Raw genomic sequence first — 55,233 nt, 5'->3', positions numbered from 1 at the left:
GCTGCGATGGCCACGCCTTACATGGTCGTGGTGCTCTTCAAGAGCTTTGGCTTGACCGGCGTGCTGGGCATGGTGGTGGGGGTACTGGCGCTGATGGTGATCGCCATGTTCCTGCTGCGCATCGAAACCAATCAGCAGGCGCTTGAAGCGCTGGAACCGGAGTCGGAAAAAGGGCCGCCGCGCGGCGGTCCCGGGTTCGAAGCGGTCAGGACTTCAGGCGGTAGCCCGTCTTGAAAATCCAGCGGATGGTGAGCAGGCAGAGCAGCATGAAGGCGAACGTCATCGCGATGCTGATCTCCACGCTCACATCCGATACGCCGTAGAAGCTCCAGCGAAAGCCGCTGATCAGATACACGACGGGATTGAAAAGCGTCACTTTTTGCCAGAACGGGGGCAGCATGCTGATCGAGTAGAAGCTGCCGCCCAGGAAGGTCAACGGCGTGACGATCATCAGCGGAATGATCTGCAGCTTCTCAAACCCGTCGGCCCAGACGCCGATGATGAAACCGAAGAGGCTGAAGGTGACGGCGGTGAGCACGAGAAACGTGATCATCCACAAGGGATGCGCGATGTTGAAATCGATGAAACATCGCGCGGTCACCAGAATCAACAGGCCGAGGATGATCGACTTGGTGGCGGCCGCACCCACGTAGCCGATCACGATTTCGATATACGACAAGGGCGCCGACAACACCTCATACAAGGTGCCGGCGTACTTGGGCATATAGATGCCGAACGAGGCGTTCGAAATGCTCTCGGTCAGGAGCGACAGCATGATCAGGCCGGGAATGATGAAGGCGCCGTAGCTGATGCCGTCGATCTCGACCATGCGCGAACCGATGGCCGAGCCGAAGACCACGAAGTACAGCGACGTCGAAATGACCGGCGAGGCGATGCTTTGCATGAGCGTGCGCCACGTGCGTGCGAGCTCGAACTTGTAGATGGCGAGGATGGCGTAGCCGTTCATGATGATGCCTTGAGCAGACCGACGAAAATATCTTCCAGCGAACTTTGCGACGACTGCAGATCGCGAAACGCGATGCCGTGCGCATTGAGCGACTGGAGCAGGGTGCCGATGCCGCTGCTTTCACCCTCGGCGTTGTCGAAGGTGTAGATCAGTTCGTGGCCATCGTTGGCCAGTTCGAGGTTGGCGCTGGCCAGTGCCGGCGGGATGGCGGCCAGCGGCTGCTTGAGAAACAGGGTGAGCTGCTTCTTGCCCAGCTTGCGCATGAGCGTGTGCTTGTCTTCGACCAGAATGATTTCGCCTTTGCGGATCACGCCGATGCGATCGGCCATTTCCTCGGCCTCTTCGATGTAGTGCGTCGTGAGAATGATGGTGACGCCGTTTTCACGCAGGCCGCGAACCATGTTCCACATATCGTGGCGCAGTTCGACGTCCACACCGGCGGTGGGTTCGTCGAGGAACAGAATGCGGGGCTCGTGCGACAACGCCTTGGCGATCATCACGCGCCGTTTCATGCCGCCGGAGAGCGTCATGATGCGGGCATCGCGCTTGTCCCACAACGACAGGTCGCGCAGGATTTTCTCAAGGTAAGCCGGGTTGGGCGGTTTGCCGAAGAGGCCACGGCTGAACTTGATCGTGCTCATCACGCTTTCGAAGGCGTCGGTGGTGAGCTCCTGCGGGACCAGCCCGATCGCACCGCGCGCGGCACGATAGTTGGCCACGATGTCGTGGCCGTCGGCGGTCACCGTGCCGGTCGATGGGTTGACGATGCCGCAGATGATGCTGATCAGCGTGGTCTTGCCGGCGCCGTTGGGGCCGAGCAGGGCGAAGATCTCGCCCTTGCGGATATCCAGGTTGACCGTTTTGAGGGCTTGATGTCCCGACGCGTAGGTCTTGGACAGATTCGATATGGAAATGATGGCTGACACGGGGTCGCTATTCGTTAGGAGGACGCGGAAACTTTTAACACGCACGCATCACGCCTGCCGTCTTGCCCGCGTCGCGATTGAGGATAAAGGTGGGCGCTGCGCATCAGCCGGTGGGAACTCTTCTCATTTCCTTCGTTGTTTTTCCAAACCCCCTGGCTACCATTCTTCCGTACCCAAAGACGATCTGAAGGAGGCAATGCCATGACCCGGTTTGCCCAACGCACCACCACCTTGTGCGCCGTTGCCGCGCTGTCGGCCGCCGCCATCGGCGCCGGCACGGCGCTCACGCTGCCCCGCCTGGCCCACGCCGCCGATGTGACGCCGGCTGCCGTCGCGGCGCCCGCCGCAGCGGGCGTGCCGTCGCTCGCCGCGCCCCAATCCGCTGCGCCTGCCGGATCGATGACCGCACCCGCCGCCCTGCAGGCGCCGCCAATGCCGGGTGCAAGCCGTGCCGGAATGCCACCCCCGCCGCCGCGTGGCCCGCGCGCCGGCCCGCCACCGCCGCCGCCATTTAATCCGTGGGGACTGCCGCCATCGTTCGCCCGTCTGGGGTTGTCGGCGCAGCAGGAGGATGCGGTGTTCGAGATCATGCACAAGCAAGTCGCGGAGATGCGCACCCAGGCGCGCATTGCGCGTGACGCGGGCTTGAGCCTGAGCGCCATGGCCGATGACGAAGCCTTCGACGAGGGCGCCGCCCGGCAAGCGGCCAACACGCTGGCTCAGGCCGAGGGGCAGATGCGCTTCATGCAGGTGCGCGATGCCCAGCGCATCCGCGCGTTGCTCACGCCGCAGCAGCGCGTGCTGTGGGACGACGACGATGACGACGATCCGGCCATGCCGCCACCGCCGCCGCCGGGCTTCGGAGCCGTGTTCGGCGCGCCGCCGCCCATGCCCGGTTGCAACCGCGACCCGCGCACCGATGCCGGCGTGCCGGCCCCCGACGCCGCTGCGGCAGGACGAGGCGCAGCCGGTAATTGACTCGCCTGGGCTTTCCGCGACAATACCGGGTCATGAGACCCGGTATTACCTTCAAGCTCTTCCTGGCAGTATTGGCCGTCGGCATGGCGGTCACGCTTGCCATGGGCGCGGCCCTGCGCTGGCGTTTCGAGCATGACTTCCTGGTGTACGTCAACGAACGCGAGGGCCGGCGCGTGGAGCGCATGGTGTCCACGCTTACGCGGTTCTACATCCGCGACAACAACTGGGACGGCCTGCGGCGCGACCCCAACGCATGGGTGCACATGCTCACCGTGCCCCCGCCGCGCGACGATTTCGGCATGCTGGACGATCGGGATGGCTTCGAGCCGTTCCGCTCACGCCAATCCGATATCGACGAAGATGGCGATGGGGGGGCCGACGGCGACGCGGCCGATCCGGACGATGCGACGCCGAATCAAGCCGGTGCGCCGGCCGATCGCGCCGAAGACGATCGCATGCATTCGGGCAGTCCCGACGATGTCGAGGCCGGTGCCGTGCCGCGCCCCAGCACCGATGGCTTCATTCGCTACGGCTTTCATCGGCACGGACCCACCGAAGGCGTAACGGCCGGCACTTGGCACACACATGCGGCACATCCGGGTGAGCCGGTGCGCGCCACCCCTGAAAGTTTTTGGCGCGATTTGCTGCCGCGCGACAGCTTCGGGCTGGGCGACAGCACCGTGCGGGAACGCTTCCGGCCGCCACCACCGCCGCCGTGGGATGGCGCCGAACCCGACTTCCCGTTACTGCCGATGGAGCCCGGTCGTCCCCCGCCGATCTTGCCGCGATTTACGCTGGTCGACCCCACCGGTACGTGGGTGGCGGGCGCTTTTCCGCCGGCGAAGGACGCGCCGCGTCACCCCATCACGGTCGATGGCCGCCGGGTGGGTTGGCTGATTGCGCCCCTGCCCGACCGGTTGCCCGATGAGGCCGATAAACGCTTTCAGATCCAGCAGATGCAGGCCACGTGGATCATCGGTGGCCTGGCGGTCATTCTGGCCATGGTCGTCAGTGTGCTGCTGGCCCGCATCTTTCTCGCGCCGGTGCGTCGCCTGGCGGCGGGCACCCAGGCGCTGGTCGCCGGCGATTACAAAACCCGCGTCCGCGTGACGTCCTCCGACGAACTCGGGCGTCTGGCGCGCGACTTCAACCGACTGGCGCACAGCCTGGAGCGCAACGAAGCGCTGCGCCGCGAATGGCTGGCCGATATCTCGCACGAGTTGCGCACGCCGCTGGCGGTCATGCGTGGCGAAATCGAAGCCTTGCAAGACGGCATCCGCCCGCTGAACGCCGGTGCGTTGATCTCTTTGCAAAGCGAAGTCGCCATCCTGAGCGCCTTGATCGACGATCTCTATGAGTTGGCGCTGGCGGACGTGGGCGCGCTTACCTACCACCTGGCGCCGATGGATCTGGGCGAGTTGGTGACGGCGATTACCGAGGGTTTCGGTGAGCGGCTCGCCAGCCATGGCGTGACCTTGGCATGGACGCCGCCCGCCACGCCGGTGTGGATCGAAGCCGATCAGAAGCGGCTGACGCAACTGTTTGCCAACCTGCTTGAGAACACCGTGCGTTACACGCACGCACCCGGTGAGCTGCATATTGCGCTGGCCGTCGATCAAGCCGCCGGCCATGCGGTGCTGACCTTTGACGACACGCCGCCTGCCGTGCCCGACGAATCGCTGATGCGCATTTTCGACCGGCTGTTTCGCGTCGAAGGCTCGCGCAATCGTGCCAGCGGCGGCGCAGGTTTGGGCCTGGCGATCTGCCAGCGCATCGTCGAGGGCCATCAAGGCACGATCACTGCGCACGCCTCGCCACTGGGTGGGCTGCAAGTGAAGGTGTGCCTGCCGCTGCCCGCGCATCCCATTTTTCCCGACACTACCGAGTCGACATCATGATTCTCATCGCAGAAGACGAACCCAAGATCGCCGCCTTGCTGGCCGACTATCTCAATGCCGCCGGATTCGAAACCCGCTGGGTGGCCAATGGCAACGACGTGATCACGGCCTTTCGTGAAGATGCGCCGGAATTGATCCTGCTGGATCTGATGCTGCCCGGACGCGACGGTTTGACGTTGTGCCGCGAGATTCGCCAGACCAGCGCGGTGCCCATCGTGATGGTGACGGCGCGGGTCGACGAAATCGATCGTCTGATCGGTCTCGAAATGGGGGCGGATGACTATATCTGCAAACCGTTCAGCCCGCGTGAGGTGCTTGCGCGCGTAAAAGCCATCATTCGCCGCGCCCGCCACCATTCCGCCGCGCCCAACGAGCCCAGCCCGTTGCGCATCGACAGCCAGTACCACGGGGCCTGGCTCGACGAGCATCCGCTCAACCTCACCCCGGTCGAGTTCCGCCTGCTGCATACGCTCTGGCAATCACAGGGCAAGATCCTGTCGCGCGATCAGTTGATGGATGGCTTGTACCCCGACAACCGCATCGTGACCGATCGCACCGTCGATACCCATGTGAAAAACCTGCGCCGCAAGCTCGAATCGGTGCGCGCCGACGCGACGCTGATTCGGTCGATCTACGGGGTGGGTTACAAACTCGAGCTGTGAAAATGTGGTAAATCCCGCAGTTTGAGGGGCATCCGTTACGCTATTTTGCTTATCGGAAGAGACCAAATGTGTCTATGATTCTCAAAACGCTGGATGATGATGCGAAAGGCGCCATCCCAATGCCCTAGGGGACATTGCAAGAAGCGGTACCCCAGGGGAAGAATCGGTATGGCGAAGTTTGGATTGCGCAGTAAGTCGTTGTTGGCGTTAGTGCTTGCATGTCTGCTGGCCCTGGTGCCGGCGACGCTCGTGGGGTGGAACATCGTCGACGGGGTGCGCGAGCACTTCGGCCGGGCGTATGTCAACAACTTCACGCAGTTGAATCGCCAGAAAATCCTTGCCCCGTTGTCGCGCGAACTGGCCTTGTCGCGCCGCATGGCGCAGTCCGAAGTGACCCTGCAGTGGCTGCGTGATCCGGGCAATGCCACGGCGGCCGAATTGTTTTTCCGCGAAGCGGAGGGCTATCGGCGCGACTTCGTCGATCACGCCTACTTCATCGCACGCCAATCCGACGGCAATTATTATTTCAATGACGACAGCAAGCCGGTCTCGTTCGAGCCGCGCTATACCCTGAACGCTGCCAATCCCACGGATGGCTGGTTCTACGGCAGCCTGCGCTCGCCCGACCCCTACAACATCAACGTGAGTACCGACCGGGCGCTCAAGATCACGCGCGTCTGGATCAACGTGGTCGTGCGGGACGGCACCACACCGCTCGCGCTCGCCGGCGCCAGCCTGAACCTGAATCGTTTTCTGGACGAGTTCGTGCGCAGCGGCGAGGCCGGCGTCACGCCGATGATCGTCAACGACAACGGTGCCATCCAGGCGCACCGCGACGCCACGCTGATCGCCTATAACTCGGGCGCCACGGATACCGGCGAAACCCAGCGCGTGTTCGGTTTGATGAGCGATGACGCCAGTCGTGGCGCCTTGCAGCGGGCGATGCAAACTGCCCGTAGCGACCCCAACACGGTCCCGTCGGAGTGGGTCACCCTGGCGGGCAAGCGTCAATTGCTGTCGGTGGCGTACATCCCCGAACTGAAATGGTATGTGCTGACCGCCGTCGATCTCAATGCCGCGCGCATTATCGATACCGGGTGGCTCTGGTCGGCCGGGCTGGCCCTGATCCTGGTCATCATGGCACTGCTCCTGGCCTTCGGCTATGCCGTCGAGCGGCTGGTGCTGCGACCCTTGCGGCGTCTGCAGCAGTCGGCACGGGCGATCGCGGATGGCCGGTACGACGTGAAGCTGCCGCCGGGCGGCATGGATGAGATCGGCGACCTGAGCCGCGCGTTCGGTGTGATGGCCGACAAGGTTCGGTCGCACACCGCCGAGCTCGAAAGCCGCGTGCAGGCCCGCACGACCGAACTGGCGGCGGCCAACCGCGAAATGGCGGTGGCGCACAAGAAGATCGGCGATTCGATCGACTATGCCAGCCTGATCCAGCGCGCCATTCTGCCCGACCGTCAGATGACGCACTCCCTGGGCGCACATCATTTCGTGCTGTGGCAGCCCCGCGATGTGGTGGGCGGCGATTTCTACGTGTTTCGGGCCGACGGCGATAACTGCCTTCTGGGCGTGGTCGACTGTGCGGGTCACGGTGTGCCGGGCGCGTTGATGACCATGCTCGCGCGCGCCGCGGTCGATCTGGCGATCTCGGAAGCCGGCGTACGCGATCCCGCAGCAGTGCTCGTGCGCGTCGACCAGGCCATGCGTGCCATGCTTGAAGATGCGCAATTGCCGCGCACGCTGGCCACAGCGATGGACGCCGGCTTGGTGTACGTGGATCGCAGCGGCGGCAAGATCGTTTTCAGTGGCGCCAAGCTGTCGTTGTTCGCCAGCAATGGCGTGGACGTCGAAGAATTCACCGGCGGACGCCGCGCCTTGGGCGACAAGCGTCTTGGCGATTACACCAATCAGGAAGTGGCGTTGCGGCCCGATTGGACGTTCTACCTGGCCACCGACGGCTTCCTGGATCAGGCGGGTGGCGAGCACGGCTTCGGCTTCGGCACGTCGCGTTTCGCCTCCATGATCAAGGCGCACGCACGGTTGCCGCTCGAACAGCAGGGCGCGGCGTTCGTTCAGGTGCTGGCCGAGTACCAGGGCGATTTGCCGCAACGCGACGACATCACGATGTTGTCGTTCCGTTTCGAATAAGCAGTCAGACAGGATATCCGGCTTATGAATGCCAATGACTTATATGCGCTGCGCGAGCGCTTCAACCGAAGCGGCACGTTGCTGTGCTTCAACGGGCCGATTTCGCGCAGCCTGATCGAAGAGTTGGGCAATGCGCTCAAGAATTACCTCAATGTTGAAGCCGCGCGCCCGGCCGAGGCGATGGACGTGTTCTCGGTCTATATCGAGATGACGCAGAACATTCGTTCGTATGCCACGCATTGTGGCTACACCGACGGCGATGCGGCGGCGACCGTCGTGATTGCGCGCGATGAGGCCGGCCATTACGTGGTGTCTGCGGGTAATATCGTGTCGCTTGAAGATGGTGCCCGATTGGTCGAGCGGATTCGCACGTTGTCCGCGATGGACAAACCCCAGCTCAAGGCCCTTTATAAAGAACAACTCCGCAAACCTCGCGCGCCCGATGCCGTCAGCGGCGCCGGGCTCGGTCTGATCGATATCGCGCGCCGCGCGACGTCGATGCTGGACCCCACGCTGAGCGCACACGACGCCACGCGCGGCTTTTTCAGCCTGAGCGTTGTGATCTGAGAATCGAGATACTCCAACCATGATGAACGACCTGAACATTCCAGGCACGCAGTCGACCCCCACCATTTCGACCGACGCCGCAGCCGGCGTGGTCCGCATGAGCGGCGACTCGTATCCTGAAAACTCGTTCGAGCTGTTCGGCCCGGTGTTTACCTGGGTCGAGGAATACCTGAGCGCGCATCGCCAGCCGCTCACGCTGGAGCTCGAACTGCTTTACCTGAACACCAGCACGATCAAGGCCGTGATGGAAATCTTCGATCTGCTCGAGGGCGCTTTCGAAGACGGCCGCGACGTGAAGGTCAACTGGTATTACGACCTGCGCAACGAACGCGTGGGCGAATTGGCCGAAGAATTCAAGGAAGATTGCACCTTCCCGTTTGCGGTGATCGGACAGCCATGAAAAAGAAGACGCGCGAACTCGATGAACGGTTGGAGACGTTGCTTGCCGAAGAGCAGTACGTCGGACATCCCTTGCGCGATGCGCTGCTCGAGTTGCGCGCGCATATGGAAGACCAGCTCGAACGCATCGAGCGCATTGCAAGCCTGTCGGACGCCTTTCAGTCGATGGCGCGCCAGCGCGAGTTGTCGCTGACCGATCGCTTCGATCGCCAGTTGCGCCGGCTGTCGCGCGTCGTCAGCATTTCTGACCGGTACCAGGGCCTGATGCGCGACATCAATCAGGCCGTCACCGATGCGTCCAATCACGACCCGCTCACCGAGCTGCTCAATCGGCGTGCATTGATGGCCGCGCTGAAAGAAAAGTGCAAAGGCGTGGAGGGCGAGGCGCCGGTGTTCGTTCTCGCCATGCTCGACGTGGATCATTTCAAGTCGATCAACGACCGGTATGGCCACGAGGCGGGTGACCGCGCGTTGACGGCGCTGGCCCGGGTCATGGAAAGCGAGCTGATGGACGATGCCGTTTTCGGACGGTGGGGCGGCGAAGAGTTCCTGGCGGTGTTCGACGGCGGCGATGCCGACGCCCCGCGCGCCGTGTGCGAGCGCCTCATGGCTGTCGTGCGCGATATGGCGTTGCCGATCAGCGACCACATCAGTCTGAAGCTCACCTTGAGCGTGGGCATCACCATTCGGGTGCCGGGCGAAACGTTGTCCGCCACGATCAACCGGGCCGACGCCGCGCTGTATGCGTCCAAGCAAAGCGGACGCGATCGGCTGACGCTCAACGAAGCACCCACCGTGGCGGCCTTGCCGTCAACCGTCGTGCCATTGAAAGCGCGCGCCTAGCACCAGGTTTTTCGTTCTGACCGGGCCTGGCGCGGTCCACACGCTCGATGTGGGCGCCAGCCCGGCACAGCACCGCCCGCCGCCGTGTGCGCTGCGATCGCCAGCAGGATTATTCGTCTGCGCTCGGTGCGCCCAGCAGCGATTGCGCACCGGCCTCTGGATCCGACCACGGCGCGGCGCGCGCCAGCGCCATCCAGACGCCGAACGGCAAGGTGGTGCGTTTGTGCCGCGGCGCCGTACGCGCCACGACCGGCCGATCGTTTTCGATCAGCATCACGCCGCATTCGAGCGGGATCTCACTCGGATCCCCGATCGACCGCCCACGCGCATCCGTGCCCAGCACGTACCAGCATTCACCCATATCGCAGTAGGCCGCCCGCTTGGCCGGCCGCTTCAGGTCGCCCAGCAGATCGGCGCGCCGCACCTTGATCTCGTGCACGATGGGTTCGACGTAGGTTTCGACCGAGGTGTTGCGAATCGAGAACACGTCGGGTTTGGCCACATGCCATACCGGCGGCGCGTCAGGTTCGGCGCCGGGCACCTGTGCCCGCAAGCTCAAGCCCCGCCATACCAGCCGGCCCGCCTGACGCATGCTGCGCGCCACCCGCTCGACCAGGGCTTCGTGGCTGTCGAACGCGGCCCGATTGCGAGCGGTCGTGGCGGCCAAAAGCGCCACGCCGGAGTCGGTCACGCGCAGCGTTTCGAAGCCGTTCGCGCAGCGCACGCGCTCGGCCATGCCGGCGGCGAGCAGGTCGACTTCGAGCGCATCCTGGCAAGGCCAGCCGGCCGAACGGTAGATGTCGCGCAGGCGGCGCGCATGGTGTTTGCCGAGTTCGAGAGGGGAGGGCATGGCGTCAAAAAAGTAACCGCGAAGCCGGATGATTATGCCACTCGCGCCAGAGTGCGCATTGCGCGGCGGCACCGCTAGCCTCTAGACTGTGGTCACGATTCGCGCCTCGAGCGCGAACAGGTGTCACGCCCGGCCGCAATACGGCGCGCAGGGCTGCTGACCCCCGCCAGGAGACAGTTGGAGATGGATAAGAAAATGACGGTCGGCATTATCGGTGTCGGCATGATGGGCCACGGTATCGCCACCAATATCGTCAAAGGGGGGTACGCACTCACCTTGCTCGACCATCCCGGCAATCAGCCGGTGGACGATCTGGTTGCCGCCGGCGCCACCCGCTCCGATAGCGCTGCGGCCATCGCCCGCGATACCGATGTGGTGATTTTGTGCGTGACCGGCACGCCCCAGGTGGAAGATGTGCTGTTTCGCGCCGGCGGTGTGCTCGAGGGCCTGACGCCCGGCACGATCGTGATCGACTGCTCGACCGCCATTCCGTCGTCCACGCTGAAGATCGCCGAAGCGGTAAGCAACGCTGGCGGCCAGTTCCTCGATGCGCCCATGACGCGTACGCCCAAGGAAGCCGCCGAAGGACGCCTCAATCTGATCGTGGGCGGCGCGCCCGAACTGTATGAAACCTGCCTGCCGCTGCTGCAAACCTACGCCGAGAACATCACGCATGCCGGCCCCGTGGGTGCCGGGCATCGCATGAAACTGCTGCACAACTACGTCTCGCTGGGCTTTTCGGCGGTATTGGCTGAAGCGGCCGCGTGCGCCCGCCGTGCCGATATCGATCCCGCCGTCTTCATGGACATTCTCGCCAAAGGCGGGGGCGACGGCGTGGTGCTGGGCCGCCTGCGCCCCTACATCGAACATGGCGACAGCTCGAGCTTCCGCTTTTCGGTTGCCAATGCGTTGAAGGACATGGGCTACTACACCACGATGGCCGAAGAGGCCGGCGCCGCGCATCTCACGGCCACGGCGGTGCGCGACACTTACGCGCGCATCAACGATGCCGGCATGGCGAACTCCCCGATTCCCGAGATGATCGGCGAATTGGCCTCGCCCAGCCGTAAGTAATAGGGCATGGGCCGCTGCGAAGCGGCCCGCTGCACCGCGCTCGCGATCTGCCGTTGATGGCCGTAGCGCGGCGGTGTCAGCCACTGTCGGCGCACCGCCGGATTGAACCTGAGCTGACCCCGTCAGCGTTGCATCGATGGCGGGGTCAGTGGCAACTGCAGTCGTTGAGCCCCTGCAGGATGCCGCATTCGCCGGCATTGCTGGTGCCCGGGCACATTTCGCGCAGGGCCGTCAGGTGCGACTTCAACTGCACCAGTTCGGCCATTCGCATGTCGACCTGGCGAATGTGGGTATCGAGCAACGTGTTGATATCGGAGCAGCCTTCGTCGGGCGTATCGCGAAAGTGCAGCAGCGTGCGCACTTCGTCCAGCGTCATATCCAGCGATCGGCAATGGCGGATGAAGCGCAGTCGCTCGATGTGCGGCTCGCCATACAGCCGAAAATTGCCGTCGCTGCGCAGCGGTTCGGGCAACAGGCCTTCTTTCTCATAAAAGCGGATGGTGCCCACGCCGCATTCGGTGCGGGTGGCCAATTCGCCGATCTTGATCGTCATAACCGGGCTCCGTGAGGGGCGTTGAAGGGCATTCAAGGCAGTGCGTCGCTATTGAAGGTGCTGTTGAAGTGCGCGATTGAGACCGCACCCTGCGATATTCGCTGTCATGCTTGACTCTATAGTAGCTTCAGGGTTTCCAATCGAATAGACCGCTTTGCCATGGAAAGGTTCTTCGATGCCCACCGCCACCCGTCCCGACCCGCACGATCACGACCGCCCAGCGCCCGGCGCGGACGCACCCGCGCACGCTGAGGGGCACGATCATCACGCTCATGATGGCGACACCTGCGGCCATAACCATGCCGCCCACGCCGGGCACTCGCATGGGCATGCTGAAAGCAAGGCCGACGAGCATGCGAATGGGCACGCCGCCGACGCCTGCTGCGGCCACGATCATGCGCCGGCCACCGCCGCACCCGTAGACGCCACGGCTGCCGCAGCTGCTCTGGCTGCGACCGCGGTGGGTACGGTCACCGTGTTACGCATTTCGGGCATGGACTGCCCGACCGAAGAAGGCCTCATCCGCAAGCAGTTGACCGGCCGCAGCGACGTGCACGCCATGGATTTCAACCTGGTGAGCCGCACCTTGGCGGTCGACCACGTCACCGACGCGCTCCCGGCGATCCAGGCTGCCCTGGCCGATATCGGCCTGCCGGGTCAGATCGTCGGCAGCGAGGCCGATCCCGGCGACCATGCCGGGCACGCGTTGCCGATCTGGCGCCTGGCGGTGTCGGGTGCGGCGGCGATTGCCTCCGAAACGGTGTATTGGGCCACGGACGGCAATTCGTGGATGGTCATGGCGCTCGCCGCCATCGCCATCCTCACGTGCGGCCTGAGTACCTACAAAAAGGGTTGGATCGCGCTGCGCCATTTCAATCTCAACATCAATGCCCTCATGGCAATCGCCGTTACGGGCGCGGTATTGATCGGCCATTGGCCCGAAGCGGCGATGGTGATGGTGCTGTTCACGGTGGCCGAGTTGATCGAAGCCAAGTCGCTCGACCGGGCGCGCAACGCCATTCGCGGCTTGCTGGCGCTCACGCCCGAGGTGGCCACCGTGCAGGACGCGCAAGGCGCGTGGACCGACGTGCCTTCGGGCGAAGTCGCCATCGGCAGCCTGGTGCGGGTCAAGCCGGGTGAACGGATCGCGCTGGACGGCGAAGTGGTGGAAGGGCGCTCGGCGGTGGATCAATCCCCGATCACCGGCGAGAGTTTGCCGGTCGACAAAACCGTGGGTGATGTGGTGTACGGCGGCACGATCAACGCGTCGGGTGCGCTGACGTTCCGGGTCACGGCGGTCGCCCGCGATTCGACCCTGGCCCGCATCATTCATGCGGTCGAGGCCGCGCAAGGCAGCCGCGCACCCACCCAACGTTTCGTGGACCAGTTCTCGCGCATCTACACGCCGGCCGTCTTTATGGTCGCCATTGCGGTGGCGGCGGTGCCGCCGCTTTTCATGGGCGCGGACGCGTTTACGTGGATCTATCGCGCCCTCGTGCTGCTGGTGATCGCCTGCCCGTGCGCCCTCGTGATTTCCACGCCGGTCACGATTGTGAGCGGCCTGGCAGCGGCGGCGCGCCGCGGCATTCTGATCAAGGGCGGGGTGTATCTCGAGATGGGCCACACGCTTAAAGTTCTTGCGTTGGACAAGACCGGCACCATCACGCGCGGCAAACCGTCGCGCACCGATGAGGTGTTGTGGGGTGACGATCCGGCACGGGCCGCACAATTGGCGTACAGCTTGTCGGCGCGTTCCGATCACCCGGTATCCAAGGCGATCGCGCAGGCAGCGGAAGCATCGGGAAGTAACGCATTGCCGGTCGACGATTTCGAAGCCTTGCTCGGCGTCGGCGTGCGCGGCACGATTGCCGGCGTCACGTACACGCTGGGCAGTCGCCGGCTCCTGTCTACTGCCGCAGTAGCGGCGGCCACAACCGCAACCGCAACGACCACGATCGGTGCGGTGGGGATATCGTTTGCAGAACTCGAGCAACAAGTCGACGCGCTCGAGTCGCAAGGCAAAACGGTGGTGCTGCTGACCCAAGGCAGCGACGTACTGGCGCTGTACGCCGTGGCCGACACGATCAAGGAAGCCAGCCGCGAAGCCATTGCCGAGTTGCATCGCCTGGGTGTGAAAACGGTGATGCTGACGGGCGACAACCCGCACACGGCACGCGCCATCGCTCGCGAAGCGGGCATCGATGAGGCGCACGGCGGGCAGATGCCTGAAGACAAACTGCGCTACATCGAGTCGGCCGTCGACGCCGCAGGCGGCCGGGTGGGCATGGTGGGCGACGGCATCAACGATGCGCCCGCATTGGCGCGCGCCGACATCGGTTTCGCCATGGGTGCCGCCGGCACCGACGCGGCGATCGAAACGGCCGACGTCGCCATCATGGACGATGATCTGCGCAAGATCGCGCGCTTCATGCGCATGTCACGAGCGACGGCAAACGTGCTCAAGCAGAACATCGCGTTTGCGCTTGTGATCAAGGCCGTGTTCGTGGCGCTGACCTTCAGCGGTCAGGCAACCATGTGGATGGCGGTGTTCGCCGATATGGGAGCCAGTTTGCTGGTGGTCTTCAACGGGCTGCGATTGTTGAAGACAGCGTAGCCGCTGCCTTCAGATCGCTCTGGCGAGCGCCTGAAACGGTACCGAGGATCGCTCTGGCAAGCGCTCGAAATGGTGCCGAAGCTCGCTCTGGCAAGCGTCCGAAACGGTACCGAAATCCGCTCTGCATTCACGTGCGTTGAGCGGGCTTTTTTCAGCTTTGAACATAGCCTGTGGCATACCTCTAAGCTGTTGCTATAAAAGGATAATTTCGATTTTCAGCCAAATGCATGAGGCCGTCAGGGACACTGCAAAAAACGCGGTTTTTGCGTGCTAAACTCGCGCCTCGTATTTGGGGAGTAGCCGGCTTCCGATCCCCGGAAGCGCTCGTGTCAACATACTCGGTGTACACAACACTGTGGTGCGAGCAACTGATTCAGGTTGGCGAGACCAATGGCGTGCGGACGCGACGTAGGTCGGGGTGCGTCCTGCGTGCCTTGGTTATTCATGCCCGATCTGGAAGCACTCACCATGAACCTCGCATCCACCCTGTTGCTGGCGCTCGCCATGTCGACAGACGCCTTCGCCGCGGCAATCGGCAAAGGCGCCTCCTTGCACAAGCCACGTCTGCGCGAGGCGCTTCGCACCGGGCTCATCTTCGGCGTGATCGAAGCCATCACGCCGGTGATCGGGTGGGCCTTCGGTTTGGCCGCCTCGCAATATGTCGCGCGCTTCGATCATTGGATTGCCTTCTGTCTGTTGGCCGTTCTGGGCGTGCGCATGATCCAGGCCGGCCTGACGGCTCCCAAGCAGGAAGCGGAAGACAAGCCCCAGCGCCATTCCTTCGCGGTGTTGGCCGTGACGGCCTTCGCCACCAGCATCGACGCCATGGCGGTCGGCGTAGGTCTGGCATTCATCGACGTCGACATCCTGCCCACGGCCGCCGCCATCGGCGTGGCCACCATGTTGATGGTAACGGTGGGCGTCATGCTGGGCCGCGTGCTGGGCAACATCGTTGGCCGACGTGCCGAGATCATGGGAGGCGTTATCCTGATCGGCATTGGCGGGCTTATCCTGTTCGAACATCTGACGGCGCCCGCCGTGACGGGTTGATTGGTCCGCGGATGGATCGTCCGCAGGTTGATCGCCCTTACGTTTTTCTGCTTTGCCATGTCGCTTTTCTGTCCTTCACGCCGCTTGCCGCGCATCCGTTTCGGATCGCGCCGCATGATGCTGCGTGGCGTGGCCGGACTGGCGCTGCTGTGCATCTTGCTGCGCGGGTTCATTCCGTCCGGCTACATGCCCGATCTGGATCAGTCGCGCGACCGTTGGTTCGCGCTGGTGCTGTGCGCCAGCGCGGGACCGATGCCGATGCCGATGGCGATGCACGTGGCCGCAGGGGATCGGGGGGACGTGCCTGCCGGCGTGGTCGCCACGCAGGCCGATGCCCATCATGTGGCACAGATGCAGGACGACACGCATCACGACACGCATCACGACACGATGATGCATGCGGGCCAGGATTGCCCGTTTGCCGTGGCGGTCGTGCAGCCGTTTGTCGGTGGCCTCCAGGCCGCGCCGATGTTTACCGTACCGGTTCGCGTCGCGCTGCTGGCACCGGTCACGTCGTCGCAACACATTCTGCCCCCGCCGCGCGCGCCACCGCTGGGCTCCCGCGCACCGCCCTCGATCACCGTTTGAATGCGTCGCTCGCCGCGGCCCTGTGCCGTGGCGATCATTCCATGCCGCGCGCCTGCGGCATACCGGTCATCGAGGATTTTTCATCATGCAACCCACTGCCGAATCGGCCATCGCGGATGCGCCGCGCACCGGCGACATCTATCGCGCGGTCTGGCGCTGGCATTTCTACGCCGGCCTGCTCGTCCTGCCTTTCCTCATTTTGCTCAGCCTCACCGGCGGGCTTTATCTCTTTCAAAAAGAAATCGACGGCTACTGGTATCGCGATCTGAAAACCGTCGCGGTACGCGATCATGCGCCCCTGCCCGCGTCGCAATTGCTCGCCGCAGCACAGGCCGCGCAGCCTGGCGTGGCAGGCCGATACACGCCACCCGCCACGCCCGCGAGCGCCGCACAGGTGCTGATCCGTGCGCCCGACGGCGAGCGCCAGATCGTTCACGTCGATCCTTATGATGCACACGTGTTGGGCACTTTGCCCGACAAGGGCACGATCATGGGGGTGGTCAGGCGGTTGCACAGCCTCGATTACTTCGGCCCGATCGCCAACGGTGCGATCGAGATCGCCGCAGGCTGGACCATCATGCTGGTGTTGACCGGCCTGTATCTCTGGTGGCCACGAGGGCGGCGGGCCGGCGTCATCACCGTGCGCGGAACGCCGTCCAAACGGGTGTTCTGGCGCGATGTGCACGCGGTGGGCGGTTGCGTGCTGGCCGTCTTCATCCTCTTTCTCGCCACCACCGGCATGCCTTGGTCGCTGGTGTGGGGCGGCAAGGTCAATCAGTGGGCCAACGGCAGCAACTTCGGCTATCCCGCAGGCGTGCGCGTCGCCGTGCCGATGTCCGACGAGCATCTGGCGCACCAAGGCCACACCAGTTGGACGATGGAACAGGCCAAGATGCCGATGTCGTCGGCGCCGGCCACCAGTGGCGAGGCCTTCGGGCTGGATCGGGCCGTTGCCGCATTCAAGCAGTTGGGATTGGCGCCCGGCTATGCCATTGCGCTCCCCAGCGGCCCGCACGGGGTGTACACCGGATCGGTGTACCCCAACGATCTGTCGCAGCAACGGGTGGTGCATCTGGACCGCTACACCGGGCGAGTCTTGCTGGATATGGGTTACGCCGACTACGGCCCGTTGGGTAAAGGGCTGGAGTGGGGCATCAACGTTCACATGGGGCAGGAGTTCGGGCTTGTGAATCAGATCGTCCTGGCCTTGGCGTGCGTGGGCATTGTGCTGTTCTGCGTGGCTGCGGGCATGATGTGGTGGATGCGCCGGCCCGCCGGTGGGCTTGGCGTGCCGGCGCCGCCTGCCGATCGCCGTGCATTGCGCGGCGTGCTGACACTGCTCGTCGTGGGCGGCATCATCTTCCCGCTGATGGGCGCGTCGCTGGTGGTCATGTGGGTGATCGACCGTGTGGCGACGCGCCCTGCGCGGGTGGTGGCTACTGCGCGCTGACGCGCCAGATGCGGTTGCCCGTATCGTCGGCCACCAGCAGGGCGCCTGCGGCGTCCTGCACCACGCCCACCGGGCGGCCGTAGGTCTCGCCCGTCTTGGCATCGGCCATGAACCCGGTCAGGAAATCCTGCGCGGCGCCACTCGGTTTGCCGTCCTTGAACGGCACGAAGACGACCTTGTAGCCGACGAACGTGCTGTTGTTCCACGAGCCCCGCTGGCCCACATAGGCGCCTGAGCGGTAGCCCTGCGGGAAGGCGTCGCCGCGGTAGAACGTCAGTCCCAGCGACGCGGTGTGCGCACCCAAGGCGAAATCGGGTGTGATCGAACGATCGACAAGCTCGCGGCCTGCGCCCTTCAGACGCGGATCGGGATGCTTGCCCCAGTAGCTGTAGGGCCAGCCGTAGAAACCGCCATCCTGTACCGACGTGATGTAGTCGGGCGCGAGCGCATCGCCCAGGTTGTCGCGCTCGTTCACGGCGGTCCACAACGCGCCGGACGTGGGCTCCCAATCCATCCCGTTGGGGTTGCGCAGGCCGGCGGCGTACACGCGCTCTTTTTTGCCGTCCAGATCCGTTTCGAGAATATTGGCACGCCGCTTTTCTTCGTCCATGCCGTGTTCGCCCACATTGGACGCCGAGCCAACCGAGATCAGCAGTTTGCTGCGATCGCGGTTCGTCGTCAGATTGCGCGTCCAATGGTTGTTGTAGCCGCCTGCGGGCAACGTCACGATCTTTTCGCCGGCGGCATCGATGCGCGTCTGACCTGCCTTGAACGGATAACGCATCACGCCGTCGGTATTGCCCACGAACAGCGCATCGCCGATCACCACCATGCCGAAGGGTTGATTGAGCCCGTCCAGCAACACATGCCGTTCATCGGCGCGGCCGTCGCGATTGGTATCGCGCAGCAGGGTGATGCGATCCGGGCTGCCGCCGGTGATGGTGCCCGATTTACGCTGATTGCCCGATTTTTCGACGTCTTCCGGTTTCTCGGTGGCCTTGGGCTTGGTGCGCGCTTCGGCGACCAGCACGTCACCGTTTTCCAGCACATACAACCAACGCGGGCTGTCCAGATCGGCGGCAAACGGCGTGACCGTGAAACCTTTGGGTGCCGTCGGCATCTTGCCTTCGGGCCATTGCGTTTGCGTGGAGAAGTTCTGCACCTTGTGCGACGTGTCGGGCGCGGGCAGTGTGGGGGTGGCACCGTAGCCGTCGGCGGCGGTGTAGGCGTTCGGCGCATTTTGCGCGAGCGCCGGAGCGGCGAAGGCCACCCCCAGCGCGCAAATCAAAAGGGAGGGTTTCATTGTTGTGTCCAGTGCGAGCGGAACGCGCCGGAATGCAATCCGCGTGCCTATTTCAGCAGTGCGCAAACCCGCAACATCGCGATGGAAAACGGTTTGAAAAGTTCCTCTGAAAACGGAATGATGCGCGCGTTGGGACTACACTTCCCGGGTCGATATTTAAAAATGGTTTGGCAATGCGGGAAGTCTGGCGCGAAGAGCGGTTGCTGTTGATAGCGATCGCGGTCGGGGTGGCGGGCTTCGTGCTCGAGCCGTATTTTCTGGATGCCGGACGCGCCGCCGCGCTGATCGCTGCGGCAATCCTGATTGTCGCAATTCTGGCCGCATCCATTCGTGTGGCGCATCACGCCGAGCGCCTCGCCGAAAAGGTAGGCGATCCCTACGGCACGATGATTCTGACGCTATCCGCCGTGCTGGTGGAGGTCGTGGTGCTGGGCATCATGATGATGCACGCACCGTCGCCAACCCTGGTGCGCGACACGATCTACGCCGCCGTGATGCTCGATATCAACGGCATCCTTGGGCTGGCCGCGCTGATGGGCGGTTTGAAGCACGGCGAGCAGTCCTACAACGACGACAGCGCGCGTACCTATAGCGTGATGATCATGACGGCAATGGGCATTTCGATGGTGGTGCCCGAGTTCATCCCGCATACGGCCTGGCAGGCGTATTCGGGCTTCACCATCCTGGCGATGCTATTGCTGTATGGCGCGTTCCTGCGGATGCAAACCGGGCCGCACAGCTACTTCTTCAGCTACAGCTATCCCGAGAAAAAGCGGCGGGTACGCACCGATATGGCAGCGCAGCCGAGCCGCACCTTCACGATCGGCGTGATGGTGGGCGGCATCGTGGTGATCGGTTTCCTGGCCGAGATGATGTCCGCATCGCTGACCGAGGGACTCGAAGGCACTGGCGCACCGATGACGATTCTCGCCATCGTGGTGGCGGCCATTTCTGCCGGTCCCGAAATTTTGACCGCCTTGCGCGCGGCGCTGGCCAATCGCATGCAGGCCGTGGTCAATATCGCCTTGGGCGCATCGCTGTCGACCGTAATTCTGACGGTGCCGGTCATGGAGGCCATTGCGCTTTTCACCGGACAGCCCTTCGAAATGGCCATGACCCCCTTGCAGACCGTGATGGTATTCATCACGCTCATCGTCGCCGCCATCAATCTCAACGATGGCCAAACCAACGCCATCGAGGGCATGACGCACTTCGCGCTGTTCGCCACATTCTTGATGCTGTTGGGCCTGGGCCTGTAGCGCTCGGTGGGTCGGCTTGCAACGGCTGGAATCGCGCCGCTCGAAATTGGGTGTGCGATGGCGGGCGTGCGTTGGCGCGGCAGACGTTGCGGGCATCGTCTAGGGTTTAACCCTGAAACGGCTAGGATCAACCCTTAGGAGACGTCCAAAATCCGTAGCCAGGCACGTTGTTTGCACCCAGGGGCGCGCCGGTGCTTTCCGCCGGGTCGACGTTCTCTGAAATCATGCACACTTGCTACACCTTCGACACCGCCCATGGCCCGTTCCACATCCTGTTTGTGGACGCCCAGTGGTGGCTGATTTATGACGGCGAGTCGCTTGGGCGCTACGCAACGCCTGAGCTTGCGGCTTGCGATTTGAGCAGCGGCGCTGTGCCGCTGTTGGCCGATGGTACGCGGGTGGCCGAACTCGCCATCTCCGGCGATCTCAACTTCTGGCGCGCCGCCTTGGTGCGTTAGTGGGTGCCGGAATCGGTGCGTGGCGCACCGATGCGGCGCACGGCGGCACCACGGCGACTCAACTTCCAGACATGCGCCGGCGGCGCATTGGCAATCACGATGTCCACTTTACGTGCCCGCAGATCGAGCCGGTCCAGTACGCGGCGGCTTACCGGGCAACGCACGCCATACGTGAATAAATAGAACGCGGCCGAGGGATGCATCAGTGCAAACGCGCTGCGCACGATGCGGATCTGCTGGCGCAGCGACATATTCAACAGCGGCAGGCCGCACACCGTGGCGCCGGCGATGCCGTCAGCCAATACCCCACGCTCCACCAATCGGCCGGCATCGAGGCGATGCACTTCGGCCAAGGGAAAATCGCGGGCGAGTGAGGTGGCGAAAGCCGCGTCGAATTCAATGAGCACCAGGTCCTGTTCGGGAATGCCGCGCTTGATCATCGCGCGGGTAAACACGCCGGTGCCGCTGCCGAGTTCGATCACGCGTCCGCAATCGGGATCGAGGTGGCGCGTGATCGCGTGCCCCAGTGCGCGACTGGACGGGGCGATGGCACCGATACCCTGAGGATTGCTGCGCCACGCATCGTAAAACCGCAGACGTTCGGCCAGCCAGAGGTTGCTGCGGGCCGCACGATCGGCCGCCGAGCGGGCTGCGCCGCCTGCGGAACCCAGCATGCGCCACCCGGATGCACCGAGTTCAGCTAACGGGGCGCGCAACAGCTTGGCCTTCACGAACATGCGGTTCCTCCTGTCGATTCGCATCAACGATAACAAATGGGGGCGAGCGCGCACTGGTATGCTCCATCGCTTGCTCGCTTGCCCATAGTAAGCCAAACCCACGTTTCAATATGTTCACGACCTTATCCGTCGTCCTGCCCATCTTCGCCCTCATTCTTGTGGGCTATCTGTGCCGTTTGGGGGGCATCTTCGGGCCCTATGCCACCCGCGAAATCAATCGATTGGTGGTGTATCTGGCCCTGCCTGCATTGCTGTTCGACCTGGTCGCGCATGCGTCTTGGGAAGCGCTGTATCAACCCGGTGTAATCGGCGCTTTCGGCTTGAGTTGCATCATCGTTTTCACCGTCGCCGTTGCGTGGGGCAAGCGGCGCGGACGTCCGCTGGCCGATGCTGCGCTCGACGGGCTGAATGCGGCCTACGCCAATGTGGGTTTCATGGGCATCCCGCTTTGCGCCGCAGCGTTCGGCCCCCCCAGCCTGGCCGCTGCCACGCTCACCATCATGCTCACGGCATGCGTGCTGTTCGCCGCCGCCATCGTGTTGGTCGAGATTGGATTGCAAACGGAACGCCTGCCTTGGCGCGTGGCGTGGCGGGTGACCCGGGCGCTGGCGCGCAATCCGTTGCTGCTGGCACCGCTCGCCGGTGCCGTGGTGGATGGCACCGGCATTCCTTTGCCGGACGCGTTCGAACGGTTCATCGACCTGTTGGGCGCGGCGGCGTCGCCGTGCGCCTTGATCGCGCTCGGCTTGTTTCTCGCCGATCGGCGTGGGCAGGAAACGCGCCGCACCGAGGGCGTCGCGCCGATGGTGTGGGCCAAGCTGGTGGTGCATCCCGCCTTGACCTGGGCCCTGGCGCATTTCGTTTTCGGGCTGGCGCCCGTGCAGACGGCAGCGGTCACGTTGCTTGCCGCGTTGCCCACAGGCACGGGCCCCTTCATGCTGGCCGAGCTGTACCGGCGCGACGCAGCCAGTACCTCGCGCGCGATCTTGATCTCTACCTTGATGTCGGTCGCGACCGTCGCCGGTTTGCTGTGGGTGCTGGCGCAGACGCTGCCTTGAAGCGGTGCGTCATCCGCGCGCCAGCAACGAGGGCTTGCGCGATGGGCCGAATGTAAAGGTCACATCGGACGTCGCGCGCAGCATTAAAATTCCGTCCACACCCACCCGCCGTTCATTCCTACCACCCCGCCCACTGGTTGCGTCACCGTGTCTCACTCCAAACCGTTCCTGATTGTTCAAACGGGCGCTGCGCCCGACGATCTGCAAGCCGATTTCGGCGATATTCCCGACTGGTTCTGCCACGCCCTTGGCGTGTTGCCCGATGCGGTCCAGGTGGTGCGTCCCTACGCGGGCGAAGCGTTGCCCGAGCCCGCCTCGGTGGGCGCTGCCGTGATCACCGGCTCGTGGGCGATGGTCACCGACCGTGCCGACTGGAGCGAGCGCACCGCAGGCTGGATACGCGATGCGATGGATGTGGATATGCCGCTACTGGGCGTGTGCTATGGCCATCAACTGATGGCGCATGCGCTGGGCGGTGTGGTGGATTACCACCCAGCGGGTATCGAGCTTGGCCGGCGCACGGTGAGCTTGCTGCCGGCGGCGGCGGGCGATGAGGCCACACGCGATTTGCCGGCATCGTTTCAGGTCAATCTCACGCACATGCAAACCGTGGTCGAACTGGCCCCGGGATCGGTCGCCTTGGCCGCAACCGATCACGATCCGCATCAGATCGTGCGCGTCGGGCCTCGGGCGCTATCGGTGCAGTTCCATCCCGAATTCCGCGCCGAGATCATGGGTGCGGTCATCAAACGACGCGAGGCCGAGCACCTTGCGCGTGGCCTGGACGTTGCCAGGATGCTGGCCGAGGTCGGTCCCACGCCACAAGCCTTGCAGATCCTGCGGGATGTGTGGGCTGCGTTGCCAAGCGCCTCCGCACCCATGGCAAGCGTCGTCTGACGGCGCCTCTCAAGCCTGCGGCGGCTGACCGTTCGATGCCGAGAGGCCGCCATCCACCGGCAGGTTCACCCCGGTAATGAAGCGCGCGTCGTGGCTGGCGAGAAACGCAATCACGTCGGCAATCTCTTCGGCCTCGGCGGCGCGTCCCAGCGGGATGCGCTCCTTGAACTTCGCCATCAGGACCTTGTCGTCGAACATGTCGGCGGTCATCTCGCTTTTGGTCAGCGACGGATTGACGGCATTGATGCGCACGCCGTCAGGGCCGTGGTCCAGCGCCATCGCACGCGTGAGGTTCGTCACCGCACCCTTGGCAGCGTTATAGATACCCATGCCCCAGTCGCCACCGATGCCGGACACCGACGACACATTGATTACCGAGCCCTTGGTCTTGATCAGTTCCGGAATGACGGCGCGGCACATATAGAACACGCCGTCCAGATCGATCGACATCACCTTTTTCCAGTCCTCGAGCGAAGCGTCTGGAATCTTGCCTTGTGCCGCCACGCCGGCGTTGTTCACGAGGACGTCGATGTGACCGAACGCCTTCAGGGTCGACGCGACGATGTGCTGCACATCTTCCGGTTTGGACACATCCGCAGCACACACGAGTGCGCGGTCGCCTTCCAGGCTGGCGGCCACATCTTCCAGTTTTGCGGCGGTACGGCCTACCAGCACCACATGCGCACCTTCGCGCGCAAATCGCGCGGCAGTGGCGCGACCCATACCTGAACCCGCGCCGGTCACGATCACGACCTTGTTTTCAAAACGATGCATTGCGTATTTCCCGATAGAGATTGCTGCCCGCGCACAGCTTTAGGATGTGGATCGTGCGTGCGGGCGTGGTCCTTGCGCGGCAATCAGGGATCTCGCACGTCCGATACCTCGGGCCTCGTGTTCGCAACCCGCGCGCCCGAATGGGCCCGGCTCGGGTAGGATGAGCGACGACGCCCCGACGGCACGCCGCCGGCGTGCCGCCAAAACGTGTTTTGCCTGAATGTGTTTGCTTACTGAAGGACCACCATGACTACGATTGCCTGGCTGATGTTGATCGCTGCCGCCTTGCCGTTCCTTGCCACCGGCATTGCGAAAGCCGGTGACAAGAGTTTCGATAACGACAACCCGCGCGCCTGGCTGCAAAAGCAGGAAGGTTGGCGCGCACGCGCCAATGCCGCGCAAACCAATTTCTTCGAGGGGTTGCCGTTTTTCTATGCGGCGGTGCTGTTCGCGCTGTATCGCAATGTGGATCTACCGCAGCTGCGCAATCTGATGATCGCGTATGTGATCGTCCGGCTGGTGTATCTGGCGCTTTACCTCAAAGGCAAAGGCACGTTGCGCTCCATCGCGTGGACGCTGGGCTTGGTGATCAACGTGGCGATCTTGTTCAGCGGCGGCTGAGCGGCTACCGCTTGTAGAAAGCAAACGGGCGCGGTGTGTGCACACCGCGCCCGCTGCGAGGCTTACGCGCTCAGCAAGACTTATTCATCCAGCTTCACGTCGACGCAGGGCGAGAACTCGCCCGTTTCCGGGTCACGAATGAACAGCAAACCCGTGGCGACGCCAAAATAGGCACCGTGGAGCTGCAAGGTGCCGGCTTTGACGCGTTGACTGATATACGGAAACGTCATCAGGTTCTCGATGCTGTGACCCACCACCGCCATTTCCAACGCGCGGATGTTCGTTTTGCGATCGCCGGCGGTACGGTCGAGCTTATCGGCGACCGGCGCGATCTGCGACATCCATTTGCCGATGAAGTCACCCTTGGCGAGGGGTTGGGCGCTGTCGTAAAACGCGCCGATCCCGCCGCATGACGCGTGGCCGAGCACGACGATGTGCTCGACATTCAGCCCATTGACCGCAAACTCAATGGCGGCGCTCACGCCATGGTAAGAATCGGTATCGGGCTCGTAAGGCGGCACCAGATTGGCCACGTTGCGGGCTACAAAGAGTTCGCCCGGACCCACATCGAAGATGGCTTCAGGCGAGACGCGCGAGTCGCAGCAGCCGATCACCATGGTGTTGGGTTGCTGGCCTTTTTCGCCAAGCCGCTTATAACGGCTGCGCTCGCTTGGAAAGCGGCCGTCGAGAAACGCTTGATATCCCTGCTGTAATCGTTCGGGAAGCATTGTCGTTCGGTCCTCCGAAAAGATAAGTCGTGTTCGGGCAAATCGCGCCCGAACCCGCTATTTTACCCGCAGTGGATGACAACGCCCTGGCGGATTCACACCATATTCTCAATGTCTATGTGCGGATAATTGTGGCGAAACGCGGTTTCGCCCATCGCAACAAGTTGGGTGCGAATCTGCGCATCCACCTGCGCATGGAACGGCCGCAGCATCGCTGCGTGGCGTTGGGGGGCGTCGAGCAGATCGAGCGCCGCCGCCACGGCCTCGACCGTGGATAGCCCGTCGGTGCGGGGCGATTTGCGCAGGCGGTAAGCGGACACGTCTTTGGGTGCCAGACCGAATCGGGGGAGGGCAAGCAAGGCAGGATGGCGCCTCAGCATGCCTGCGGCCTGCTTCCACGTGCCGTCCAGTACGATCAGGGTGAGCGGCGACGTGACGGGCGGCCCCGTCGCGCCATCGGCCTCTGCCGGATAGAGCAGCAACGATTGCCGCCCGGCAATGGTCCAGTCCGTGGGGGTGAAGGTTGCACGAGTGACGATCTCGGCATGGCGCAATCCCAACGCAACCCAGCGTGCCGTATTCAACGCATGTGTGCTTTCGCGGGGATCCTGCAGCACACGCACCGGCGTGCGGTTATCGATGGGTGCCACGAGCGCGCATACGCATTGCGCCGTCAGCATCGCGCAATGAGGGCAGCGAGTGCGCACGCTCACACCTCGTTGTCGATATCTTCGGCCGTGCGGCGGCGTGCCACACGCACCTCCACGTGGCGCAAGACGGCAAGCACGAAGAGCGCGAAGAGGGTGCTCAGAATGGCCGTCATTTCACGGCCCATGCCGGCCGCCACGCCAATGGCCGCCGTCATCCAGATGCTGGCGGAGGTGGTCAACCCCTTGATGCGTCGCTCGTCGCTGAGTTTGATGATCGCACCCGCGCCCAGAAAGCCGATACCTGCCACGATCCCTTGCAGCACACGGCTCAGATCTTCGATGCGCATGCCGCTCTGCGCCGGCACCAGCACGAAGAGCGCAGCGCCCAGGGCGACCAGAATATGCGTGCGCAAACCGGCGGGTTTGCCGCTCGCCTCGCGTTCGTAGCCGATGATGCCGGCCAACACGCCAGCCACGGTCAGGCGTACGATGATGCGCACCGCTTCACCGATGTCGGTGATGTCCGAGAACTCTTGCGCCAGTGCGGCGCGCACGATGTCCCATGTATCCGTCATGTGGAAACGCTCCGTTGATCAGCTCGACGTTGAGCACGCGCGTGATGGCCTGCTTGAATACACCAGCCGGTATGATGGCGCGAATCGAATATTTTGCGGGATGTACCCATGTTGTTGCGCGATGCGGTCGATGCCGACGTACCCGGTATTGTGGATATCACGAATCATGCCATCCTTCACACGACGGCGCTCTGGACCGAGACACCGGTCACGAACGACGTGCGCCAGCGATGGATGGACGACCGCCGAGCGCGCGGTTTTCCCGTCATCGTCGCCGCGGAGGGCGAAACCATATTGGGCTTCGCCTCCTATGGCGATTTCCGGCCGTTTGAAGGTTTCGTCAATACCGTCGAGCATTCCGTGTATGTGCGACCCGACGCGCAAGGCCGCGGCCTGGGGCGGCAGTTGCTCGATGCCGTGATCGAACGCGCGCGGGCGGCAGAGTTGCATGTGATGGTGGCGGGTATCGAGGCGCAAAACACAGCATCGATCGCGCTGCACCGGCGTGCCGGGTTCGTGCAAACGGGACTGATGCCGCAAGTGGGTCGCAAATTTGGCCGTTGGCTCGATCTCGCGTTCCTGCAGAAAAACCTGCACGACACCTGAGGCGTCAACCCGTGCCGTCAGACCGCCGACTGCGCAGCCACGAAATCCGCCACCGCGGCATTGAACACCCGCGGATTGCCCAGATTCATGCCGTGAGACGACCCCGCGATCGTCACGCGTGACGCTTGCGGCAGTAGCCCTTCCAGACGATCGAGCGTGGCGGGATAGGGCTGTGGACTGAGTGCGCCGCCCACCAACAGCATCGGCATGGCGAGCGATTGAATCGTGGCCGCGTCCAGCCTGAACGGCGGCTCCGCGGTTTGCGCAAGCAGCGTTGTCGCGTTCTCGCGCACCATTTCCTGAAACCACGGCACCATGCGGCGCCATGTATCGGGTCCGCTGACGGCATCGATGAAGAGCGCCAGGCCGGCATCCACATCGCCGCGCTGGATCAGCGCCATGGCGTCGTGGCGAAAAGCGCCGCGCGGGTCGCTGCGATCGGCGTGCCCCACGCCAGGATCGGCCAGCGTGAGTGTGGCGATGGCTTGGGGTGCCAGCACAGCCATGTGCAGGGCCACGCTGCCGCCGCGCGAATGGCCCACCACATGGGCAGGGCCTGCGGCCAGATGATCGATCAGGCCAAGCAAATCTTGCGCATGGCGGTCGATCGAGAATGGCCCGCCTTCCGGCGTCCATTCCTGCGGCCAGTAATGGCGCAGATTCACGGCCACGACGCGATGGCTGCGGCTCAAGGTCACGATCTGGGATTTCCAGTATCGGCAGTCGCAGAGCGAGCCGTGCACCAGCAAGAGCAGCGGCCCCGAGCCGGTATCGGTGTACGTCAGCGTGTAATCGGGCAGCGCGTAGTGGTGAAGGTCGGGCGTAAAGTCGGCGCGCATGGCAGGCAGAATCGGCCGTAGCCGCATGAAGTCGAACGGTGATTTTAGCGGTCTGGCGGCGGACCCCGCGATACACTGGCGGCCATGAACGAACTTGCCTGGCTCTGGATCCCCGTCACCCTCTTTGCTGCGGCTGCGCAGGCGGGACGCAACGCCGTCCAACGCAGCCTGACCGAGCGGCTGGGCACCTTGGGGGCCACTCAGGTTCGCTTTCTTTACGGGTTTCCCTTCGCGTTGCTTTTCTTGAGTATCGTCACGCATATCACGGGCGATGCGTGGCCCAGCGTCAATGGCCGCTACCTGCTCTTCGCGACGGGCGGCGCCGCCGCGCAGATCGCCGCTACCGCGCTCATGCTGGCCGCGATGCGCGAGCGGGCCTTCGTCGTGGTCACGGCGTGGACCAAAACCGAGCCCATCCAGGTGGCGGTGTTCGCCTTGGTGGTCCTGAGCGATCCGCTCTCCCTCTGGAGCATTGCGGGGATCATCGTGGCCACGGTCGGCGTGGTGCTGATGTCCACCAAGCCGGGAATGGGGGCGCAGGCCTTTTCCGACTGGCGTCCCGCGGTCTTCGGTATCGCCTCGGGTGCTTTCTTCGCCTTCTCGGCCGTGGGCTTTCGCGGCGCTATCCTCACGCTGGAGAGCGGCTCGTTTGCGATGCGCGCCAGTTACACGCTGGTGTGGTCGCTGGGGATTCAGGTCGCGATGCTGGTGGCGTGGATGGTGTGCTTCAAACGATCGCTGATCGGTCCCTGCTTGCGGGCATGGCGCACGTCGTTGTTGGGCGGACTGCTCGGTGCGAGCGCGTCGCAGGGTTGGTTTCTCGGCTTCGCGCTGACGGCCGCCGCCAATGTGCGCACGCTGGGTCTGGTGGAGGTGCTGTTTGCACAACTGCTGTCGCGGCGCATCTTCGCGCAATCGGCATCGCGCCGGGAGCTGGGCGGCATTCTGCTGATCGTCGCCGGCGCAGTCGTGATCGTGATCACCGCAGTCACGGCCTGAGATTGAATCGGGCGATCCTCCCAAGATCGAATCCGGTGATCCTCCCGAGATCGAATCCGGTGATCCTCCCGAGATCGAATCCGGTGATCCTCGAACGCGCTGCCGGCGCACAAAAAAAAAGGAACGCACTGCAATGCAGTCCGTTCCTTCATCATGAAGCGTGCCGCGGAACTTACTGCAGCAGCGTCAGGCGGTTTTTGGCCGTGCTGGCAGCGGGCGACGAGGGATAGTCGCGCACGATGCGCTGCAGTGTCGTCTTGGCGCCGGCACGGTTATTCGTTTCGATCTGGCTGCCGGCAATCACGAGCAATGCATCAGGCGCACGCTCGTTGTTGGGCGATTGCTCGACCATTTGCTGCATTTGGGTGATCGCACCCTTGAAATCCTTGGTGGCGTAGCGGCTGCTGCCCAGGTAGAACTGCGCCGTCGGCTTGAGCGGGCTATTGGGGTAGGCCGACACGAAGCCGTTCAGCGCATCACCCGCTTCCTTGTAGCGACCGGTGCGGAACTGGTCGATCGCGGCATCGTATGCCGCCTGTTCTTGCGGATCGTTGGCGGCGGGGCCATTGGCCTGCTGCTGTTGCTGCGCTTGCTGATTGGCGCTCGGCTGCTGGCGCGATACCAGTTCGAGCTGCTCACGCAATTGCATCACTTCCTGCTGCATGGACTGCATCTGATCGGCCAGTTGCAGGCGGGCGCGAGCGTTTTGCTCGTTCATCTGCTGCACTTGCTGGCGCAGATCGAGAATGGCTTTGCGCGCTTCATCGTCCGAGAAAGCGTGCGCGGGCGCGCTGGCGAGCATCACGGCCACGGCCGCGGCGATGGTCAGGGGGCGAAACGACTGGAAAGAAACGTGCATAGTCATCCGGAGGCTAAAAAGTAAAAAAGCGTCGGAACGATCTTAGACCGTTCCGACGCGCGTGGGGCATTTCCTGCTACGCGACCTGCTTAACGCTGATAGACGATATCAGCGCGGCGGTTTTCGGCGTAATCAGATTCCGACGAACCCGTCGACGTCGGCTTTTCCTTACCGAAGCTGATCGTCTCGATTTGCGAGTCGTTCACGCCCAGCAAGGTCATCATGCGACGCACTGCGTCTGCACGACGTTGGCCCAGAGCCAAGTTGTATTCAGCGCCACCGCGTTCATCGGTATTGCCTTCGACTTTCACGCGCTGTTGGCCATTGCCGGCCAAGTAGCGAGCGTGCATTTCGACGAGGCTGCGGTACTGGTCGGAAACCGAGTAGCTGTCGAAGTCAAAGTACACCGAGCGCTGTTGCGCCAAGGGGCTCTGCGGGTTGAAGGGGTCCATGACTTGGCCGGACGAACCGCCCATTCCTGAACCTGTGCTGCCGCCAGCGTTACCGGCTTGATCGTCCAGGGGGACGGAGCTGCAAGCCGCCAGGGTTGCTGCAAATGCGGCGATGGTAAAGCTTTTGGCAATGCGCGATCTCATGATATTTCCTTTGTGTAAAGAGAGTCACACGTGTTTTATCGGGTAAAAGGGCCCCAAGTTGGTTCACGTATTTCCCCGTTCAGTACCGAAAGCGTCTGACGAACACGTCCATCGCTCGAGACCCCTGCCAGCACCCCGCGGCCACCTTGCGAAGCGGCATAGAGGACTTGCATGCCATTGGGAGCGAAGCTCGGGGACTGATCGTCACGACCATCAGTCAACAAGGTTTCGGTTCCGCTGGCCAGGTTCAACGAAGCGATCTTGAACGCGCCATCTCGTCTTGCAACGTACAGCAGCGTCGATCCATCGGGGGAAATTCGGGGTGAGATGTTGTAACTTCCGTTAAAAGTGATCCGGCGCGCATCACTACCGTCGACACCGACTTGGTAGATCTGCGGGCCGCCACTGCGGTCGCTGGTGAACATCAAAGAACGTCCGTCGGGGGTGAACGCCGGCTCGGTGTCAATCCCCGGGGAGCGCGTCACACGGCGCAAATTCTGGCCGCTGGCGCTCAAAGTATAGATTTGCGAAAGGCCGTCGCGCGTCAGCGCAACCGCCAACTGGCTGCCGTCGGCCGACCAGGCCGGGGCGCTGTTGTTGCCTTTGTAATTTGCAACAGGCACGCGCGCGCTGGTGGCCAGCGTGTGCGAATAAACAACAGGTTTGCCAGATTCGAAGCTCACGTAGGCGAGCTTCGAACCGTCGGGCGCCCAGGCGGGCGAAATGATCGGTTCACGCGAGCGCAGGGCGACTTGCGGATTCTGGCCGTCGGCGTCTGCCACTTGCAATTCGTAGGTGTCGCCACGCTTGAGCACGTAGGCGATGCGGGTCGAGAAAACGCCGCGCACACCGGTGATCTTTTCGTAGATGCGATCGGCGATCTGGTGCGAGACACGGCGCAGTTCCTGCTCGGTGCCCGAGAACGCGACGCCGTCCAATTGGCCTTTCTTGACCGTATCGGCCAGGCGGAAGCGCACGTCGTAGCGGCCGTCGGCGGAGCGGCTGACGCTGCCGTATGAGAGGAAATCGGCACCACGGCCGCGCCAGTCGTCATGCGCGATCTGCGAGTCGACCGTCAGGCCCGAATTGGCGGCGCTGATCAGGCGGAATTGACCCGTACGGGTCAGGTCGGCGCGGATGACTTCCGCGATGGCACGGCCGCGGGCATCGTCGCCGGCGAAATCAGCAATGGCGATCGGGTACTGGGTTGCGCCCGTACCGGAAATGTCCACGCGCAACTGGGCATGGACCGGCGTGGCAGCCATCCAGGCAGTCAGCAGCATCATCAGGCCGAGGGTCGCGTAAGCGCGCCACGTGCCGGCCATTCGGCGATATGCGGAACTCATAAGGGGTGTTCTCCTGTCAGTCGTACATTCTGTAGATCACGTCGATTACCGACTCGAAAATGCCCGTGGACGGCTTCGGGAACGGGTTGCATCGGCGGATACCGGTTTCGACGGCTCGATCAAAGCCGGCGTTGCCGGATGAGCGCGTCAGATTTACGCCTGACACCTCACCGTTGGTACGCAACTGTACCCGGTATTCTGCCGTAGGATTGGCCGATCCGCTACGGGCAGGTGTGGGGAATTGCACACCTGGACGCACGCAAGCGCGAACTTTTGCGCCATAACCACTATCCCGACCGCCACCGGCCTGATTTCGGTCGGCCGTGCCGCCCGGAAGACCGGCTGCGCCGAGCACGTCGCCACGCATGGCATCGCGCAGCGCCTTGTCCGCCGCAGCCGCCTTGGCCGCTGCCGCTTTCTTCTCCGCAGCCGCTTTTTCAGCGGCGGCTTTTTCGGCCGCCGCCTTCTTCTCTACGGCCGCTTTCTCTGCGGCAGCCTTCTCGGCAGCGGCCTTTTCGGCCACAGCGGCTTTCTCAGCCGCTGCCTTTTCAACCGCTGCTTTTTCGGCGGCAGCCTTATCGGCAGCCGCTTTTTTCTCGGCAGCGGCTTTCTTTTCGACCGCTGCTTTTTCAGCGGCCGCTTTCTCCGCCGCCGCTTTTTCGTTGGCAGCCTTCTCGGCGGCTGCTTTTTCGGCAGCGGCTTTCTGTTCTTTGTCTAAACGTTGTTTTTCTTCACGCGCAGCCTGTTGGCGAGCTTCTTCGATGCGGGCTTTCTCGCGCGCAGCCTCGGCGGCTTCGCGCGCCTTCTCTTCCTGCTCGCGCTTCTTCTTCTGCGCTTCGAGCGCAATTTCAGGGTCCGGCACGGCTTCGGGCTGCACCGCAGGTTTGGGCGGCGGCGTCGGAGCGGGCGGGGGGGTGGGTGCCGGGGCCGGTTCAGGCTCCGGCGCAGGCGTTGGGGGCGGCGGCGTGGGCGTCGGCGGTGTGGGCTCGGGTTGCGGCTCGGGTTCTGGCAGCGGTTCGGGCTTGGCGTCGGGCGAGACGCCATCGGCCCAGAGTTCGACCTGAACCGGGCCCGGATTTTCGGTATGCCAGTCCAGTCCGAAGAAGAGGACGATCACGAGCAGCAGGTGAACCGCGACCGCGAGCCCCAAGGCCTTGCGGTTGTCCTGGGTGGGTGGCGGTTCGGGCGGCGTGCCGTGCGGAGGGAGTGAGGGCGTCATGTCCTGGATAGTACGGATCGGGCCGTCGCGAGGGCGGCCACGTCGCAGTCGCGCGTTAGCGCTTGACCGCCGGTTGCTGTTGGGTCGTGGGGCGCGGCTGATTGCCGCCGGCGCTCTGGTCGACCAAAAGTCCCAGGCGGGTCACGCCGCTGCCGCGCAGCTCGTCCATGACCTTCACGACTGATTCGTAGGGCACCTTGCCGTCGGCTGCGATCACCACGGGCGTGGTCGCCGTGATGCGCGCCTTCACGGCCGAAATCAGGTCGCCGCGGGCGATATCCTGGGGCATGGCGCCACCTTCGCGCATCCGCAGCGCGAGATTGCCGTCGGCATTGATTTGCACCTCGAGCGGCGTGGACGGCACTTCGGCCGCCTGACCCACCGAGGGCAACTCGATCATGCCAGGCGTGACGAGCGGAGCGGTGACCATGAAGATGATCAGCAATACCAGCATCACGTCGATATAAGGCACGACGTTGATATCGCTTTTCATCCGGCGGCCATGCCGGCTGTTGGAACGTACCGAGGGCATTAGCGCACCTGCCGTTGCAGAATATTCAGGAACTCGTCGACGAAGGCATCGAAACGGATCGAAATGCGGTCGATGTCGTTGGTGAAGCGGTTATAGGCGACCACTGCAGGGATGGCGGCAAACAGACCGATCGCGGTGGCGATCAGCGCCTCGGCAATCCCCGGGGCCACAGCCGCCAGCGTGGCTTGCTGCATGTTCGACAGACCCATGAACGCGTGCATGATCCCCCACACCGTACCCAGGAGGCCGATGTATGGGCTGACCGAGCCGGCCGAAGCCAAAAAGTTCAGATGCGATTCGAGGACGTCCATCTCGCGTTGGTAAGCCGCCCGCATGGCGCGGCGCGGGCCATCGAGCACGGCAACGGGATCGTTGGGCGTGGAGCGGCGCGCTTTCAGGAACTCGGTCATGCCGGCGTCGAAAATACGCGCGAGCGCGCCTTGTTCGGCGCGGCGGCTGGCCACGGCCTGCTGCAGCATCGAAAGATCGCCGCCCGACCAGAAGTCGTCTTCGAAACGGCGGGTCTGCGTGGTTGCTTTGCGCAGCGCAAAGCGCTTGGCGAAGATGTACGTCCAGGACATGATGGAAATGCCGAGCAGCATCAGCATGATCAGCTGTACCGGAAGGCTGGCCTGGGTAATCAAAGAAAGCAACGACATGTCGCTGGTGACTGGCATGGTTATTCCTGAATGGATTTCAGTATTGATAGAACTTCTGGAGGAATCTCAGCTGGCCGCAGGCTTGCCGCATCGACGCAACACACTTGGATGGTGCCTTCGGCGAGCAGTTCCCCGTCTCGCCGAGCGGCTTGCGCGAAGTGTATCGAAGCCCGGCCCAAACGGGTAATACGACTATGGATGGTCAACCTATCATCCAATCGGGCGGGTTTACGGTAGGCCATATCGAGCGCGTTGACCACGAAGATGCGTTGCGTGGCCGCCCGCAGCTCCGATTGAAACACGCCGAGCTCCCGCAACCATTCGGTGCGGGCCCGTTCGAGAAACTTGAGATAGTTGGCGTAGTAGACGACGCCGCCCGCATCGGTATCTTCGTAATAGACCCGGATGTCGAACAGCGCCTCGGCGGGCATTTCAGTCGGCATAAATGTAAACAGGTTGCCCTACGCGCAAAGTCAATCGAAACGCCCGACGTGTGGGGCTTACAGCGATGCCAGCATGGCCAAAACGGTGTCTGCAGCCTCGGCGGGGGAGACCTTGGTAGCGGTTTCCTGACGACGAGCTTGCAATTCCACCACACCATCCTTGAGCCCGCGTTCTCCAACTGTTACACGTAGCGGTACGCCGATCAATTCCCACTCCGCAAACATCACGCCGGGGCGGGTATCGCGGTCGTCGAGAATGACGTCCACGCCTTGTGCAGCAAGGGTCTCGTACAGTTGCACGGCGGTGTCACGAACAGTTTCACTTTTACCGAATCCAACCGGGCAAATGACGACCTGGAAGGGCGCGATCGCCTTCGGCCAGATAATGCCCCGAGCATCGTGGTTCTGTTCGATCGCGGCGCCCACGATCCGGGTGACGCCGATGCCATAGCAACCCATTTGCAACAGTGCCGGCTTGCCGGTGTCGTCCAGATAGGTGGCTTTCAGCGCTTCGGAGTACTTCGAACCGAGGAAGAACACGTGACCCACTTCGATGCCACGTTGCATCGCCAGCTTGCCCGGGCCATCCGGGGCCGCATCGCCCTCGACCACGTTGCGCAGATCGACGGTGAATTCGGGTTCCGGCAGATCGCGGCCCCAGTTCACACCGACCAGGTGAGCATCGGCGTGGTTGGCGCCGCAGATGAAGTCGCTCATGTTGCCTACCGTCAGGTCGGCGACCACGCGCACGGGCAGGGTGGTATTGACCGGACCGAGATAGCCCGGCTTGCAGCCGAAATGGTCGACGATCTCGCTCTCGGTGGCGAAACGGAAGCCCGCGTTCAAGCCCGGCACCTTGGCCGCCTTGATTTCGTTGAGCATGTGATCGCCGCGCAGCAACAGCAACCAGATCTGCACCTTGCCGGCTTCCGGCTCCGAGGCCAGCACGATCGACTTGATCGTCTGTTCGAGCGGCACGTTCAGGAAGGCGGCCACGTCTTCGCAGCGGGCAGCGCCCGGCGTGGGGGTGTCGACCATCGGTGCCGTGGGCGCGGCGCGCTCCGCGATCAGCACGGGTGCTTGCGCCAATTCGATATTGGCGGCGTACTGCGAGTCGGGGTTGTAGACGATCAAGTCCTCACCGGTATCGGCGATGACTTGGAATTCGTGGCTGCGCGTGCCGCCGATCGAGCCCGTGTCGGCCGCGACGGCGCGGAACGTCAGCCCCAGGCGCGTGAAAATGCGCATGTAGGCGTCGTACATCCGATCGTAGCTTGCCTGAGCGGACGCTTCGTCGCGATCGAACGAATACGCGTCCTTCATCGTGAACTCACGCCCGCGCATCAGGCCGAAACGGGGCCGGCGCTCGTCGCGGAATTTGGTCTGGATGTGATAGAAATTGACCGGCAACTGGCGCCAGCTGTGGATTTCATTGCGCGCGATATCGGTGATGACTTCTTCCGAGGTCGGCTGCAGCACGAAGTCGCGCCCGTGGCGATCCTTGATGCGTAGCAGTTCCTGGCCATATTGCTCCCAACGGCCCGATTCCTGCCATAGCTCGGCGGGTTGCACCACCGGCATGAGCAGTTCGATGGCGCCGGCGGCGTTCATCTCTTCGCGCACGATGGCCTCGACCTTGCGGATGACGCGCAAGCCCAAAGGCATGTAGGAATAGATGCCGCCCGCAAGTTTGCGGATCATGCCCGAACGGGTCATGAGCTGGTGGCTGGCAACTTCGGCCTCGGAAGGCGCTTCTTTTAGTGTGTTTAGGTGATAGTTTGAGGCGCGCATAGTGTCAGTGGACGGCAGATACGTATAATCAGACGTCATTGTATTGAATTCGGTGGGGGTGGCCCATGCTCGATCGGGAAGGCTACCGCCCCAATGTCGGCATCATTCTCGTCAACACGAAAAACGAGGTCTTCTGGGGTAAGCGCATCCGGGAACATGCCTGGCAGTTCCCGCAGGGCGGCATCAAGTACGGCGAAAGCCCGGTGCAGGCGATGTATCGCGAACTTCACGAAGAAACGGGGTTGAAACCCGAGCATGTCCGCATTTTGGGGCGCACACGCGACTGGTTGCGCTATAACGTGCCGGATCATTTTGTCCGAAGGGAGTGGCGTGGCCACTACAAAGGGCAAAAACAGATCTGGTTTTTGTTGCGGCTCACAGGCCGCGACTGCGACGTGCGGCTGCGCGCCACGCAGCATCCTGAGTTCGACGCCTGGCGTTGGAGTCAGTACTGGGTGCCGCTGGACGCGGTGATCGAGTTCAAGCGCGACGTTTACACGCAGGCCCTGAACGAGCTGTCGGCGATATTGTTCCGGCGGCAGCACGAGACGCGCTACTTGCGTCAGCGCGTTCATGGCCAGCGTAATTCCGAAGAAACTTCCGACGTTCAGGACGAACATGCGCGTATTGCTGGTTGAAGATGAACGCGATATGGCGTCATGGCTGGTGCGTGCACTGGCGCAAAGTGGGTTTTTGCCGGACCACGCCGCAGATGCGGCGAGTGCCGAGATGTTGATGGCGGACAATGATTATGAGGCCATCATCATGGATTTGCGGTTGCCGGATAAACACGGTTTGGTCCTGTTGCGCGAAATGCGCGCCCGCAACGACCTCACCCCGGTGCTGCTCCTGACCGCGCAAGGCTCGCTGCACGACCGCGTGCGCGGTCTGAATATCGGCGCCGACGACTTCCTGACGAAGCCGTTCGCGCTTGAAGAGCTCGAAGCGCGCGTGGCCGCGCTCGTGCGCCGCAGCCGCGGCCGCCAGCCGGCCCGCCTGCACTGTGGGTCGCTCTCTTATGATGAAGAGAGCCGGGCGTTCTCGTTGGGCGACACCTTGTTGTTCCTCACACCGCGCGAACATGCCGCGCTGCATGCCTTGCTGGCACGCAGCGGCTTCCCGGTCGAGAAGGTGCAGTTGTTCGGCAAGGTGTTCAACCACGATAGCGAGGCCAATCCCGATGCGATCGAGGTCGTGCTGCATCGGCTGCGTAAGAAGCTTACGGGGAGCGACGTGCACATCGTGACCGTGCGCGGTCTGGGATACATGCTCGAAAGCGGCGCGAGTGAAAGCACGCCTGCCTGAACTCACGTTCCGGCATCGCTTCGGCATCCGCGCACTCCTGATCGCCCTGCTGCTGCCGGGCGTGGTGGCGCTGCTGGTCATCGACAGCGTCAACGACTACCACATGCTGTCGGAAATCACCGAGGATGCCTACGATGCGGCGTTGCTCGAGCCGGCGCGCGTGCTCGAAAGCAGCGTCGAATTCGACGAATCCGACACGCTGCGCATCATCACCCCGCTTTACGCGCAGGTGATGCTCGAATCCAGGGCGGGGCTGCGCAAGTATTTTCGCGTGGAGGAAGTCCCGCCGGAGCAGGCGGCCAATCCGGCCGGGGTGGCGCAGGCGGGCGCGGTGCTCATGGGCATGCCGGATTTTCCGCGGCCGGGACGATGGCCCGATATTTCAGGTGAGCCGTTGTTCTTCGACGCTGTCTATCGCGCCGATCCGGTGCGGGTGGTGGCGATCCGACGCGATTTCTATCGCAACAGGATCAAGCGCAGCGTGCTCATCATGGTGGCCGAGAGCGTGGGCAAGCGCAATGAAGTCGAGGCCGAAGCCCGCAAGCAGGAGCTGCTGCGCGATGGCCGGATGCTGGCGCTTGTGGTGATCCTGGTCTGGCTGGGCGTGGCCTGGGCGCTCGCCCCGCTGCAGCGGCTGCGTGATGATGTGCATGCCCGGTCGCGCGACGACCTCACGCCGCTCGATGCGGACAAGGTGCCGCAAGAGGTCAAGCCGCTGGTCGACGCGGTGAATCATCACATCGAACGCCACCGCCGCGTGCTGGATGCGCAAACCCAATTTCTATCGGACGCCTCGCACCAGATGCGCACGCCGATCGCCGTGATGCTCACGCAAGCGCAGTACGCATTGCGCGCGGCCGATCCGGCGCAGGCACGCGAAAGTCTGGAGGGCATCGTGGTGCAGTTGCGCCGCGCCCGCCGTCTCACCGAACAGTTGCTCGCGCTGGCTCACGCCAACCAACAGGAAACCGTCGATCGGTCGCGCATCGATCTCAATGCTGTTGCCCGTGAAGTGGTGCTGGAGTTCTATCCGCTGGCGCACGAAAAGCGGCAGGATCTCGGCTGGATCGATGCCTGTCAGACAGACGAAGCCGGTGCCTTGGAAGGCTTGGCCGCGGACGGCGTGCCGGTGTTCGCCTCGGACGTCGAGGTGCGCGAGGCCCTGTCCAATCTCATTCACAATGCCATCAACTATGCGCCAGTCAGTGCCTGCATCACCGTCTCTGCCCGCCGCAACGGGATACGGGGCGAGGTGTCGGTGTGCGATAACGGGCCGGGCTTGTCGGAACATTTTTACGGCCGCGCGTTTGCGCGCTTCGATCGGATCGGGCTGGAGAAGGGGGCCGGCCGGGCCGAAGGATCCGGTCTCGGCCTGGCGATCGCGCGTGCCTATATGCGACGCAACGGCGGCGATGTCGAGCTCTCGGCGGGCGATCCCAATGACGCCGGATCGACCGGACTGCGCGCCTCGATCTGGTTGCCGCTGGCCCCCACTCAGGCTGCCGCCACGCGCCGTCTGACCATCCCCAACGATTTTTCATAACCTCTGGACGAATTGCCATGCATCTCTTGTTCGCTCATCCCGGCACGCCTCCCGAAGAATGGGTCGCGGCCCTGCGCGCCGCGTTGCCCGAGCATCATGTGTCGATCTGGAATCCGAACGCGCCCGCCACCGGCGCCGATGTCGCGCTGGTGTGGAAGCCGCCGGCCAATCTGTTCACGCATGAAACGCAGCTCAAGACGATATTCAATCTGGGCGCGGGCGTCGATGCCGTGCTGGCCTTACCGACGTTTCCCGCCGACGCCCGGCTGATTCGTCTCGAGGACGCCGGCATGGCGGTGCAGATGGCAGAGTACGTGTTGTTTGCACTGGCCCGCGCGTCGCGCGATTTCGACGTGTATGACGCGCAACAGCGCGCCGGACAGTGGCAGCCTGCGCCGGGCACCCTGCGCGCTGACTGGCCGGTGGGCATTCTGGGCTTGGGTCGGATCGGTCTACAAGTCGCGCAAACGTTGGCGACGCTGGGTTACGACGTGGCCGGGTGGTCGCGCTCGGGCCGTGACGATGTGGCCGGCATGACATCGTACGCGGGTGCCGAGGCGCTGCCGGCGTTTTTGGCACGCACCCGCGTGCTCGTCAACGTGCTGCCGTTGACGGCGGAGACGCGCGGCTTCATCGATGCATCGGTGCTGGCGCAATTGAAGTCGGGTGCGCACGTCATCAATGTGGGGCGCGGCGAGTCCCTGGTCGAAAAGGATTTGCTCGCGGCACTCGCTTCGGGTCAGGTCGCAGGCGCGTCGCTGGATGTGTTCGAAACCGAGCCGTTGCCGCAGGATCATCCATTCTGGCGTGACGCGCGGGTACACATCACCCCGCATGTGGCAGCACGCACGTTGCTCGAAGAGTCGATCGCTCAGATCGCGTCGAAGGTGCGCGCGCTGGCTGCCGGCCAACCGATTACCGGCATTGTGTCGCGCGATCGCGGGTATTGAGCCCACGACGCGGGATCGGACTGACCCGCAGGGTTACTGCCTCATTCCTCGGCGGTGCCATGGTCTTGATCTGACCGCGCTCATGCATTCAGCGCCCTCGGCCTGAGGGCGCGCGATCAAGGCGGCGATGGCGCGTAGTGCGCGTTGCTGCCGGTTTCCGCCTCGTCGGCGTACGCCTGCGGCAACCGATCGGATAGAAAATCCAGAAACGACCTGACGGCCGGCACCATGCCGCGCCGCGACGGATAGATGCAATGCACGATCCCGTTGCCGGTGTGCCATTGCGGCAGCACTTTCACCAGGGTGCCGGTGCGCAACGCTTCGCGGATGGCGACATCGGGCAGCAAGGCAATGCCGTGGCCCCGGATGGCGGCTTCGGCAAGCACGACAAAATCATTCGATGCCAGTTGCGGCGTGATCTGCACGACGTGCTGTTCGCCACGACGGTTATCCAACGTCCAGCGGGTGTCCGGCTCATCGGAAAACGTCAGCGTGCGATGGTCTGCCAACGCGGGCGGCGCATCGGGCTGCCCATGCCGCCGGATGTAGTCAGGGCTGGCCACCAGCGCCGAGCTGCCACTTCCCAAGCGCCGAACGATGAACTCCGCATCCGTATCCAGCTTGGGGCGCACCCGCACGGCCAGATCGACGCCTTCCTTGATCAGGTCGATACGCCGATTGGTCACGAGCAGACGAATCGCCACCTGGGGGAACGCATCCATGAATTCGGGCAGGATCGGCGCCAGCATTTGCTGGGCGATGGCGACCGGGCAACTCACGACCACAGGGCCGGTAGGTTCGGCTTTCAGTTGTTGCATGGCGTCGTCGGCGGCCCGGGCGGAGGACGCCATGGCGCGGCAGAACGTCAGATAGCGCTCACCGGCACTGGTGAGGCTGATCTGGCGGGTCGTGCGTTGAAGCAGCCTGACGCCTAGCCGTTCTTCCAGCAGCGCAATCCGGCGAGACAATCGCGACTTTGGAATGCCGAGGCTTTTGCCGGCGGCGGTGAAGCTGCCGCGTTCGACCACTTGGGCGAAATAAAACAGATCGTTGAGATCTTGCATCTGCGATTGTCCGATGAGTGGAACATGGCGTTCAGTTTAGCGGGCTTTTCGCGACAAAAAAACCGGCCTACAGTGAGTCCATTGCTTCCAATCATCGGACTTCCCCCATCATGCGTACCCTGATCGTTCTCTCGTCCATCCTCGGCGACAACAGCAAGTCCACCCAACTGGCCCGCCATCTGTCGGCACATTTGGGTGCAGAGCAGGGCGAGGTCATCGTGCGTGACCTGGGCCATACGCCGCTGCCCTATATGGACGGCAGCCTGATCGGCGCGCTGTTCACCCCGCAAGACCAGCGCGTTGACGCTCAACACGCCGCTGTCGCGGTGGCTGATGCGGCGATTGATGAACTCAAGGCGGCCGATCGCGTGATCTTCGCCGTGCCCGTCTACAACTTCGGATTGCCGGCGCAGTTGAAGAGCTATCTGGATTTTGTGGCGCGCGCCGGCGTGACATTCCGCTATACCGCAGAAGGTGTCCCGGAAGGCCTGGTTACCGGCAAGGAAGTGTTCGTCGTATCGGCGCGCGGCGGCAAAGCACAAGGGACGCCGCTTGACACCGTCACACCCTATCTGCAAACGATGCTGGGCTTTTTGGGCATGACCAATGTCACTTTCATCGCAGCCGAAGGGCAGGCGATGGGTGAGGCCGCTGCCGCTGCCGGTATGGATGCCGCGCGTGCCGCGATCGACGCACTGCCGCAGACCGCATCGGCCGAAAGCCGCGTGGCCGCCTGATGCACAACGGCCGCGCTCTTTGCGCGGCCGTTGTGCATGCTCGATCGCGCAGGCGCGGTCAGTCGCGCAGGCGCTTGATCAGGCTCGAGGTATCCCAGCGATTGCCGCCCAGCTTCTGCACGTCGCCGTAGAACTGGTCCACCAGGGCCGTCACCGGCACCCGGGCGCCATTGCGGCGGGCCTCGTCCAGTACCAGGCCCAGATCCTTGCGCATCCAGTCCACCGCAAAGCCGAACTCGAACTTGTCGTCGACCATGGTCGCGCCGCGGTTCTCCATCTGCCAGCTTTGTGCGGCACCTTTGCTGATCACGTCCAGCACCACCTTCATGTCCAGATCGGCCGCCTGGCCGAAGGCGATGGCCTCCGACAACCCTTGCACGATGCCGGCGATGCAGATCTGATTGACCATCTTTGCCAGTTGGCCTGCGCCCGGCTCACCCACGCGGGTGACGGCCCGGCCGAAAACCAGCGCAACCGGCTGAATCGCTGCAAAAATATCCGGATGGGCTCCGCACATGATGGTCAACTGACCGTTGACGGCACCGGCCTGGCCGCCGGATACCGGCGCATCCATGAACTCCAGGCCCAGCTTCTCGGCTTCGGCATGCAGCGCGCGCGCCACATCGGCCGACGCCGTGGTGTGGTCCACAAACACCGCGCCGCGCGTCATGCCGGCAAAGGCACCGTCCTCGCCCAACACCACGCTCTTCAGATCGTCGTCGTTACCCACGCACGCAAACACGATCTCGGCATCGGCGGCCGCTTCGCGCGGCGTCGGCGCCGATTTGCCGCCGAACTCTTTTACCCATGCCTCGGCCTTGGCCGCGCTGCGGTTGTACACCGTCACCGTGTGGCCGGCGCGGGCCAGATGGCCAGCCATGGGAAAGCCCATCACGCCCAGGCCGATGAAGGCCACGCGTTTGGCGGCCGTGGCGTCATACGAGCGGGTACCGATAGAAGACATGTAGAGCTCCAGGTAGCCGCCGGCCCGAAAGCCGGCGTATTCATGAAAGGCAATGCGTAATCAGAATCCGGCGGCCAGACCGTCGCGGCGGCTGTCGCTGGCCGCAACATAGCCGTCGACGGCGGGGTCGCCCAGGCGCCAGATGAACTGGCCCGATCCGAAATCCATATACGGATCGTCGAATCCCTCCAGCACATGCCCGCGCAGGCGCAGCTCATCCAGGACGGCCCGCGGCATGGCCGCTTCCACGTCCACCGACACGCCGTGATTCCACTTCCAGCGCGGCGCATCGCACGCCGCCTGAGGCTGTTGATGATAGTCCAGCATGCGCACCAATGTCTGCACATGGCCCTGCGGTTGCATATTGCCACCCATCACGCCAAAGCTCATCACCGGCGCGCCGTCGCGCATCAGAAAACCGGGAATGATCGTGTGAAAGGGTCGTTTGCCGCCGGCCACCACGTTGGCGTGCGCCGGGTCCGTGCTGAAGCAGTGGCCCCGGTTCTGCAGGCTCACGCCGGTTCCCGGCACCACGATGCCGGAGCCGAATCCCATGTAGTTCGACTGGATGAAGCTCACCATCATGCCGCTGCGGTCGGCGGTGGTGAGATAGACGGTACCGCCCTGCGGTGCGTGCCCGGAGGCGAACGGCTGGGCGCGCTTGAGATCGATCAGCCCGGCACGCGCCGCCAGATAGTCGGGTGACAACATCTGCTCCGTCGTCAGCCGCATATGCGCGCCATCGGCCACATGCTCATACACGTCCGCAAACGCCAGCTTCATTGCCTCGATCATCAGATGCTGCGTATCGGGATGATCGATCGGTCGCTGGGCCAGATCGAACCGGTCGAGGATGCCCAGCGCGATCAATGCGGCGATGCCTTGCCCGTTGGGCGGGATCTGGTGCAGCGTATGGCCGCGATACTGCTGTTGAATCGGCGTGACCCACTCAGGCTGGTAATTGCGCAGATCCGACACGCTCATCGCCGCATCGTGCGCCTGCGCATGCGCCACCAGTTTGTGCGCCGTCTCGCCGTCGTAAAAATCGCGCCCGCGCGTCGCTGCGATGCGCTTGAGCGTATCCGCCGCCCCGCGCAACACGAAATGCTCGCCCACATGTGGGGCGCGCATCTTAGGCATGAAGTGCTCGGCAAAGCCGGGAAAGGACTGCAGCACGTCGGCCTGCGCCGCCCATTTCTGCTGCACCACGGGCGAGATGGCGAAGCCGCGCTCGGCATACTCGATGGCCGGCGCCAATACCGATTCGAACGACAGCTTGCCGAGTTTGGCATGCAGTGCGTCCCAGCCAGCCACGCAACCCGGTACGGTCACGCTGTCCCAGCCCCGCATCGGAATGGTGCCGCGATGCTTGCGCTTAAAGTAATCGAGATTCCACGCCTGTGGCGCAGGTCCCGACGCATTCAGGCCATGCAACCGTGCGCCGTCCCACACAATGGCGAAGCAGTCCGAACCCAGGCCGTTGCTGACGGGCTCAGTCAGGGTAAGCGTGGCGGCCGCAGCGATCGCGGCGTCGACCGCATTGCCGCCGTTAGCCAGCACCCGCATGCCGGCTTGTGCGGCGAGCGGCTGCGAGGTCGACACGATGTTGCGTGCGAACACCGGATGCCGGGTGGTTGAATAGGGGTTGTTCCAATCGAAGGTCATGTAGGGATGCGCATACGACGGCTGGGGTAAACCCGCAGCTTAACGTAAGCGAGCGTGTGCAATGCAACATTTCATGGATGACATCCTCTCCCAGCCAGGCATGACGCCTGCACAGCCAAATCGATGGCCAAAAAAAAACCCGCAACGCAGGTTGCGGGTTTTTCGCGAGCGGTCGTCCGATCGGGGCAAACCCCGATCCGGCAGAGGATTTACTCTTCTTCGACGAACGTTTCTTCGCGCTTCTTCTTGATGCTGGGCAGGGCGACCAGGATGACCAGGAACACGGCCACCGCCAGCAGCGATGCCGACAGCGGACGCGTCACGAAGGTCGTGTAATCGCCGCGGGACAGCAGCAGGGCACGGCGGAAGTTTTCCTCCATCATGGGACCCAGCACCAGACCCAACAGCAGCGGAGCGCCTTCGCACTTCAGCTTGGCCCACACATAACCGATCACACCGAACATCGCCGTCGTGTAGATGTCGAACGTGTTGTAGTTCAGCGAGTACACACCGATCGTGCAGAACACCAGAATGGCCGGGAACAGGATGCGGTAAGGCACCTTCAGCAGCTTGATCCACAAACCGATCAGCGGCAGGTTCAAAATCACCAGCATCAGGTTGCCGATCCACATCGACGCGATCAGGCCCCAGAACAGTTCCGGGTGGCTGGTCATGACCTGCGGGCCCGGCTGGATGTTGTGGATGGTCATCGCGCCCACCATCAACGCCATCACGGCATTACCCGGGATACCCAGCGTCAGGAGCGGAATGAACGACGTCTGTGCCGCAGCGTTATTGGCCGACTCGGGACCTGCCAGACCGGCGGGGTGACCCTTGCCGAAGCGCTCCGGGTTCTTGGAGATCTTCTTTTCCAGCGTATACGAGGCAAACGACGACAGCACCGCGCCACCGCCCGGCAGAATACCCAGGGCCGAACCCAGGGCCGTACCGCGCACGACGGCGGGCCAGGCTTCCTTGAATTCCTGCTTGTTCGGATACAGCGAGCCGATCTTGTCGGTGATGTCGACGCGGTTTTCCTTCTGCTCGAGGTTGGTCATGATTTCGGCAAAGCCGAACACGCCCATGGCCACGATGGCGAAGTCGATACCGTCTTGCAGTTCGGGGATGCCGAAGTCGTAGCGGGCAACACCCGAGTTCACGTCGGTACCGACCATGCCCAACAGCAGACCCAGCAGAATCATCGCGATGGCCTTCGGCAACGAACCGGAAGCCAACACCACGGCGCCTACCAGACCCAAGCACATCAGCGAGAAGTATTCGGCCGGACCGAACTTGAACGCCACTTCGGCCAACGGGGGCGCGAAGGCGGCCAACAGAACGGTCGCCACGCAACCGGCGAAGAACGAACCGAGAGCGGCGATCGCCAGCGCGGCGCCGGCACGACCGTTACGCGCCATCTGGTGACCGTCGAGCACGGTCACCACCGCTGACGTCTCACCTGGCAATGCCACGAGAATGGCAGTGGTGGAACCGCCGTATTGCGCACCGTAGTAAATACCGGCCAGCATGATCAACCCCGCGATCGGGGGCAACACGTAGGTGATCGGCAACAACATGGCGATCGTCGGCACCGGACCGATACCCGGCAGAACGCCGATCAGGGTGCCCAGGATGCAACCCAGCAGCGCGTAGAACAAGTTTTCCGGCGTGAACGCAACCGAGAAACCCAACATTAAATTATCGAAAAGTTCCATGATGCATCTATCCTCAGTTCATACCCATGAAGCTAGGCCACAGCGGGAAAATCAGTCCCAGGCCCTTGATGAAGGCGAGGTACGAGAAGATCACCAGGAAAATGGCGTTGCCGACGGCAATCTTCCAGCTGAACTCATGACTCGCCAGGCTGCTGACGATCACCAGAACGGCGACGGAGATGTACACGCCCAGCGGACGGAGGATGAAGCCATAAAGCAATACCGAGCCCACCACGAGGCCGGCGATGCGGAAATCGAACTTGTCGATTGTCGTTTCGAGTGCGTTTTTGGAGAAGGAGCCCAACAGCACGATGATGCCGAGTAGCGCCAGTACCAGTCCCAACCAAAAAGGGAAATAGCCCGGGCCCATGCGTGCCGCGGTCCCCATCTGGTAGCTCGTCGCTTTCCAGGCGAACCCGAGGCCAAGGGCGACGAACATCACCCCCGACCAGAAGTCCTGTCTATTCTTTAATTGCATGTTGGTTGGCTCCTATGTACAGCATGTAGGTTTTAAATTCAGACACTTGAGTGCCATTAGGTCTTATCTGTCGAAAGCGGGGTATCTCAGACAGGCTGCATGGTAATGGTTGGCTTGCGGGATGCCTACCCTGTAAGTTCCTTGAAAGCCTGGGGTTTTCCCTAGATTTAGGGTAAGCATCAATCCAGGGTGTAACTTTTCGGGCAAACAGGGCAGTTAATGAAAGGCGAATGAAAGTAAAGAGACAGGACGTTGACAGCACATCGATAGTGCATTGAATGCTACTCGACAGCGTGCCGCAACCCGCCATATGGTTTACGATAGCGCCCATGTTGCAAGACCTAGATCAACTCACCACGCGCATCGGGCAGCTTGTCCAGCGCACCCGGCAAATGCATGCCGAACGGGATGCGCTGCGTGCGCGTCTGGACGAAGCCGAGCGTGCCGCCCGCACATTGCGCGAGCAATGCGCCGAGCGCGACGCGGCCTTGCTCACCCTGCAAGCGCAACTCAAGGACCAGGACGGCGAAGTCGCCACGCGCCTGGCAGAGTCGCAGCGGGCCGAGGTTGCGCTGCGCGAGCAGCTCGAATTTCAGTACACCGCTCACCAATCGCTGGAGTCGCGCCTTTTGGCGCGCGATGCCGACGTCGAGCAACTGCGGCAAGCCGCCGGCTCCGCCCAGACGCGCATCGATGCCGTTCTGGCGCGCCTGCCGGGTGCTGCACCCGCAGCCGAAGGGGAGCACATCTGATGGAACGCGTCGACGTCACGATTCTGGGCCGCGAGTATTCGCTCGCGTGCTCGTTAGAAGAAAAACCCACGCTGCTCGCTGCCGTGCGCCATATCGATCAGTTGATGTTGCGTATCGCCGGCACGGGCAAGGTATCCAGCAATGAACGCATCGCCGTCATGGCCGCTATACAAGTGGCCGGCGAACTGTTATCGATGAAAGCGCCGGATGGTCCATTGGGCGGTTTGGCGGTCGGCGACTTCAAGCGTAGAATTGCCGACATGAATTCATTATTGGACGACGCGCTCACCGATAGGCCGCGCGCTTCCTGAAATGAGCTTCAAGGCGCGGCGGCACATCCCGTCGGTCTTGGCGCCACGTTGATTCAACACAGTTTGTCCCTGCCGTGTTCGTGACCTGGCCATACATTCTCCAACCAATGCTTAATTGGCATCAGGTTGTGCGATTTGCGTAGCTGGCGCGTCCGTCTCTCCGTAGATGGACCCAAGGTTTCGCTTAGCACGACCGACTTGAACTTCGGTTTGAGATGCCGGCCTAGACGGCACAGGCGGGGCTTTTACAAGACGGACCTGCGATTGCGCAGGTCCTTTTTTTTGCCCACCGCTATAGGATCTTGTACATGTTCCCCATTCCGGTTATCCGCACGACCCGTATCGTCGCCGCGCTTTGCGCAGCGAGCCTCATGGTGTTGGCCCAGCCCGCCGCCGCCCAGTCGGCGCCGCCACCCCCAGCGCCCGCCTCGGCAGCTGCCGAACGCCCGGCCGGCCCGCGCGCGCCCGAGATGACGCTTGCCGCCAACGCATCCAGCGAAGTTGATGAAGACACCGTCACGATTTCCCTGGCCGCCGAAGTGGAAGCGCCCGATCAGATTGCTGCCGGCAAAAAACTCACGGCCGCACTCGAGTCGGTGATGAAGCAAGCCAAAGGTGTGAAGGGTGTGGACGCTCGCAGCGGCGGCTATAACGTCTGGGCCATGTCGAACAACAAGGGCAAGACCACGAGCTGGCGCGGTCAGGGCGAAGTCGTCCTCGAATCGAAGGATTTCGCGGCCGCGTCCGAGTTGGCCGCCAAGCTGGGCGACCGGGTCACGATTTCGAATATCCGGTTTTCGCTGTCGCGCGACAAGCGCGAAGCCGAAGAGCGCAAGCTGTTGACGCAGGCGGCCAGTGCGTTTCGCGAGCGTGCGCTCGCCGCCACTGCGGCCTTCGGTTTCTCAGGTTATCGAATCGCCAAGCTCGAAGTGGGCGGCAGCGGCGCCGAGCCGCCGCAACCGCGCATGATGGCGATGGCTGCCCGCGGCAAGGAGGCGTCCGACGCCAACGTGCCGCTCGAATCGGGCAAGCAAACCGTCACCGTCGTGGTCAATGGGACGGTCGTTTTGCAGTGATGATGTAAAGCGCGATACCGGCGGCGATCATGGGCAGCGACAGCCACTGTCCCATGCTCATCCCGCCGGCCAGCAGGCCCAGGAAGTTATCCGGTTCACGCGTGAACTCGGCGAGAAAGCGGAAGGTGCCGTAACCGATCAGGAACACGGCGCTCACCTGTCCCGTAGGACGCGGATGGCGTGAAAACACCCACAGCACGATGAAGAGCAGAATGCCTTCCATGCCCATCTGGTAGAGCTGCGAAGGATGGCGTGCCACGCCGTCGCCCGATCCGGGAAAAACCATCGCCCACGGCACATCCGTCGGACGGCCCCACAGCTCGCCATTGATGAAGTTGCCCAGGCGGCCTGCCGCCAGACCCAGCGGGATCAAGGGAGCGATGAAATCGCTTACGGTGAAGAACGACACACCACGTTTGCGCGCGAAGAGCCAGAACACCAGCAGCACGCCGAGCAGCCCGCCGTGAAAGGCCATTCCGCCTTCCCACAGGTAGAAAATCTCCAGCGGGTGCGCCAGGTAATAGCTCGGCTTGTAGAACAGCACATAGCCCAGGCGCCCACCGATCACGACCCCCATCACGCTGTAGAAGATCAGGTCTTCGAGATCCTTGTTCGAAAAACCGTTGCCGCGCCCGTTGGCGATGCGCACCCGGCCCAGGACGTATACCAGGGCAAACGCGACGAGATACATCAGGCCATACCAGTGAACGGCAAGTGGACCGATTTTGATGGCGATAGGGTCGAACTCGGGATAGCGCAGCATGTTTGAAACGGACCATAAAGAGATGACGGATAATAACCGGCGTTCAGGCTCCGACGCCCGCCGGGGTCCGCGTTCACTTTGCCGCCATGCGTTCGATGCCGGCAATACAGGAACATCAGGAGACAAGCCATGCCTTATAACGAACGGTCACGCCATATCACCCAAGGCGACGCACGCGCACCCAACCGCGCCATGTATTACGCGCTCGGTTATCAAGAAAAGGATTTCGACGCCCCGATGATCGGCGTCGCCAATGGCCACTCCACGATCACGCCATGCAACAGCGGCTTGCAGCGCCTGGCCGATGCCGCGATCGCATCGATCCGCGAATCCGGGGCCAATCCGCAGGTCTTCGGCACGCCCACCATCTCTGACGGAATGTCGATGGGCACCGAAGGCATGAAGTACTCGCTGGTGTCGCGTGAAGTCATCGCCGACTGCATCGAGACGGCCGCCCAAGGGCAATGGATGGACGGCGTCGTCGTCATCGGCGGATGCGACAAGAACATGCCGGGCGGCATGATGGCCCTGGCGCGCACGAACGTGCCGGGCATCTACGTTTATGGCGGCACCATCAAACCGGGGCACTACAAGGGTCGCGACTTGACGATCGTGTCCGTGTTCGAAGCGGTTGGCGAACACACCATGGGTCGCATGAGTGAAGAAGATTTCAAGGAAATCGAAAAGCGTGCCGTTCCGGGCTCGGGATCCTGTGGCGGCATGTACACGGCCAACACCATGAGCTCCGCGTTCGAAGCCATGGGCATGGCGCTCCCATACTCCAGCACGATGGCCAACGAGGATGACGAGAAGACGGCATCTGCGGCCGAATCGGCGCGGGTGCTGGTCGAAGCGGTCAAACGCAATCTGCGTCCGCGCGACATCATCACGCGCAAGTCCATCGAAAACGCCGTCGCCGTGCTGATGGCCACGGGTGGGTCGACCAATGCCGTGCTGCATTTCCTGGCGATCGCGCACGCGGCCGAGGTGCCTTGGACCATCGACGATTTCGAACGCATGCGCCGCAAGGTGCCGGTGCTGTGCAACCTGAAGCCTTCCGGCGCGTACGTCGCGACCGATCTGCATCGTGCAGGGGGCATCCCGCAAGTCATGAAGCTGTTGTTGAACGCCGGCTTGCTGCATGGCGATTGCATCACGATTACCGGGCAGACGATCGCCGAGACCCTCGCCGATGTGCCCGATGTGCCTTCGCCCGATCAAGATGTGATCCGCACCATCGAACACGCGTTGTACAAGGAAGGGCACCTGGCGATTCTGAAGGGCAATCTGTCGCCTGAGGGCTGCGTGGCCAAGATCACCGGGCTCAAGAACCCCGTCATCACCGGGCCCGCGCGCGTGTTCGATTCCGAAGACGATGCCATGGCCGCCATCATGGACCGGCGCATTGTCGATGGCGACGTTTTGATCATTCGCTACGAGGGCCCCAAAGGCGGGCCGGGCATGCGCGAGATGCTGGCACCCACTTCCGCCTTGATCGGCCAGGGCCTGGGCGAAACCGTGGGCCTCGTGACCGACGGGCGTTTCTCGGGCGGTACCTGGGGCATGGTGGTGGGGCACGTCTCGCCCGAGGCGCAGGTCGGCGGCCCGATCGCATTGATCGAAGAGGGCGATTCGGTCACGATCGACGCTCATGCCTTGTTGCTGCAACTCAATGTGCCTGATGACGTCATCGCTGCCCGCCGGGCTGCCTGGCGGGCGCCGGCACCCCGATACACTCGTGGTGTGCTGGCCAAGTTCGGCAAGCTCGCCAGTACCGCCAGTCGTGGAGCCGTTACCGATGCGTTTGACGAGTAAGGCAGGATTGGCCCTCGTGGCCACCCTGCTGGCGGCGCCTGCCGCCGCCCAAACTACCGGGGAGGCCTTGGCCAAATCCCGCAACTGCATGGCCTGTCACCAGGTCGACGTGAAACGGGTGGGCCCACCGCTGGCCAGTATCGCCAAACGGTATGCGGGTCCGCCTGAGGCCGTCGATTACCTGGCACAGTCCATACGTAAAGGTGGGGGCGGCCGCTGGGGCGCCGTGCCGATGCCCGCGCAGACCCATGTCACCCCTGACGAAGCGAAACAGTTGGCCGAGTGGATTTTGTCGTTGAAGAGCGCACAATAGGCCGCATATAGGAGATCGGCCAACACCGTTTGCAGGCGCCTCGCGGTGCCCGTCGGTGCGTTTGCCCATCACCCGAAGCCTCAAGGAGCAGCAATGAGCGAGTTATCAACCCCAGTCGCGCCGGGCGGCGCGCAAGTCGCGGTTTTGGGCGGCGGATGCTTTTGGTGCGTCGAAGCGGTGTTTCAGGGCTTGCGCGGCGTGTCGTCCGTACAGTCCGGATATGCGGGCGGACATGTCGACAACCCTTCCTACGAGCAGGTTTGCGACGGGAACACCGGGCACATCGAAGTCGCCAGGATTACGTTCGATCCGGCAGTGCTCTCGTTTGAAGATCTGTTGCGCGTGTTCTTCGCAACGCACGACCCCACCACACCGGGCCGCCAGGGCAACGATGTGGGGCCGCAATACGAGTCGGCGATCTTTGCGCAAAGTGCCGAGCAATCGACGGCCGCGGCAAAAATCATCGCCGAAGTCAATGCGGCGGGAATCTACGATGCGCCGATCGTCACTCAGGTGTTGCCCGATGCGCATTTCTGGCCCGCCGAGGATTACCACCGCGATTATTTTGCGCGGCATCCGGGGCAAGGCTATTGCCAGTTCGTCATTGCGCCGAAAGTATCGAAGTTTCGTCAGCAGTTTCGCGATCGCTTGGCACAGGGCTGATCGTCGCGGAAAGCACACCAGACGAATAAAACAAATGCCGCGCACGTCCCTCCTATATAGAGAAGACGTGCGCGGCATTTTCATGCGCAGCCAATCCGCGCGGCACCCGCTTTGCAGCGAAGCGCCAGGCGAGCTCAGTCGACTGTTTTCACCACGCCTCGACGCATCTGGTCGAGTTCGATCGATTCGAAAAGCGCCTTGAAGTTGCCTTCGCCGAATCCATCGTTGCCTTTGCGTTGGATGATCTCGAAGAAAATCGGTCCGATTTGATTCTCGGTGAAGATCTGCAGCAACAAGCCGCCTTCAGCAGCACCGTCGAGCAAGATGCGGTTCTTCTGCAGGATATCCACGTTCTCGCCGTGGTTCGGCAAACGGCGGTCGAGCAGTTCGTAATACGTTTCTGGCGTGTCCAGAAAGCGGGTGCCATTGGCGCGCAGGGCTTCCACCGTTGCGGCAATGTCGTTGCTGGCCAACGCAATGTGCTGAATACCTTCGCCGCGATACATGTCCAGGTATTCCTGGATCTGGCCTTTTTCTTCCGTACCTTCTTCGTTGATCGGAATACGGATGTTGCCGCAAGGCGAGGTCATGGCTTTGGACTTCACGCCGGTCACCTTGCCTTCGATATCGAAGTAGCGCACTTCACGGAAGTTGAACAGGCGCTCGTAAAACTCGGCCCATTCGGCCATACGGCCTTTATGCACGTTATGGGTCAGGTGATCGACCAGTGTCAGGCCGGCGCCGAAGTGATGGATATCGTCCGCAGCATGATCCACATCCAACGGCACGAAATCCACGTCATAAATGCTGATGTCGCCGATCCCGCCGTGGCCGTCCTTGCCTTCCCAGCGATCCACCAGGTAAATCAGCGAGTCGCCGATGCCCTTGATGGCGGGAATGTTCAGCTCCATCGGACCGCTGCGGCTGTCGAAACCCCATGCGCCCAACTCTAGCGCCCGCTTATAGGCAAACCCCGCATCCTGTACGCGCAAGCCAATGGCACAGATCGAAGGGCCGTGAAGCTTGGCGAATCGCTGGGCGAATGAATCCGGCTCGGCGTTGACGAGGAAGTTGACCCCACCCTGACGAAATAGCGTCACATCCTTGTGGCGGTGACGTGCGATGGCCTTGAAGCCCATCGTCTCGAAGACTTTGCGCAACGCGGCGGGATCGGGGGCGGTGTATTCGATGAATTCGAAACCTGCGGTCCCCATCGGATTGTCCCAGGGCTGTTGGACGTCGCTCATGAATTAGTCTCCTCTATATATAGACACTGCGCTTATCGGTGGTGCTGCATGACTTCGCCACTGCACAGAGTCACGGCAGCTTGCGAAAACGATTCTATCCAAGACGGTCCAGCAGCCGATTGCGAAAATAGCGTTGTAATCAGTGATCTGCGCAATAAAATTGCTGTAGTCAAGAAATGGGAGGCATGAAATGCCAGAATTGGAATTGGATCGCACGGATCGTCAGATTTTGATGGAATTGCAGCGGGATGGACGGCTGAGCAACCAGGAGCTGGCCGATCGCGTTTCGCTTTCGCCCAGCCCGTGTCTGCGCCGCGTTCGCAGACTGGAAGAGCAGGGCTACATCCGCCAATATGTGGCGTTGGTCGACGCAGACAAGGTAGGGCTGGGGCTGGTGGCGTACGTCACCATTCGTCTGAATAAGCACAGCGGATCGAGTCATGCGCCCATGAGCGACTTTGCCCGTGACGTGCAGGATTGGCCCGAAGTCGCGGCCTGCTACGCGATGACTGGGGAAATGGATTACCTCATGCGGATTCAGGTGCAGGATTTGGCGCACTTCTCGCGCTTTGCGATGGATACCCTTATGCAGCATCCTGCCGTCATCGATATGCGATCCAGTTTCTCCCTTCAGCGCATCAAGGAAACCAGTGAATTGATGCTTCAGTAGCTTTTCGACTTGCACACCCCAAATCTTGTGCTATAGTTCGGCCCCTTCACCAAGCAGTCGTTGTTTTGACCGGTTGGTGCGGGTCAGGGCCGGGAAGTTTCCGGCCAGGATGTAGGGCAGTAAGTTTTGGTGCCAAGTTGCATTGCAAATTAAAACTGTGCTATATTCTCTGGCTCGGCAGTTGCAGAGAAATGCGGGTTAACCCTAGGGGGTACGAAGCGATTCGAAGCAAGTGCGGGACGATTGGTCAGGGGCTTCTAGCCAGGCAACGCGAGTTGCAGAAAGCTTCGGTTTTCAGGTGGTTTGGGGTGATCGGATCGATCGGCACTGAAGTCATTTCAGCGCGATGTTCAAAGGCAAGTTAGGCGCGAAGCCGGTTGCTGAACTCAGCGAAATGTGCTAAAGTGGAGGGCTTCGCTGAACGGCGAATTGGAAGCGAAAATCTTCTGGTTCGGTAGTCGATCGGTGAGGTTTGCGGGCTTCGGTCTGCAGGCGTTGAAGCGGTGTTATGAAGTGGTTTTTGTGGGTGGTAGCGAATAAGTCGCCAGTCACGAAAATGTCAGATTAGCGAAATAAAGCTGACTTGACGAAGTTGAAAAACTCCTTCATAATCTCGTTTCTCTGCTGCTGACACAGCAGCGCGGCGAAAGCGGCGCAGTAGTGTGAGTGGCGAGGGT

At 62.8% G+C, this 55,233-nt stretch carries 58 protein-coding genes, 1 other RNA gene and 1 riboswitch (1 of these 60 only partly in view); of the genes, 33 read left to right on the top strand and 26 right to left on the bottom strand.

What is annotated here, in order from left to right:
* Positions 1-234, top strand: partial view of an MFS transporter gene (locus EYW45_RS00995; RefSeq protein ID WP_161133513.1) — the final stretch only. It extends 1,179 nt beyond the left edge of the window; 234 of the gene's 1,413 nt are visible here — the last part of the coding sequence; its start codon lies off the left edge, out of view; its stop codon occupies positions 232-234.
* Here the strand turns inward: EYW45_RS00995 and EYW45_RS00990 are convergent.
* A complete protein-coding gene (locus tag EYW45_RS00990) occupies positions 206-967 on the bottom strand; it encodes an ABC transporter permease (protein ID WP_161133512.1) in 762 nt (253 codons plus the stop codon). The genes EYW45_RS00995 and EYW45_RS00990 overlap by 29 nt on opposite strands.
* Positions 964-1,893: an ABC transporter ATP-binding protein gene (locus EYW45_RS00985; protein ID WP_161133511.1), complete on the bottom strand. Its 930-nt coding sequence runs from the start codon at positions 1,891-1,893 to the stop codon at positions 964-966. Before EYW45_RS00985 ends, EYW45_RS00990 begins: the two co-directional genes overlap by 4 nt.
* A 201-nt stretch (positions 1,894-2,094) precedes the next feature.
* On the opposite strand from EYW45_RS00985, the gene EYW45_RS00980 reads away from it, so the two are divergent.
* From EYW45_RS00980 to siaD, 7 genes are all read left to right on the top strand, one after another.
* Entirely contained in the window at positions 2,095-2,871 is a 777-nt protein-coding gene (locus EYW45_RS00980; protein ID WP_161133510.1) for a Spy/CpxP family protein refolding chaperone, read from the top strand.
* Positions 2,872-2,903: 32 nt separating this feature from the next.
* The gene (locus EYW45_RS00975) at positions 2,904-4,769 is read left to right on the top strand and encodes an ATP-binding protein (RefSeq protein ID WP_161133509.1); all 1,866 of its coding nucleotides are present in this window, start codon (positions 2,904-2,906) and stop codon (positions 4,767-4,769) included.
* Entirely contained in the window at positions 4,766-5,431 is a 666-nt protein-coding gene (locus EYW45_RS00970) for a response regulator (protein ID WP_161133508.1), read from the top strand. Before EYW45_RS00975 ends, EYW45_RS00970 begins: the two co-directional genes overlap by 4 nt.
* A 168-nt stretch (positions 5,432-5,599) precedes the next feature.
* Positions 5,600-7,588 (top strand): biofilm regulation protein phosphatase SiaA, encoded by a 1,989-nt coding sequence (gene siaA / locus EYW45_RS00965; RefSeq protein WP_161133507.1) that lies wholly within the window; start codon positions 5,600-5,602, stop codon positions 7,586-7,588.
* Between the two features lie 24 nt (positions 7,589-7,612).
* On the top strand, positions 7,613-8,155 hold the full coding sequence (gene siaB / locus EYW45_RS00960) for a biofilm regulation protein kinase SiaB (protein ID WP_161133506.1): 543 nt from the start codon (positions 7,613-7,615) through the stop codon (positions 8,153-8,155).
* Positions 8,156-8,177: 22 nt separating this feature from the next.
* Complete coding sequence (gene siaC, locus EYW45_RS00955) at positions 8,178-8,555, top strand: biofilm regulation phosphoprotein SiaC (RefSeq protein ID WP_161133623.1); 378 nt, start codon at positions 8,178-8,180, stop codon at positions 8,553-8,555.
* The gene (siaD, locus tag EYW45_RS00950) at positions 8,552-9,397 is read left to right on the top strand and encodes a biofilm regulation diguanylate cyclase SiaD (RefSeq protein ID WP_161133505.1); all 846 of its coding nucleotides are present in this window, start codon (positions 8,552-8,554) and stop codon (positions 9,395-9,397) included. Before siaC ends, siaD begins: the two co-directional genes overlap by 4 nt.
* Positions 9,398-9,506: 109 nt before the next feature.
* On the opposite strand, the gene EYW45_RS00945 is transcribed toward siaD, so the two are convergent.
* Positions 9,507-10,247 carry a hypothetical protein gene (locus tag EYW45_RS00945; protein ID WP_161133504.1) on the bottom strand — a complete coding sequence of 247 codons (741 nt, stop codon included), beginning with the start codon at positions 10,245-10,247 and terminating at the stop codon, positions 9,507-9,509.
* A 183-nt stretch (positions 10,248-10,430) separates the two neighbouring features.
* Here EYW45_RS00945 and EYW45_RS00940 point away from each other — a divergent pair, with 183 nt between their 5' ends.
* Complete coding sequence (locus tag EYW45_RS00940) at positions 10,431-11,321, top strand: NAD(P)-dependent oxidoreductase (RefSeq protein ID WP_161133503.1); 891 nt, start codon at positions 10,431-10,433, stop codon at positions 11,319-11,321.
* A 145-nt stretch (positions 11,322-11,466) separates the two neighbouring features.
* Here EYW45_RS00940 and cadR read toward each other — a convergent pair whose 3' ends face one another.
* Complete coding sequence (gene cadR, locus EYW45_RS00935; protein WP_161133502.1) at positions 11,467-11,874, bottom strand: Cd(II)/Pb(II)-responsive transcriptional regulator; 408 nt, start codon at positions 11,872-11,874, stop codon at positions 11,467-11,469.
* Between the two features lie 175 nt (positions 11,875-12,049).
* Here cadR and EYW45_RS00930 point away from each other — a divergent pair, with 175 nt between their 5' ends.
* The 4 genes from EYW45_RS00930 (at position 12,050) to EYW45_RS00915 (ending at position 17,576) form a co-directional block, all read left to right on the top strand.
* A complete protein-coding gene (locus EYW45_RS00930; RefSeq protein WP_161133501.1) occupies positions 12,050-14,488 on the top strand; it encodes a heavy metal translocating P-type ATPase in 2,439 nt (812 codons plus the stop codon).
* Positions 14,489-14,767: 279 nt separating this feature from the next.
* A riboswitch (yybP-ykoY riboswitch) is annotated at positions 14,768-14,942 on the top strand.
* Between the two features lie 14 nt (positions 14,943-14,956).
* Positions 14,957-15,538: a manganese efflux pump MntP gene (gene mntP, locus EYW45_RS00925; protein ID WP_161133500.1), complete on the top strand. Its 582-nt coding sequence runs from the start codon at positions 14,957-14,959 to the stop codon at positions 15,536-15,538.
* A 114-nt stretch (positions 15,539-15,652) separates the two neighbouring features.
* Positions 15,653-16,126, top strand: coding sequence for a DUF2946 family protein (locus EYW45_RS00920; RefSeq protein ID WP_161133499.1), 474 nt, complete (start codon positions 15,653-15,655; stop codon positions 16,124-16,126).
* An 85-nt stretch (positions 16,127-16,211) separates the two neighbouring features.
* The gene (locus EYW45_RS00915; protein WP_161133498.1) at positions 16,212-17,576 is read left to right on the top strand and encodes a PepSY-associated TM helix domain-containing protein; all 1,365 of its coding nucleotides are present in this window, start codon (positions 16,212-16,214) and stop codon (positions 17,574-17,576) included.
* Here the strand turns inward: EYW45_RS00915 and EYW45_RS00910 are convergent.
* Positions 17,563-18,879: a PQQ-dependent sugar dehydrogenase gene (locus EYW45_RS00910; protein WP_161133497.1), complete on the bottom strand. Its 1,317-nt coding sequence runs from the start codon at positions 18,877-18,879 to the stop codon at positions 17,563-17,565. The genes EYW45_RS00915 and EYW45_RS00910 overlap by 14 nt on opposite strands.
* Before the next feature lie 173 nt (positions 18,880-19,052).
* On the opposite strand from EYW45_RS00910, the gene EYW45_RS00905 reads away from it, so the two are divergent.
* Positions 19,053-20,138 (top strand): calcium:proton antiporter, encoded by a 1,086-nt coding sequence (locus tag EYW45_RS00905; protein ID WP_161133496.1) that lies wholly within the window; start codon positions 19,053-19,055, stop codon positions 20,136-20,138.
* 224 nt (positions 20,139-20,362) lie between these two features.
* A complete protein-coding gene (locus EYW45_RS00900) occupies positions 20,363-20,596 on the top strand; it encodes a hypothetical protein (RefSeq protein WP_161133495.1) in 234 nt (77 codons plus the stop codon).
* Here the strand turns inward: EYW45_RS00900 and EYW45_RS00895 are convergent.
* Positions 20,593-21,333, bottom strand: coding sequence for a class I SAM-dependent methyltransferase (locus EYW45_RS00895; protein WP_161133494.1), 741 nt, complete (start codon positions 21,331-21,333; stop codon positions 20,593-20,595). The two genes, EYW45_RS00900 and EYW45_RS00895, sit on opposite strands and share 4 nt — an antisense overlap.
* 110 nt (positions 21,334-21,443) lie before the next feature.
* Between EYW45_RS00895 and EYW45_RS00890 the strand changes: the two genes are divergently transcribed.
* Entirely contained in the window at positions 21,444-22,391 is a 948-nt protein-coding gene (locus EYW45_RS00890) for an AEC family transporter (protein WP_161133493.1), read from the top strand.
* A gap of 147 nt (positions 22,392-22,538) precedes the next feature.
* Entirely contained in the window at positions 22,539-23,288 is a 750-nt protein-coding gene (locus tag EYW45_RS00885; RefSeq protein WP_161133492.1) for a glutamine amidotransferase, read from the top strand.
* A 9-nt stretch (positions 23,289-23,297) separates the two neighbouring features.
* On the opposite strand, the gene EYW45_RS00880 is transcribed toward EYW45_RS00885, so the two are convergent.
* Positions 23,298-24,062, bottom strand: coding sequence for an SDR family NAD(P)-dependent oxidoreductase (locus tag EYW45_RS00880; protein ID WP_161133491.1), 765 nt, complete (start codon positions 24,060-24,062; stop codon positions 23,298-23,300).
* Positions 24,063-24,308: 246 nt separating this feature from the next.
* On the opposite strand from EYW45_RS00880, the gene EYW45_RS00875 reads away from it, so the two are divergent.
* Positions 24,309-24,683 (top strand): MAPEG family protein, encoded by a 375-nt coding sequence (locus EYW45_RS00875; RefSeq protein WP_161133490.1) that lies wholly within the window; start codon positions 24,309-24,311, stop codon positions 24,681-24,683.
* A gap of 80 nt (positions 24,684-24,763) precedes the next feature.
* Here EYW45_RS00875 and EYW45_RS00870 read toward each other — a convergent pair whose 3' ends face one another.
* From EYW45_RS00870 to EYW45_RS00860, 3 genes are all read right to left on the bottom strand, one after another.
* Positions 24,764-25,411, bottom strand: coding sequence for a carbonic anhydrase (locus EYW45_RS00870; protein WP_161133489.1), 648 nt, complete (start codon positions 25,409-25,411; stop codon positions 24,764-24,766).
* Between the two features lie 95 nt (positions 25,412-25,506).
* Positions 25,507-26,118 (bottom strand): tRNA-uridine aminocarboxypropyltransferase, encoded by a 612-nt coding sequence (locus EYW45_RS00865; protein WP_202444527.1) that lies wholly within the window; start codon positions 26,116-26,118, stop codon positions 25,507-25,509.
* A 2-nt stretch (positions 26,119-26,120) separates the two neighbouring features.
* On the bottom strand, positions 26,121-26,636 hold the full coding sequence (locus EYW45_RS00860) for an MgtC/SapB family protein (RefSeq protein WP_161133488.1): 516 nt from the start codon (positions 26,634-26,636) through the stop codon (positions 26,121-26,123).
* Positions 26,637-26,744: 108 nt separating this feature from the next.
* On the opposite strand from EYW45_RS00860, the gene EYW45_RS00855 reads away from it, so the two are divergent.
* Positions 26,745-27,242, top strand: coding sequence for a GNAT family N-acetyltransferase (locus tag EYW45_RS00855; RefSeq protein ID WP_161133487.1), 498 nt, complete (start codon positions 26,745-26,747; stop codon positions 27,240-27,242).
* Between the two features lie 17 nt (positions 27,243-27,259).
* On the opposite strand, the gene EYW45_RS00850 is transcribed toward EYW45_RS00855, so the two are convergent.
* On the bottom strand, positions 27,260-28,081 hold the full coding sequence (locus EYW45_RS00850) for an alpha/beta fold hydrolase (protein ID WP_161133486.1): 822 nt from the start codon (positions 28,079-28,081) through the stop codon (positions 27,260-27,262).
* Between the two features lie 84 nt (positions 28,082-28,165).
* On the opposite strand from EYW45_RS00850, the gene EYW45_RS00845 reads away from it, so the two are divergent.
* Positions 28,166-29,080, top strand: coding sequence for an EamA family transporter (locus EYW45_RS00845; RefSeq protein WP_161133485.1), 915 nt, complete (start codon positions 28,166-28,168; stop codon positions 29,078-29,080).
* A 172-nt stretch (positions 29,081-29,252) separates the two neighbouring features.
* Here EYW45_RS00845 and ybgF read toward each other — a convergent pair whose 3' ends face one another.
* The 8 genes from ybgF to EYW45_RS00805 all read right to left on the bottom strand — a co-directional run bounded on the left by ybgF (position 29,253) and on the right by EYW45_RS00805 (position 36,525).
* The gene (ybgF, locus tag EYW45_RS00840; protein ID WP_161133484.1) at positions 29,253-29,939 is read right to left on the bottom strand and encodes a tol-pal system protein YbgF; all 687 of its coding nucleotides are present in this window, start codon (positions 29,937-29,939) and stop codon (positions 29,253-29,255) included.
* Positions 29,940-30,028: 89 nt separating this feature from the next.
* A complete protein-coding gene (gene pal, locus EYW45_RS00835) occupies positions 30,029-30,535 on the bottom strand; it encodes a peptidoglycan-associated lipoprotein Pal (protein WP_161133483.1) in 507 nt (168 codons plus the stop codon).
* A 35-nt stretch (positions 30,536-30,570) separates the two neighbouring features.
* A complete protein-coding gene (gene tolB / locus EYW45_RS00830) occupies positions 30,571-31,881 on the bottom strand; it encodes a Tol-Pal system beta propeller repeat protein TolB (RefSeq protein WP_161133482.1) in 1,311 nt (436 codons plus the stop codon).
* A 16-nt stretch (positions 31,882-31,897) separates the two neighbouring features.
* Positions 31,898-33,100, bottom strand: a complete 1,203-nt coding sequence (gene tolA / locus EYW45_RS00825; RefSeq protein ID WP_161133481.1) for a cell envelope integrity protein TolA — start codon at positions 33,098-33,100, stop codon at positions 31,898-31,900.
* Positions 33,101-33,155: 55 nt separating this feature from the next.
* The gene (gene tolR, locus EYW45_RS00820; RefSeq protein WP_161133480.1) at positions 33,156-33,632 is read right to left on the bottom strand and encodes a protein TolR; all 477 of its coding nucleotides are present in this window, start codon (positions 33,630-33,632) and stop codon (positions 33,156-33,158) included.
* A complete protein-coding gene (gene tolQ, locus EYW45_RS00815; protein ID WP_161133479.1) occupies positions 33,632-34,309 on the bottom strand; it encodes a protein TolQ in 678 nt (225 codons plus the stop codon). The genes tolR and tolQ overlap by 1 nt, the downstream gene beginning before the upstream one ends.
* 2 nt (positions 34,310-34,311) lie before the next feature.
* On the bottom strand, positions 34,312-34,734 hold the full coding sequence (ybgC, locus tag EYW45_RS00810; RefSeq protein WP_161133478.1) for a tol-pal system-associated acyl-CoA thioesterase: 423 nt from the start codon (positions 34,732-34,734) through the stop codon (positions 34,312-34,314).
* Between the two features lie 57 nt (positions 34,735-34,791).
* The gene (locus tag EYW45_RS00805) at positions 34,792-36,525 is read right to left on the bottom strand and encodes a proline--tRNA ligase (RefSeq protein WP_161133477.1); all 1,734 of its coding nucleotides are present in this window, start codon (positions 36,523-36,525) and stop codon (positions 34,792-34,794) included.
* 65 nt (positions 36,526-36,590) lie between these two features.
* Between EYW45_RS00805 and EYW45_RS00800 the strand changes: the two genes are divergently transcribed.
* From EYW45_RS00800 to EYW45_RS00785, 4 genes are read left to right on the top strand one after another with little or no spacing between them, the layout of a single operon-like run.
* Positions 36,591-37,163: an RNA pyrophosphohydrolase gene (locus tag EYW45_RS00800; RefSeq protein ID WP_161133476.1), complete on the top strand. Its 573-nt coding sequence runs from the start codon at positions 36,591-36,593 to the stop codon at positions 37,161-37,163.
* Positions 37,144-37,830 carry a response regulator gene (locus EYW45_RS00795; protein ID WP_161133475.1) on the top strand — a complete coding sequence of 229 codons (687 nt, stop codon included), beginning with the start codon at positions 37,144-37,146 and terminating at the stop codon, positions 37,828-37,830. Before EYW45_RS00800 ends, EYW45_RS00795 begins: the two co-directional genes overlap by 20 nt.
* Positions 37,811-39,373 (top strand): sensor histidine kinase, encoded by a 1,563-nt coding sequence (locus EYW45_RS00790; RefSeq protein ID WP_161133474.1) that lies wholly within the window; start codon positions 37,811-37,813, stop codon positions 39,371-39,373. Before EYW45_RS00795 ends, EYW45_RS00790 begins: the two co-directional genes overlap by 20 nt.
* Before the next feature lie 17 nt (positions 39,374-39,390).
* Positions 39,391-40,323 carry a 2-hydroxyacid dehydrogenase gene (locus tag EYW45_RS00785; protein ID WP_161133473.1) on the top strand — a complete coding sequence of 311 codons (933 nt, stop codon included), beginning with the start codon at positions 39,391-39,393 and terminating at the stop codon, positions 40,321-40,323.
* Positions 40,324-40,439: 116 nt separating this feature from the next.
* Here the strand turns inward: EYW45_RS00785 and EYW45_RS00780 are convergent, their stop codons facing one another.
* The gene (locus EYW45_RS00780; protein ID WP_161133472.1) at positions 40,440-41,387 is read right to left on the bottom strand and encodes a LysR family transcriptional regulator; all 948 of its coding nucleotides are present in this window, start codon (positions 41,385-41,387) and stop codon (positions 40,440-40,442) included.
* Positions 41,388-41,497: 110 nt separating this feature from the next.
* On the opposite strand from EYW45_RS00780, the gene EYW45_RS00775 reads away from it, so the two are divergent.
* A complete protein-coding gene (locus EYW45_RS00775) occupies positions 41,498-42,124 on the top strand; it encodes an FMN-dependent NADH-azoreductase (RefSeq protein ID WP_161133621.1) in 627 nt (208 codons plus the stop codon).
* A 58-nt stretch (positions 42,125-42,182) separates the two neighbouring features.
* Here EYW45_RS00775 and EYW45_RS00770 read toward each other — a convergent pair whose 3' ends face one another.
* From EYW45_RS00770 to EYW45_RS00755, 4 genes are all read right to left on the bottom strand, one after another.
* Positions 42,183-43,088 carry an NAD(P)-dependent oxidoreductase gene (locus EYW45_RS00770; protein ID WP_161133471.1) on the bottom strand — a complete coding sequence of 302 codons (906 nt, stop codon included), beginning with the start codon at positions 43,086-43,088 and terminating at the stop codon, positions 42,183-42,185.
* A gap of 60 nt (positions 43,089-43,148) precedes the next feature.
* On the bottom strand, positions 43,149-44,753 hold the full coding sequence (locus EYW45_RS00765) for a gamma-glutamyltransferase family protein (protein WP_161133470.1): 1,605 nt from the start codon (positions 44,751-44,753) through the stop codon (positions 43,149-43,151).
* A gap of 209 nt (positions 44,754-44,962) precedes the next feature.
* The gene (locus tag EYW45_RS00760) at positions 44,963-46,468 is read right to left on the bottom strand and encodes a tripartite tricarboxylate transporter permease (protein WP_161133469.1); all 1,506 of its coding nucleotides are present in this window, start codon (positions 46,466-46,468) and stop codon (positions 44,963-44,965) included.
* A gap of 13 nt (positions 46,469-46,481) precedes the next feature.
* Complete coding sequence (locus EYW45_RS00755; protein WP_161133468.1) at positions 46,482-46,946, bottom strand: tripartite tricarboxylate transporter TctB family protein; 465 nt, start codon at positions 46,944-46,946, stop codon at positions 46,482-46,484.
* Between the two features lie 329 nt (positions 46,947-47,275).
* On the opposite strand from EYW45_RS00755, the gene EYW45_RS00750 reads away from it, so the two are divergent.
* The 4 genes from EYW45_RS00750 to EYW45_RS00735 all read left to right on the top strand — a co-directional run bounded on the left by EYW45_RS00750 (position 47,276) and on the right by EYW45_RS00735 (position 49,085).
* The gene (locus tag EYW45_RS00750) at positions 47,276-47,698 is read left to right on the top strand and encodes a hypothetical protein (protein ID WP_161133467.1); all 423 of its coding nucleotides are present in this window, start codon (positions 47,276-47,278) and stop codon (positions 47,696-47,698) included.
* Positions 47,698-48,009, top strand: coding sequence for a cell division protein ZapA (locus EYW45_RS00745; protein WP_161133466.1), 312 nt, complete (start codon positions 47,698-47,700; stop codon positions 48,007-48,009). Before EYW45_RS00750 ends, EYW45_RS00745 begins: the two co-directional genes overlap by 1 nt.
* A gap of 63 nt (positions 48,010-48,072) precedes the next feature.
* A non-coding RNA gene (gene ssrS / locus EYW45_RS00740) (6S RNA) lies at positions 48,073-48,256 on the top strand.
* A gap of 61 nt (positions 48,257-48,317) precedes the next feature.
* Positions 48,318-49,085, top strand: coding sequence for an SIMPL domain-containing protein (locus EYW45_RS00735; RefSeq protein ID WP_161133465.1), 768 nt, complete (start codon positions 48,318-48,320; stop codon positions 49,083-49,085).
* On the opposite strand, the gene lgt is transcribed toward EYW45_RS00735, so the two are convergent.
* Entirely contained in the window at positions 49,060-49,848 is a 789-nt protein-coding gene (gene lgt, locus EYW45_RS00730) for a prolipoprotein diacylglyceryl transferase (protein ID WP_161133464.1), read from the bottom strand. The two genes, EYW45_RS00735 and lgt, sit on opposite strands and share 26 nt — an antisense overlap.
* Before the next feature lie 129 nt (positions 49,849-49,977).
* Between lgt and ilvD the strand changes: the two genes are divergently transcribed.
* From ilvD to msrA, 3 genes are all read left to right on the top strand, one after another.
* On the top strand, positions 49,978-51,663 hold the full coding sequence (ilvD, locus tag EYW45_RS00725; protein WP_161133463.1) for a dihydroxy-acid dehydratase: 1,686 nt from the start codon (positions 49,978-49,980) through the stop codon (positions 51,661-51,663).
* Positions 51,647-51,976 (top strand): c-type cytochrome, encoded by a 330-nt coding sequence (locus EYW45_RS00720; RefSeq protein ID WP_161133462.1) that lies wholly within the window; start codon positions 51,647-51,649, stop codon positions 51,974-51,976. The genes ilvD and EYW45_RS00720 overlap by 17 nt, the downstream gene beginning before the upstream one ends.
* Positions 51,977-52,069: 93 nt before the next feature.
* The gene (gene msrA / locus EYW45_RS00715; protein WP_161133461.1) at positions 52,070-52,639 is read left to right on the top strand and encodes a peptide-methionine (S)-S-oxide reductase MsrA; all 570 of its coding nucleotides are present in this window, start codon (positions 52,070-52,072) and stop codon (positions 52,637-52,639) included.
* Between the two features lie 134 nt (positions 52,640-52,773).
* Here the strand turns inward: msrA and hppD are convergent, their stop codons facing one another.
* Positions 52,774-53,886 carry a 4-hydroxyphenylpyruvate dioxygenase gene (hppD, locus tag EYW45_RS00710; RefSeq protein ID WP_161133460.1) on the bottom strand — a complete coding sequence of 371 codons (1,113 nt, stop codon included), beginning with the start codon at positions 53,884-53,886 and terminating at the stop codon, positions 52,774-52,776.
* A gap of 190 nt (positions 53,887-54,076) precedes the next feature.
* Here hppD and EYW45_RS00705 point away from each other — a divergent pair, with 190 nt between their 5' ends.
* On the top strand, positions 54,077-54,556 hold the full coding sequence (locus EYW45_RS00705; RefSeq protein WP_161133459.1) for an Lrp/AsnC family transcriptional regulator: 480 nt from the start codon (positions 54,077-54,079) through the stop codon (positions 54,554-54,556).
* Positions 54,557-55,233: the final 677 nt, after the last annotated feature.

This window comes from Schauerella aestuarii (assembly GCF_009866805.1).
Taxonomy (GTDB): domain Bacteria; phylum Pseudomonadota; class Gammaproteobacteria; order Burkholderiales; family Burkholderiaceae_B; genus Schauerella; species Schauerella aestuarii.
This window is presented reverse-complemented; position numbering and strand designations above follow the sequence as displayed.

Bases quoted from the DNA above. Each gene is read 5' to 3' on its own strand.
- lgt (WP_161133464.1), bottom strand. From the start codon at position 49,848: ATGCTGCGCTATCCCGAGTTCGACCCTATCGCCATCAAAATCGGTCCA.
- EYW45_RS00785 (WP_161133473.1), top strand. From the start codon at position 39,391: ATGCATCTCTTGTTCGCTCATCCCGGCACGCCTCCCGAAGAATGGGTC.
- msrA (WP_161133461.1), top strand. From the start codon at position 52,070: ATGAGCGAGTTATCAACCCCAGTCGCGCCGGGCGGCGCGCAAGTCGCG.
- EYW45_RS00720 (WP_161133462.1), top strand. From the start codon at position 51,647: ATGCGTTTGACGAGTAAGGCAGGATTGGCCCTCGTGGCCACCCTGCTG.
- EYW45_RS00780 (WP_161133472.1), bottom strand. From the start codon at position 41,387: ATGCAAGATCTCAACGATCTGTTTTATTTCGCCCAAGTGGTCGAACGC.
- mntP (WP_161133500.1), top strand. From the start codon at position 14,957: ATGAACCTCGCATCCACCCTGTTGCTGGCGCTCGCCATGTCGACAGAC.
- EYW45_RS00945 (WP_161133504.1), bottom strand. From the start codon at position 10,247: ATGCCCTCCCCTCTCGAACTCGGCAAACACCATGCGCGCCGCCTGCGC.
- EYW45_RS00845 (WP_161133485.1), top strand. From the start codon at position 28,166: ATGAACGAACTTGCCTGGCTCTGGATCCCCGTCACCCTCTTTGCTGCG.
- tolB (WP_161133482.1), bottom strand. From the start codon at position 31,881: ATGAGTTCCGCATATCGCCGAATGGCCGGCACGTGGCGCGCTTACGCG.
- EYW45_RS00915 (WP_161133498.1), top strand. From the start codon at position 16,212: ATGCAACCCACTGCCGAATCGGCCATCGCGGATGCGCCGCGCACCGGC.
- siaB (WP_161133506.1), top strand. From the start codon at position 7,613: ATGAATGCCAATGACTTATATGCGCTGCGCGAGCGCTTCAACCGAAGC.
- EYW45_RS00805 (WP_161133477.1), bottom strand. From the start codon at position 36,525: ATGCGCGCCTCAAACTATCACCTAAACACACTAAAAGAAGCGCCTTCC.
- EYW45_RS00870 (WP_161133489.1), bottom strand. From the start codon at position 25,411: ATGCTTCCCGAACGATTACAGCAGGGATATCAAGCGTTTCTCGACGGC.
- EYW45_RS00735 (WP_161133465.1), top strand. From the start codon at position 48,318: ATGTTCCCCATTCCGGTTATCCGCACGACCCGTATCGTCGCCGCGCTT.
- EYW45_RS00920 (WP_161133499.1), top strand. From the start codon at position 15,653: ATGATGCTGCGTGGCGTGGCCGGACTGGCGCTGCTGTGCATCTTGCTG.
- EYW45_RS00910 (WP_161133497.1), bottom strand. From the start codon at position 18,879: ATGAAACCCTCCCTTTTGATTTGCGCGCTGGGGGTGGCCTTCGCCGCT.
- EYW45_RS00990 (WP_161133512.1), bottom strand. From the start codon at position 967: ATGAACGGCTACGCCATCCTCGCCATCTACAAGTTCGAGCTCGCACGC.
- tolA (WP_161133481.1), bottom strand. From the start codon at position 33,100: ATGACGCCCTCACTCCCTCCGCACGGCACGCCGCCCGAACCGCCACCC.
- pal (WP_161133483.1), bottom strand. From the start codon at position 30,535: ATGAGATCGCGCATTGCCAAAAGCTTTACCATCGCCGCATTTGCAGCA.
- EYW45_RS00890 (WP_161133493.1), top strand. From the start codon at position 21,444: ATGTTCACGACCTTATCCGTCGTCCTGCCCATCTTCGCCCTCATTCTT.
- ybgF (WP_161133484.1), bottom strand. From the start codon at position 29,939: ATGCACGTTTCTTTCCAGTCGTTTCGCCCCCTGACCATCGCCGCGGCC.
- EYW45_RS00765 (WP_161133470.1), bottom strand. From the start codon at position 44,753: ATGACCTTCGATTGGAACAACCCCTATTCAACCACCCGGCATCCGGTG.
- siaA (WP_161133507.1), top strand. From the start codon at position 5,600: ATGGCGAAGTTTGGATTGCGCAGTAAGTCGTTGTTGGCGTTAGTGCTT.
- EYW45_RS00860 (WP_161133488.1), bottom strand. From the start codon at position 26,636: ATGACGGATACATGGGACATCGTGCGCGCCGCACTGGCGCAAGAGTTC.
- siaD (WP_161133505.1), top strand. From the start codon at position 8,552: ATGAAAAAGAAGACGCGCGAACTCGATGAACGGTTGGAGACGTTGCTT.
- EYW45_RS00875 (WP_161133490.1), top strand. From the start codon at position 24,309: ATGACTACGATTGCCTGGCTGATGTTGATCGCTGCCGCCTTGCCGTTC.
- cadR (WP_161133502.1), bottom strand. From the start codon at position 11,874: ATGACGATCAAGATCGGCGAATTGGCCACCCGCACCGAATGCGGCGTG.
- EYW45_RS00770 (WP_161133471.1), bottom strand. From the start codon at position 43,088: ATGTCTTCTATCGGTACCCGCTCGTATGACGCCACGGCCGCCAAACGC.
- EYW45_RS00750 (WP_161133467.1), top strand. From the start codon at position 47,276: ATGTTGCAAGACCTAGATCAACTCACCACGCGCATCGGGCAGCTTGTC.
- siaC (WP_161133623.1), top strand. From the start codon at position 8,178: ATGAACGACCTGAACATTCCAGGCACGCAGTCGACCCCCACCATTTCG.
- EYW45_RS00760 (WP_161133469.1), bottom strand. From the start codon at position 46,468: ATGGAACTTTTCGATAATTTAATGTTGGGTTTCTCGGTTGCGTTCACG.
- hppD (WP_161133460.1), bottom strand. From the start codon at position 53,886: ATGAGCGACGTCCAACAGCCCTGGGACAATCCGATGGGGACCGCAGGT.
- EYW45_RS00975 (WP_161133509.1), top strand. From the start codon at position 2,904: ATGAGACCCGGTATTACCTTCAAGCTCTTCCTGGCAGTATTGGCCGTC.
- EYW45_RS00795 (WP_161133475.1), top strand. From the start codon at position 37,144: ATGCGCGTATTGCTGGTTGAAGATGAACGCGATATGGCGTCATGGCTG.
- EYW45_RS00970 (WP_161133508.1), top strand. From the start codon at position 4,766: ATGATTCTCATCGCAGAAGACGAACCCAAGATCGCCGCCTTGCTGGCC.
- EYW45_RS00980 (WP_161133510.1), top strand. From the start codon at position 2,095: ATGACCCGGTTTGCCCAACGCACCACCACCTTGTGCGCCGTTGCCGCG.
- ybgC (WP_161133478.1), bottom strand. From the start codon at position 34,734: ATGCCGACTGAAATGCCCGCCGAGGCGCTGTTCGACATCCGGGTCTAT.
- EYW45_RS00940 (WP_161133503.1), top strand. From the start codon at position 10,431: ATGGATAAGAAAATGACGGTCGGCATTATCGGTGTCGGCATGATGGGC.
- EYW45_RS00880 (WP_161133491.1), bottom strand. From the start codon at position 24,062: ATGCATCGTTTTGAAAACAAGGTCGTGATCGTGACCGGCGCGGGTTCA.
- EYW45_RS00775 (WP_161133621.1), top strand. From the start codon at position 41,498: ATGCGTACCCTGATCGTTCTCTCGTCCATCCTCGGCGACAACAGCAAG.
- EYW45_RS00895 (WP_161133494.1), bottom strand. From the start codon at position 21,333: ATGTTCGTGAAGGCCAAGCTGTTGCGCGCCCCGTTAGCTGAACTCGGT.
- EYW45_RS00755 (WP_161133468.1), bottom strand. From the start codon at position 46,946: ATGCAATTAAAGAATAGACAGGACTTCTGGTCGGGGGTGATGTTCGTC.
- EYW45_RS00905 (WP_161133496.1), top strand. From the start codon at position 19,053: ATGCGGGAAGTCTGGCGCGAAGAGCGGTTGCTGTTGATAGCGATCGCG.
- EYW45_RS00930 (WP_161133501.1), top strand. From the start codon at position 12,050: ATGCCCACCGCCACCCGTCCCGACCCGCACGATCACGACCGCCCAGCG.
- tolQ (WP_161133479.1), bottom strand. From the start codon at position 34,309: ATGCCAGTCACCAGCGACATGTCGTTGCTTTCTTTGATTACCCAGGCC.
- tolR (WP_161133480.1), bottom strand. From the start codon at position 33,632: ATGCCCTCGGTACGTTCCAACAGCCGGCATGGCCGCCGGATGAAAAGC.
- EYW45_RS00800 (WP_161133476.1), top strand. From the start codon at position 36,591: ATGCTCGATCGGGAAGGCTACCGCCCCAATGTCGGCATCATTCTCGTC.
- EYW45_RS00705 (WP_161133459.1), top strand. From the start codon at position 54,077: ATGCCAGAATTGGAATTGGATCGCACGGATCGTCAGATTTTGATGGAA.
- EYW45_RS00855 (WP_161133487.1), top strand. From the start codon at position 26,745: ATGTTGTTGCGCGATGCGGTCGATGCCGACGTACCCGGTATTGTGGAT.
- ilvD (WP_161133463.1), top strand. From the start codon at position 49,978: ATGCCTTATAACGAACGGTCACGCCATATCACCCAAGGCGACGCACGC.
- EYW45_RS00745 (WP_161133466.1), top strand. From the start codon at position 47,698: ATGGAACGCGTCGACGTCACGATTCTGGGCCGCGAGTATTCGCTCGCG.
- EYW45_RS00900 (WP_161133495.1), top strand. From the start codon at position 20,363: ATGCACACTTGCTACACCTTCGACACCGCCCATGGCCCGTTCCACATC.
- EYW45_RS00850 (WP_161133486.1), bottom strand. From the start codon at position 28,081: ATGCGCGCCGACTTTACGCCCGACCTTCACCACTACGCGCTGCCCGAT.